Source organism: Arachnia propionica (assembly GCF_003932785.1).
GTDB lineage: Bacteria > Actinomycetota > Actinomycetes > Propionibacteriales > Propionibacteriaceae > Arachnia > Arachnia propionica_B.
In genome coordinates this window covers 1-48582 of record NZ_RQYT01000019.1, presented here as the reverse complement: position 1 = coordinate 48582, position 48582 = coordinate 1, and the positions used below count along the sequence as shown (strand labels likewise).

The following is a 48582-nucleotide window of genomic DNA, read 5'->3' as shown; positions in this document are numbered from 1 at the left end:
GATTCGCCAGAAGTGTCACCACCACACCCCGCCAAAACGTCACCGATGTCCTGAGGCAGAACTGTCACCGATGTCCTGCGACATAACATCAAAACGCCTGCCAAACAAGACAGGCGAGCCGCCTTCAAGGCAGGCGAGCCACACCCAACACAGGCGAACCCGAGGATCATTGGCCTCCGCTCCCACGAGGTCGACGAACTCGCTGACCGTCGCCCGGGGAACCGCTCCCGGGCGACGGCCAGCGATGATCTCCTCGACGGCGCGAAGCCGCATCAGCTGCAGCCGCTGGTGGAGCCGCAGCCCTCGCAGACGTAGCACGACCCGCTGGGTCGCATCTTGGTGCCGCAGGTCATGCACAGCGGCGCATCCACCTCACGGCCGGTCAGCGACTCCATCAGCTCGGCCGTGGTGTGGGCGTCGATGAGGGAGGGCTGGCGGGCGCCGTCGACGTCGAACGAGTCGTAGGCGTCGTTGCGGAGGCTCTCCGGCTCCGGCAGGTTCGCCTCGTCCTCCTCCGAGAGGTAGGAACCGGTCTCCACGTAGCGGGCACGCTCGGCTGCGGTGTAGATGCCGAGTTCGGCGCGCTCGTCGAAGCTCAGGTAGTCCAGCGCCAGGCGACGGAAGATGTAGTCCATGAAGGACTGGGCGATCCTCACGTCGGGGTCGTCGGTCATGCCGGCGGGCTCGAACTTCAGGTTGGTGAACTTCTGGACGAAGCTCTCCAGCGGGACGCCGTACTGAAGGCCGATGGAGACCGCGATGGAGAAGGCGTCCATCACGCCCGCCAGGGTGGATCCCTGCTTGCCGAGCTTGAGGAAGACCTCACCCAGACGACCGTCCTCGTAGGCCCCGGAGGTCATGTAGCCCTCGGCCCCGCTCACGGAGAAGCTGGTGGTGCGGCCGAGACGGGACTTGGGCAGGCGCTCCCGCTTGGGACGGTAGACGATCTTCTCGACCACCTTCGTCTCGACGATCGCCTGCTTCTCGTCGGACTTCTTCGCATCCGACAGCGGCTGACCCACCTTGCAGTTGTCGCGGTACACGGCCAGGGCCTTGAGGCCGAGCTTCCACCCCTGCATGTAGACATCTGCGATGTCCTCGACGGTCGCGGACTCGGGCAGGTTGACGGTCTTGGAGATCGCCCCGGAGAGGAAGGGCTGCACCGCCGCCATCATCCGCACGTGCCCCATGGGGGCGATGGCGCGCTGACCCATGGCCGTGTCGAAGACCTCGTAGTGCCGCTCCTCGAGTCCGGGGGCGCCGACGACATGCCCGTGGGAGGAGATGTACTCCACGATCGCATCGACCTGATCAGCGCTGTACCCGAGCTTCTTCAGCGCCCGGGGGATGGTCTGGTTGACGATCTGCATGGAGCCACCACCCACGAGCTTCTTGAACTTCACGAGCGAGAAGTCGGGCTCGACGCCGGTGGTGTCGCAGTCCATCATGAAGCCGATGGTGCCGGTCGGGGCCAGCACCGAGGCCTGGGCGTTGCGGTACCCGTTCTGCTCGCCCAAGGCGATCACATCCGCCCACTCCTTCGTCGCGACGTCGTGCAGGGCACGGTCGTCGGGAAGGATCGTCGCCTCGTCGTTGGCGGCCTGGTGCTTGCGCATGACCTTGCGGTGCGCCTCGGCATTCGTGGCGTAGCCGTTGTACGGGCCGACGATGCCCGCGAGTTCCGCGGAACGCCGGTAGGACACGGCCGTCATGATGGAGGTGATGGCAGCCGCCGTGGAGCGGCCACCGTCGGTGTCGTACCCCTTGCCCATCGCCATGAGCAGCGCGCCGAGGTTGGCGTAGCCGATACCCAACTGGCGGTAGTTGCGCGTGGTCTCCCCGATCGACTCGGTGGGGAAATCCGCGAAGCAGATGGAGATGTCCATGGCGGTGATGATGAGTTCGACCGCGCGCACGAAACGCTCCGCGTTGAAGATGCCGTCCTCGCGCAGGAACTTCAGCAGGTTCAGGCTCGCGAGGTTGCAGGAGCTGTTGTCGAGGCTCATGTACTCGGAGCACGGGTTCGACGCCGTGATGGGGCCCGTCACGGGGTTGGTGTGCCAGGCGTTGATGGTGTCGTCGTACTGGATGCCGGGATCGGCACACTCCCACGCTGCCTTGGCGATCTTGTGGAACAGTTCCCTGGCGTCGACGCTCTCGATCACCTCGCCGGTGGTGCGGGCACGCAGGCCGAAGGAGTCGCCCTGCTCGACCGCCGTCATGAACTCGTCGCTGACACGCACTGAGTTGTTCGCATTCTGGTACTGGACCGAGGTGATGTCCTTGCCGCCGAGATCCATGTCGAACCCGGCGTCACGCAGCGCGCGGATCTTGTCCTCCTCCCGTGCCTTCGTCTCGACGAACTCCTCGATGTCCGGGTGGTCGACGTCGAGGACCACCATCTTCGCGGCGCGACGGGTGGCGCCACCGGACTTGATGGTGCCGGCGGAGGCGTCGGCACCACGCATGAAGGAGACCGGCCCGGAGGCGGTCCCACCGGAGGTGAGGAGTTCCTTGGAGGAACGGATCCTGGAGAGGTTGAGCCCCGCGCCGGAGCCTCCCTTGAAGATGAACCCCTCCTCCTTGTACCAGTTGAGGATGGACTCCATGGAGTCGTCGACGCTGAGGATGAAGCACGCCGACACCTGCTGGGGCGAGACGGTGCCCACGTTGAACCACACCGGGGAGTTGAACGAGAAGTACTGGTGGAGGAGCATCCAGGTCAGCTCCGCCTCGAAGACGTCACCGTCGGCATCCGTGGCGAAGTAGCCATGGTCCCGTCCGGCCTTGACGTACTGGCCGACGACGCGATCAATGAGGGTCCTCAGGCTGGCCTCGCGCTGGGGCGTGCCGAGGGCGCCGCGGAAGTACTTGTTGGTGACGATGGTGGACGCGTTGACGCTCCAGAAGTCGGGAAACTCCACGTCTCGCTGCTCGAAGACGACCTCCCCTGTCCTCCAGTTGGTCTGGACGACGTCCCGCTTCTCCCAGGTGACCTCGTCGTAGGGGTGCACCCCTTCGGTGGAGAACACTCGCTCGATGGTCAGTCCACCCGCCAGGGCGGGTTGGCTACCGGCACTCTTGCGACGGCTGGAGTTCTTGGTCACGGTGGCGGTCATTCTTTCCTCACAGGATGCTGGCAACGATGGTTCAGCCGATGAGTGGCTGCTGGGACTCCGACGGTTCCGTCTTCGTCCTTCGGGTCCGCGCCCGGCCACCAGGACGGGGCCCGGACTCGGAGAGGTGCTCGGGGGCTCGGTTCTTCATCGCGGCGATCTCGGCGGTGAAGTCATCCACCGAGTCGTAGTTCTTGTACACGGAGGCGAACCTCAGGTAGGCCACCGGGTCCAGTTCGGCGAGGGGACCGAGGATGGCAACTCCGATCTCCTCCGACGGGATCTCAGCATGCCCTGAGGATCGCAGGGTCTCCTCGACCCGCTGTCCCAGCGCAGCCAGTTGGGCCGGAGTGACTGGACGCCCCTGGCAGGCCTTGCCCACACCTTTGATGATCTTGTCACGGCTGAACGCCTCGACGACGCCGGAACGTTTCACCACCGACAGCTGGATCTGCTCGATGGTGGTGAACTTCCTGCAGCACGTCGGACAGTTGCGACGTCGTCGGATGGCCAGACCGTCGTCCGTCACCCGCGAATCGGACACCTTCGTGTCCTCATGGCGACAGAACGGACAGTGCACGGCGGTTCCTCCCAAGGCGCCCGATGTCGTCGGGCGACGATGATGAACAGCTGCACCCCAACAGCCCCCTTCAACAGCGTTTCCACAACTTGTTGATAAAACACAGGGGTGCAACTACTAGATGTAGGAACCTTAGAGCCAGCAACCGCCTCGGTCAAACACCCGGGGCGTGTCGCGGGAAAGTGTCATCGTTCAGCCACATGGGCCCAGGCGGGGTCTCCGGGGACGGGGTCGGCGAAGGGGTCCGGCTGGGCCATGGCGAGCAGCTTGGGAGCCGCCACCAGGCACCCGATCACGACCAGCGCCACGAACAGCAGCGTCTGCAGCCGGGCGAGCAGGACCGCCCGGGGGCGAGGCGCCACGACCCCGGCGGGACGACGGGAGCACCCGGCCACCACACCACCGCGACGAGGAAGGGCCCGGCGGGACGCGGGGCGGGTGACCCGAGCCACCTCTGGCTGACGACGGGCGACGATCGGCTCGATGCTCAGTGCACTCATGACTTCCTCCTGTTCGGGCGATGGCCGCCATTCGCGGCTCATCGAACGGGCGTTCGAAACGCTACCGGATCGTCGAGCGAGTTTCAAACACCCATTCGAATCACCGCGGCTCCGTGCCCGATGCCCCAGAGTCAACACGTCGGGTCCGACATTTTTCCGACAGCCTCCACCGCGGGCCGCGGGAGGACATCGCCAGGGCGGCACATGAAGCTGGGAACGGGGCCCGTTCCCAGCTCGAACGGATGTTCGGATTCAGGTATGATGGGGGCATGGCAGAGGACATGAGGGAGGACGGCAAGGCTCCCGTCACGGAATTGACGCCCAGGCGTACCCCACGGGCAGGCCGGCCCAGCAAGGCCCGCGCCGCCGCGGAGGTTGCCCGCATCGCCATGCTTCCCGACGGCCCTCCCGGGCCCGACGGGCTCACCCCGCGCCAACGCCTGCTGCTCAAGCTCATCCGCGACGCCGTTCAGGCCAACGGATACCCGCCGAGCATGAGGGAGCTGGCCCAGCGCGCCGGGCTGTCCTCCACCTCGTCGGTGGCCTACCAGCTGAAGAGCCTGGAGCGCAACGGCTTCATCCGCCGGGACCCGCACCGGCCGCGCGCGATGGTCGTCACCATGCCCGAGACCCTCGCCCCCGAGGCTCCCGGCCCCTCGATCCCCTCCGAACAGGGCTTCGACTCCTCCCCCGCCACCGTGACGGCGCCCCTCATCGGGCGGATCGCCGCCGGAGGTCCGATCCTGGCGGAGGAACAGGTGGAGGACGTCCTCTCACTGCCGAAACAGCTCGTCGGCGACGGCACCCTCTTCCTGCTCGAGGTGAAGGGGGACTCGATGATCGACGCCGCAATCTGCGAAGGTGACTGGGTGGTGGTCCGCCAGCAACCCACCGCCGTCAACGGCGACATCGTCGCCGCGCTCCTCGACGACGAGGCCACGGTCAAGACCTACAGGCGGCAGGACGGACAGGTCTGGCTGCTCCCGCACAATGATGACTACGACCCCATCGACGGATCGTCGGCCACCATCATGGGCAAGGTGGTCGCCGTCATGCGTCGGGTCTGAAACCCGGCCCCACCAAACTCCAGGGAGAAGCCATCATGGACCTCACACCAAGTCGACTCGTGGTGACGCTCGTCACCATCGCGGCATTGGGCGCGGTCGTGTTCGCACTGCTGTTACCACACCTGTCCCCTCCCCGCCCTGAGATCCGGGAACCCGGCATCGTGGTGGAGTCCCCCACCTCCACACCCTCACCGTCGGTACAGGCCGCCGTCACGGCACCCGCCGCGGAGACGAGCACCACCCCAGTCCCCGAAGCGAGCACCACCACCCAGGCGCCCGAGGCAACCGCGCCGGCCACCACGGCGCCGACGGCCCAGCCCACGCCAGCGGGGGCGGGTGCCGGCAACGGCAATGCACCACAACCGACAGCCGCGAGCTCGCCGCGGCGGACGACGGCGCAGGCCGTCAAGCCCCGTCCGCCGGTCGCGTGGGACAATGACGACGACCGGGATGACGACGGTGATGACGACCGCGATGATCCCGAGGAGCCGGGCGAGGACTGATCGGGGCCTGGCCCCGGTCCGCGATCAGACGAGGCGGTAGCCCATGCCCCGGACGGTCTCGAACCGATCCTTGCCCAGCTTGTTGCGAAGGTAGGACACGTAGACCCCGACGACGTTCGTCCCGGGGTCGAAGTCCAGGCCCCAGACGAGACTGAGGAGTTGCTCCCGGCTCAGGACCTGTCCCGGGTTGCGCAGGAACACCTCGGCCATCGTGAACTCTCGAGCCGACAGATCCACCCAGACACCGTCCACGCGTGCCCGGCGACTGCGGTAGTCGAGGGTGAGACCACGATGGCTGATCTCGTTGGGGCCCTGCGAACGTTCGGCCCCGGGGCGCAGCCTCAACCGCACCCGGGCCAGCAACTCCTCGAACGCGAACGGCTTGGCCATGTAGTCATCGGCCCCGCTCTCGAGCCCGGTGACCCGGTCGGCGACGGAGGACCTGGCGGTGAGGACGATGACCGGGACGTCGACGCCGCGCCCCCTCATCTCCTCCAGCACCTGGAACCCGTCCATGTCCGGGAGACCGACATCGAGGATCACGAGGGCAAACCTGCCCTGGGAGGCCAGCTCCACCCCGGCCCTGCCCGTCCCGGTTGTCTCGGATGTGAAGCCCGCCGACTTCAGCCCCTTCGCGATGAATCCGGCGATCCTCGGTTCATCCTCGATGATGAGGATGCTGCTCATGCTTGTCCTCCCCCTTCCAGCGCGTCATCTCTCGCGAGGCCTCCTGGGGCGTCAAGGGTAGCCACAGCGTGAAAAGGGAGCCCTGTCCCTCCTCGGACTCGATCTCCAGCCTACCGCCGTGTGCCTCGGCGATACTCGTCACAATACTGAGCCCGAGCCCCAGCCCGCTGGCGAAGTGGGCAGCCGACTGGCCACGGACCGAGCGCTCATGGACGGTGGCCATCTCCTCGGGAGTCATCCCGATGCCCTCGTCGCGGACGTAGAAGAGCACCTGCCCGTTGCAGATCATGCTCCCGATCCCGATGACGCTGCCCGGCGAGGAGTACTTCACCGCGTTGGCGGCCAGCTGCAGCCAAGCCTGGGTGATGCGCGCCGGGTCGAGCCACGCCGACCCCTCGGCGAGGTCCTCCAGGATCCATCCCCGCTCCCCGAGGCCACGGGCCTTGGCCAGTACCTGAAGGGTCAACTCCGCGAGCTCCGTCGACTCGGGATTGATGAAATCAGCCTGGTTCGCCTTGGCGAGCACGAGCAGGTCCTGGACGAGGACGCCCATCCGGTCCAGCTCGTCGATCGACACCTCCCGGGTCTCCGCGACGTCCTCCGGGTCGTTGACGTCGAGCAACTCCAGGTGCCCCCGCACGATGGTGATGGGGGTGCGCAACTCATGGCTGACGTCGTCGAGCAGCCGCCGGTGCGCCTCGACCGTGGCCTGGACCCGATCGAGCATGCGGTTCACGGCACGGGCGAGGGCGGACAGGTCGTCGCGGCCCCGGCTCGGCACCCTCGTCGTCAGGTCGTGCTCGTCGATGGCATCCGTGGCCCGTCGGAGTTCCCCGATCGGCCGTAGCAACCTGCCCATGGCGAGCCACGCTGGCACGATGAGGGCGAGGACCGTCGCCACGGCCACCACGGTGTACTGCTCCATCGTGCTCTTCAACTCCGCGGTTGCACGCCTCATGTCGATGACATGGACGAGCGCCCCCACCTCATCCCCCACTCGGATCGGGACCACCAGCGTCCGATAGGTGGTGAGGCTGGTGGTGATGGTCTGGATGAGACTCTCCCGCCCTGAGAGGTGGGGGCGCACAGCCGCCATGAGTTCGGGGTCCGCTTCCGGTCGTACCCGGACCGGGGCTTGCTGGATCCAGTTGATGCGATCCCCCACGAAGGCCAGCTCCCCGGCGGGCGGGCTCAGGACACTCCGGCTCAGGTGGTAGCCCAGCACGTCCTTGACCGAGGCGAACGGCGCTCCGGTGCCGGGATCCGCCTGCGTCACCTCCAGTTCAAGTCGTGCCCGTACCCGCTGCAACTGCCGCGTGGCGTCGTCCTCCGCGTGCCGTTGCTGGAGCGAGTGGACGATGAGCCCGGACAGGGCGAGGGCGCATCCGGACACGAGGACCACGGCCAGCATGATCCTGACCCGAATCGCACCCATCAGGAAACCCACGACCCGTCTCATGGATCCCATTGTCCCGTGATCGGCCCCCTTCCGGCGACGACCACCGCCCCGGGACCCCGTCGATGGCTCCACCTGGCCGCTCCGGAGTGGATCGAGGCTCAGCGCCCGAGACCCGTGTACTCCCACCCGGCCTCACGCCAGAGCACCGGGTCGAGACAGTTGCGACCGTCGATGACCACCTTGCGTCGTACCTGATTGAGCTGCGAGGGATCCAGGGTCCGGAACTCCGCCCATTCGGTGAGCACGAGCACCAGGTCGGCATCCCGGAGGGCCTCGTTGACATCATCGACGGCGTGCAGCTCAGGATGCCGTGCCCGAACCGCGTCGAGAGCCTTCGGGTCAGTCACGGTGACGTGGGCCCCTGCCTGCTGCAACCGCGCCGCGATCTCCAGGGCAGGTGAGTCCCTGATGTCGTCGCTTCGAGGCTTGAAGGCGGCTCCCAGCACCGCGATGTTGGCACCACTCATCCCGTCACCCAGGCTGTGGGTGGCCAACTCCACGACCCGGTCACGTCGGGCCTGGTTGATCCGGTCGACCTCCTTGAGGAACGCCAACCCGGTGACGCCGAGTTCCTCACCCCGGGCCATGAAGGCGCGGATGTCCTTCGGCAGGCAGCCGCCACCGAATCCGACCCCGGCCTGCAGGAATCGGTTGCCGATCCGTACATCGTGGCCGATCGCCTCCGCGAGGGCCGTCACGTCGCCACCCGTGACCTCACAGACCTCAGCCATGGCGTTGATGAAACTGATCTTGGTGGCCAGGAACGAGTTCGCAGCAACCTTGACGAGCTCTGCGGTGGCGTAGTCGGTGACCAGGCGCGGGATTCCATCGGCGAGCAGACTCGCGTAGACCTCGTCGAGGAGTCGCTGGCTCTCCCTCGCCTTGTCAGGATCGGGGCTCACGCCATAGACGATCCGGTCGGGGCGCAGTGTGTCCTCGATCGCGAATCCCTCCCGCAGGAACTCGGGATTCCACAGCAGGAGCCCACCCGCGGCTTCGATGCGTTCCGCCAGAGCCGCTGCCGTACCGACGGGCACGGTGGACTTGCCCACCACCAGCGCGCCGGGACGCCGTTCCAGCACCGGCAGGAGGGAGGCGACGGCGGACTCCACGTAGCTGAGATCGGCGGCACCCGTGGGGCCCTGCGGGGTACCCACAGCGATGAAGTGCACATCAACCGCGGCGAGTTCCTCCGGATCGGGCTCGGTGGTGAACCGCAGCCGTCCCGTCGCCGCAGCCTCGGTCAGCAGGCTGTCGAACCCCGGCTCGTAGAACGGGGGACGATGCTGCTGCAACGCGGAGATCCGCCCCTCGTCGACGTCCACTCCGAGGACGTCGTGGCCCAGGCTGGCCATGCAGGCGGCGTGAACCGCACCGAGGTAACCGCATCCAATGACTGAGATCCTCATGACAAGGTCCTTTCCAACGTGTCGTGATGATGAGTCCTGGCAGCGCACTCCTCCAGCCAGGGTAGGAGCCAGCTCTGATCGGCTGGCCGGAAAGCATGAACGAAGCCGATGCGCAGACGGGCTGCCCGGCGGTGGAGCACCACGCGGGCCGGGTTCACCTCGAGGGCGGGGACGGCCCCAGCGAGGAGGTCCACCATCCGAGTCACCCCCTCGACGGAGAGCACGCCCTGACGACCTCGCACCTCCGCGTGGGCAAGGGCGTTGCCGAGGTCCTGGGCGATCTCGCCCCTGGAGCCCAGGTCGAGGTCCAGCAGCGTCAGGCGCTCGCCGTCCCACAGCAGTTGCTTGTCGTGGAGGTCGCGGTGGATGACACCGATGGGACCATCGTCATGACCCGACAGGTCCGCACACACCTCCTCGACGGCCCGGTCGAGGGCCGCATTCCGAGGGATCGCGCCGTGTTCGAGGGCCAGACCGTGCCACCGCGCGAGGGTCGCAGCCTCGTCATCGGCCGAGTGAGTGGGCAGGTCCGCCTCCCCACCGGCCATGGCCGGCCAGGCCTCGACGAAGCGTCGCCAACCCTCGACACCGGCATCGCCGAGGTCGTGCAGGCTCGCACCCGGGGCCTTGGCGAACTCGATCCTCGCGTCATCGTGGCTCAGCACCTCGGGGGTCGCGATCCCTGCACGGGAGCACAGCTCCGCGAAACGGCGGGAACCATGGACCACGGGGGCCGCTTGACCGGCACGGGTGTACTTCGTGACGGTGTCGCGGGTCACGGCGACAGCTCGCCGACCGTAACGGTGCACGACGATGGTGCCGGGTCGATCCGGGGAGAGCCCCGGCAGGGCGGGGTCCGTGCCATGGTCGAGGATCGTGACTCCGGAGGCGGACGCGCTCCCCGCGCGGAGCCGCCCCTGGTCGTCCACCCACTCGAAGGCGAGGGTGCCCTTCTTCCCCGGCCACACCCGGGTCACCCCAGAGCGTTCCCACAGCTCTCGCAGATCCGTCACGGCAGCGTCCCTTCCAGGAGGGCCAGCCGCTCCCCCACCTGGATCCGCCAGTCGGGGCAGGCCCTTCGCAGCGGGTCCATCAGGCGATGCATCCGGGACGCGGCCACGTGCAGCGCCAGTTCCTCCCGCTCCGGGACTGCGCCGCCGGCCGCCGCGTACCCGGCCATGAAGGCCTCGGCCAGCTCGGGACTCGCCTCCGCGATGAAGGAACCGAGGTCCTGCGACGGTGCCCCCGACTGGGCACGATCGAAGTCCGTGAGCCAGACCCTCGACCCGTCGGCGACAGTGAGCACCTGGTCCGGGGAGAGGTCGCCGTGGCACAGCACGGGTGTCGTGGGATCGCCGAGGGTCAGCCGTGCCGCGGCCTCCCGAACCGGGACGGCCAGTTCCGGGGCCACGTGGTCGAGCAGTGCGGCGTGGCGGTGGGCCTGCCGGACCGGATCAGAGTTCCGCCTGTCCAGCAGGCCCCGCATCGGCCCGCTCGGGAGCGGCGCGGCGTGGAGACGGGCGACGAGTTCCCCGGCCGCCTCCGCACCCATCGCACTCGGGAACCCTTCAAGGTCCCCCTCCCCGGTAAAGTGGTGCACCGAGCAGCCCGGCACGGAGCCATCATCGAGTCGCTCGGGGCAGGGCACGATCCCCGCCACGAGGTCCTGGATCTCGTGGTCGTCGCGTGACCCCCCGGCCACGACACGCACGACCCGGTCCGCGTCACGAATGACGACCCGCCGCAGCGGGTTGTAGCGGAGCAGGTCCTCCGAGGCCCAGCCACCGAGCAGCCCGGCGCGGGTGGCGTCCCGCAGGTGCCGCCAGAGCTTCGGATCGGCCATCACCGGCCCGGTGACGGAGAGCAGCCCCTCCCCGAGATCCCTCACCTCCACCGTCTGGCCGTGCCGAGCCGCATCCCGGACGGCAGCCTCGGCCTTGCCGTGGTTGACGGGCCACAACACACGCATCCATCCGATGCTGCGTCCCGAGGCACCGTCCGCCAGGGCGATGCCCAGCGACGTCGACGGTTTGATCCGCACCCGTGCCGCCCGGACGTCGCGTCCCGCGTGTTCGCTCAGCCACGACGGGTCGAGGATCCGCTCGAGCAGGTCACTCAGCTGTCGGTCCATCACGCATCCCCCATCGTGACGGAGTCAGCGTCCCGACCACTCGCCTCGATCCAGGACCGGAACACGGGACTGGTGGCGAGCAGGTCCTGCGGGGAGCCGTCCATGCGGATCACTCCGCGCTCGATCCACACCACACGGCTGGCGCGCAGCACCACCTGGGCGTCGTGCGTGATCGCGAGGGTGGTCCGCCCCGCCGCGAGACGGTCGATGGCGTCCAGGACGAGGGCCGCACCCTCCGGGTCGAGCCCGGTGGTGGCCTCGTCCAGGAGGACGAGCCGGGACCCGCGCATGAGGGCCCGGGCGATGGCGATACGTTGGCGCTGACCCCCGGAGAGGGTGCCGCCGCGCTCCCCCACGACGGTGTCGTAACCGTCGGGCAGCTGGGTGATGAAGTCGTGGGCGTTCGCTGCCATTGCCGCCGCCTCGATCTCAGCCTGGCTGGCACCGGGGCGTCCCAGTTCGATGTTGGAGCGAATGGTGCCGGTGAAGAGCACGGCTTCCTGGTGAAGCAGGGAGATGTTCGCCCGCAGTTCGGCGAGATCAAGATCGGTGAGCGCCTTGCCGTCGAGCCGCACCACCCCGCCGGACGGGTCCATGGCACGCACCAGCAACGAGACCAGCGTCGACTTGCCGGATCCCGACGGGCCGATGATCGCAACCCGTTCCCCGGGGCTGATGGACAGGTCGACTCCGTGGAGCACCTCGTGACCGTCGTAGCGCGCCCGGACCTGCTGAAAGTCGACCGCTCCCTTGACCAGGCCCAACGGGGTCGGGTTGGCGGGACTCGTCACGTCGGGGACGAGTTCAATGAGGTCGGCGACCCGCTCGCCGGAGGCAGTGGCGCGAGCGATGCGTCCGGTGTACTTGGCCATGTCACGCAGGGGCTTCATGGCGGTGCGCAGGTAGTTGACGAACAGGACGAGATCACCCGGGGTGATGTCGCCGCTGACGACCCGGAAGGCACCGCCGATGAGCACCACGGCTGTCGCCACACCGACGATGACATCCGTCGTGCGTTCCAGACGGGCGGCGAACCGTCGCGACTGGACGCCCTCCTTGAGGGAGACGGTGTTCGCCCCGGTGAAGTACCCCTCGACGGTCTTCTCCAGACCGTAGGCCTGCACGACCGGCATCGCCGTGAGGCACTCCTGGGCGGTGTTGGCGAGCTGTCCCTCACCCTTGCGGGTGCGGCGGGCCGCCGAGGTGATCTTGCCGGAGGTCCTGCGCGAGGTCAGGGCGAAGCCCACGATGGCGAGCACGACCACCCCGGCCAGCAACGGGTCGAGCACGAACATGATGACGACCATGACGAGCAGGGTCACGACGTTGGCCAGCAGCGGGAGCCCCGCGGTGGTGGCGACCTCCTGCATCCGAGCCACGTCGCTGACGAGGCGCTGCACGGTGTCGGCGCTGCGGTTGCGGGCGTGGAATTGCAGGGAGAGGGTCTGGACGTGGCGGAATGCGCGAGCCCGCAGCGTCGTGGCGGCACGCGCCCCGATGAGCGCGAAACACAGGGTGGCCAGGTAGTTGCTCGCCGCCCGCAGCGCGACGATGAGGATCAAGGCGACGCCACACGTGATGAGCAGGCCGACGGAGGCCGGCCTTCCGGAGATGTCCGCTCCGAGGGAGCTGCTCACCGCGTCGATGACGATCTTCATCGGCCACGGTTCGAGCACGCGGAAGATGACGTCGAGCAGTAGAGCGATGGTCCCGGAGACGATGAGCCATCGGTGCGGTGCGACATCGGGGCCGACGAGGCGGAGTGTCCGGCGCATCGCCGATGCCTGGGGTTTGGGATCAGCCACAGGCCACCCCCGCGAGGTCAAGGATTCGGGACACCGCGGCCTCCCAGCCGTGCCGTTCCTCAGCCACTCGACGGGCCGTGGCACGCAGTTCCCTGCGACGTGCCGGGTCGGCGACCAGTTCGTCCACGGCAGCAGCCAACGCTGCGGGTGCGGACGGCGGCACCAGGACCCCGCAGTCGTGCAGGATCTCGGGCAGCTGGCCGACGGAGGAGGCAACCACCGGCAGCCCGGCGGCGAGGTACTCGTAGACCTTCAAGGGCGAGAAGTATTGGGAGTCGCTGCCGCCGAGATCGGGGTAGGGGGCAACGCCGATGGCGGAGCCAGCCAAGTGGTCGGGCATCTCGCTGGGTGCGATGGCACCGCGGAAATCGACCTTGACACCCAGTTCTGCTGCCTGACGCTCCAGGGCCTCTCGCTCCGGACCGTCACCGATGATCCGCAGCTGCCAGGTCTGGCTGGCGTGTGCGGCGGCCCGGACGAGGTCGGCGACCCCGTGCCATGGCTTGAGGGTCCCGACGAAGGTGACCACGGGATCCCCGTCGGCCTCGGCCTGGGGCCGGATGCGACTCAGGCTGACCCCGTTGGGAACGGTGTGGGCCCTCGCGGCGGGCACCCGGCCCAGGACCCAGGAGCGCACCGGGTCGGAGACGCAGATGACGGCCCGGGCCACGGTGGCCTGGCGGGTGAGGGCCCGCTCGGCCGCCTCCTCGTCGACGAGGTGACGGTGCTGCTGCTGTTCCTCGATGAGGGGGGCGTTGACCTCCAGGATGCCGGGGATGTCGGCCAGATCCGCGATGACGGAGCTGAACAGGGAGTACCGCTCGTAGACGAGGTCGGCGCCATCCTGCCGAATCCGCTCGGTGATGCTGCGGGAGGCCTCGATCTGCGCCTGTTCCCTGGCTGCGGGTTCCTTGGCGTCGAGGGGGAACTCCACGACCTGCAGGTCGGCGAGATCGGCCGGGACCTCCCGGCCGCGCCGGGTGGTGTAAACGGTGACGGTGCATCCTCGCGCGAGGAGTTCACGCACGACCTCCTGGACGTGGACGGAGGCCCCCTTGGTGCCGAAGACGGGGATCCCGGGATCGACGCTGACATAGGCGACGCGCATCAACGGTCCCCCTCCTTGCTCTGGAGACCGGACAGACGTGCGGCCTGCCGACGACTGTCGAACTGTTCCTCGATGAGGCTGCGGGCATTGCGGGTCAGCGTGGCCAGGGGCACGCGGCTGTCAGCGACGTCGGCGAGGGCCTCGGCCAACGCATCGGCGTCCCCGGGCTGCACCAACAGCCCGGTCTCCATGTGCCTGACGACCTCGGGAAGACCGCTGACCGAGGTCGCGAGCACCGGGGTGCCGAGGGCCATGGCCTCGAGGACGACGGTGGGAAGACCGTCGATGTTGCCGTCGTCTGCCGGGACGCAGGGTGCGACGAAGATGTCGGAGTCGCGCACGAGGTCGATGACCTCGCCCTGGGTCTTCGGGCCGACGAGTCGGATCCGGTCGGCGAGCCCGGCCTGCTGGATCCGGGTCTCCAGCGCGGCACGTTCCTCCCCGTCGCCGGCGATGGTGACGTCCACGGGGACGTTGCCGAGCCGGGAGACGGCGTCGATGAGGACGTCGAAGCCCTTCTTGGGCACGAGTCGACCGACGGCGGAGACCCGCAGCACCTCGCCCCGCGGCGCGGGGTCGCGGTACGGGAAGCGTCGCATCTCGAGGGCGTTGTACTGCAGCACGATGGAGGCGTCGGTGTCGCTCAGGGCCTCGGCCAGGAAGCGCTCGTTGAAGCGGCTGATCGCGATCACCTGCTGGGCGTCGCCGCACACCCGACGCAGCCAGGTCTGGTCCACGGACTCGTGGTAGATGTCCTTGGCGTGGGTGGTCACCGTGTAGGGGATTCCCGTGAGCCGGGAGGCGATCCAGGCCATGCGCCCGGCCATGGAGGCGAAGTGGGCGTGCAGGTGGGTGATCCCCTCGTCGAGGGCCATCCGGGCGAGGGAGACGCCCTGGGACACCTCGGAGGGCGGCAGGTCGGCGATGTCGGGGACCATCGCGGCGAACCGCTGCTGGAACTGCGGGTACTCGGTCAGCGCGCCCGCGATCGCCTCCCAGAACTCGGTGCTCTTCATGGGGCGCGGGACCCACCGGACCGGGGCCTGCACCCGGGCGATCTCCGGGTGGAACCGCGCATCGGTCGTCGGGCGCAGGGCGAAGATGCTCAGCTGCTCCCCCTGCGCTTCCCGGGCGAGGATCTCGGTGACGATGAAGGTCTCGGAGAAGCGGGGGTAGACCTTGAGGACGTATCCGATGCGATTCATGCCACACCCACCAGATCGTCGACGAGATCGGAGGCGTCGAGGGCGGCGAACAGCTCCTCCATGCTGGCGAGGATGTCGGCGGCGAAGCGCGGCACCGTGGCGAGGCCGTCGATGTCGACGCGGTCGCGGTCCACGCGGCCGGTGACGGCGGTGGCCGCCCACTCGGAGAGCGCCTCGGCGGTGACGTCGTTCCAGCGGAGGTGGTCGACGGCGTCGATGCGGCCGAGGGCGCGGGCCCGGATGAGCTGCTCCTGGCGGGGCACCTCACGGGGGATGAGCAGCGCCGGGGTCTGCGTGGCGAGGATCTCGCAGGTGGTGTTGTAGCCCGCCATGGAGATCACCGCGGCGGCGTTGCCGATCTGCTGGGCCAGGCCCGGCCAGCTGCGCAGCACGTGGGTGCCCTCGGGGGCGAGGGCGCGGACCGCGTCGAACTCGTCGTCGCTCAGCTGGGGGCCGGTGATGACGATGTGCTCGTGTCCCTGGGGCGGGGTCATCCCGACCGCTGCCCGCAGGATGTCGCCGCCGTCGGAGCCACCGCCCACTGTGGTGAGGACGAAGGGGCCGTTGCAGAGTTCGCCGTCCTCGTGGGCGGCGGGGCGGTCCTTGGCGAGGAAGCCGGTGAACCGGGCGCGACCGGCCAGGGCGGCCGGGATCTCGCCGGTGGCGAAGGGGTTGTGCACCTCGGGGTCGCCGTAGACCCACACCTCGTCGATGAACTCGAGCAGCCGCTCGGGATCGCCCAGCTTGGTCCACTCCTTGGCGGCCACCTCCGGCTCGTCGAGGATCTCGCGCAGCCCGAGGACGATGCGCGTGCTCGGGTGGTGCTTGCGCAGCTGCATGAGCGGGCCGCGCAGTTCCTCGGCGACGCCGAGGATGTGGCGGTCGACGATCACGAGGTCGGGCTCGAAGCCGAGCAACGCCGCCTCCAGGAGGGAGGAGCGGAGCTTCACGACGGACTTGAAGTCGCCGCTCAGCGACCGGGGCTGGTAGCCGCTGCTGCCCTTGGAGATGCCGGGGATGGTGATCCAGTCGAACCCGGGGGGCAGGGGGAACTCGGAGCTGCGGGGCAGGCCGGAGACGATGAGCCCGGCCACCTCGGTGCCGGTGGCCTCGGGAAGATGCTTGGCCAGCGCATGCGCGATGGCGAGGTTGCGGCGGGCATGACCGAGCCCCTGGGAGTCATGGCTGTACAGCAGCACTCGCGTGGTCTTCGACATGGTGGCGGCCCCCTCGTGGACACGGTTCTGGAACTTCATTGCTTCCAGCATCCACTGTGTCCAGAAGAAGGCCTTAAGCGTTTCGTGAGAGAAATCTTATGAAAGGTCGGACCAGTTTTTGGGGGTGGGGACCGACGCGCGCCGACCCCCACCCATGGGCCCGGAAGGCGTGGACGCGAGGGTTCTACCGTGACAGGGTCGAGAAGGATGCACCCACATGGCCGGACATCCTCGAAGTCTATCCCGTCAGCAGCTGCAGGATGCGGTCGCTGTCCCACGGCGCGATCGCCCGCCGCGTGACGGCGGGGTCGTCGAAGACCAGGTCCGCGCTGCGCCGGTCGTCGACCACCTCCTCGGCGAGCAGTGTGATGAGGCGGTCGAGGGTGAGGGGTCGGCTCAGCACCGCGTGCTGGAGATGGATGAGGGTGCGGGTGGCGTTGGCGTCGAGGTTGTACAACGAGCCCGCGGTGACCCCGGCGTTGTGATCCCACCAGATCACCTCCCGGGTCTCCAGGTCGAGGACCATGGGGGTGGCGTTGCGTCCCGTCGAGGTGAGATCCAGCCGAAGATCCACGGTGCTGGGCTCGAAGAGCTCCCCGGTGAGACCGTCGCGACGCATCACGCCCGCCCACGCCTCCGGCACCACGGCCAGGGACTGCCCCGTGAAGGAGTGGACGGTCATGACGACGTAGCGCCACCCCCTGCCCCGCAGGGTCTCGGGGTCGAGGTCGATGAACTCGGCGGCCCCCTGCGGGGCCGAGGTGATGTCGCCGGAGTGGGTGACACCGGGAGCCCTGAGCTCGTAGTAGGCGATCTCCTGGGTCTGCCGGAAGTCCGCAGTGATGCAGAAGGCGGACAGGTCCAGGTCCACCCGTTTCCTCGCCCCCTGCTCGAGGTCACGCCAGTGCATGAAGAAACGCACCACCCTGCCCTCGGGGAATCGCAGCCGCGACCCCCGGCCGGCGCTGCGCAGGCCCGGGGAGGCGGAGCGGTGCCCCAGCGGCACGGCGTACTGGGAGAAGAGGTCGCGGTTGAGCCACACCCTCCCCAACCGGGCCCGAGCGCGCAATCCATCCTCGATCGTCTCGAGAAGGAGTTGATCCACCCCGCGTCGGTTCCGCCGATTCGGGATGATGTGGGAGCGCTGATCCGTGCCCGCCTTGATGGTCACCACCCGTTCCGGCAGCACCGTGGCGTCAGGGGACGCGAAGTACTGCCACAGCTGGGCCAACACCGGCGTCGACACCTGCCCCGCGACCCAGGAGAAGGTGGTCGCCACCTGCACCTCGAGGGCCGCGTTCTCGTTGCACAGCCGGATGAGGTGGGCGAGACGTCGCGCGAGGACCCCGGGGCGGTCGCACAGCAGGTTGAGGGCGGCCGGGACGTCGCCGCGGGCCAGGATCTCCTCCAGGTGGGACTCGAAGCTGCGCGGCAGGGTGCCATTGGACAACCCGTGCAGCATCGCCGCGGCCCTGGGGAACCGAGCCGCGTGGTCACCGGGACGCAGGTGCCGGGTCAGGCGCTTCCACCGCTCCTCCCAGCGATGCAGGTCCTCGGCCCGGCCGTGCTCCTCCAGCAGGGCCAGCAGCCGCCGTCGTTCCCGTCGCGTGAAGGTGCGAAACCGCGTCGGAGTGGCCAACGACACGTCTCCGCCACTCATCGCCACCGCCAGGCGCAGCACATCGGTGGCCGTCCCGATCGAGGCCGAGAAGTCCAGCCCCGGGAAGGCGACCGCGAGCCACGCCAGGTTCTCCCGCACCTCGACGCGCGGCGCGGTGCCGGGCGCGAACTCCCTGAGGGCCGCGATGTCGGCGCGATCCGCCTGGCTGAAGGGCTGCCCCTGGGTCATGATCCCAAGAACGAGGTCCCGCAGTTCGTGCTCCCGGATCAGGGTCAGCACCGTGTCCGCGGGCGCATCCGTCAAGGGCTCGCGGGTCCTCGGGATGAATCGGGGAACCCACCGTCGCCCCGTGACATCCCCCAGGTAGTGGAGCATGGCATTGAGGTGGAGGGTGAAGGCCGAGGCCTCACGCACCTGCTCGGGGAAGTCCGGGTAGAACGGCCGATGGGTGACGTCCGCCCCCTTGAGGGTGGCCGCTGCCTGCACCAGGACCCAGGCGTGGTCGGCCGAGGTGAGTTCCTCCCTGGCCCGGTCGTCCAGCCGGTAGCCGAGTTCCCTCAGTGCGGCGAGGGCAGCGTTCACCCGCGCCGGGTCGGCCACACCCGCCCCGGCACCCCACCCGGGCAGGAACACGGCGGCACGGCGACGGATCGTGGCGGTGTTGATCCGCCACAGCTCCTCACTCATCGCCCGAGGATCCTGGCGTGGACGCTGTCGAGGTCCTCGTCGATGCTCCCTCTCATGTTCCCGATCCCCGGGTTGTCGGGGTAGCGCGGCAACACATGGACGTGGAGGTGGAAGACCTCCTGCCCCGAGTCCGCGCCCGCGTTGCTGAGGATGTTGCAGGCGCTCGCGCCCAGCCTCTCCTTGAGCAGATTGCCCACCGTGTGCACGGCGGGCGCGACCTCCGCGAGCGCGCTCCCGTCGGCGAGGGCGTCGACGACGTGGCGGCGCGGGATCACCAGGGTGTGGCCGAGCTGCCACGGGTTGATGTCGAGAAAGGCGATGACCGTGTCGTCCTCGTAGACCCGTCGTGAGGGGATCTCTCCCTCGACGATCCGGCAGAACAGGCAGTCGCCCATGTCACACCTCCCGCACCTCGAAACCGGCTGCGGCCAGCTCCTTCTTGACCTCAACGATACTCAGCGTCCCGTAGTGGAAGACACTGGCCGCCAGGACCGCATCCGCCCCCGCGCGGGCGGCCTCGACGAAGTGCGCCGCAGTGCCCGCCCCGCCGGAGGCGACCAGCGGGACCGCCACCGCGTCGCGGACGGCCCGGATCATCTCGACGTCGAACCCGGCGGTGGTGCCGTCGGCGTCCATCGAGTTGAGCAGCACCTCACCCACCCCGCGTTCGGCGGCCTCCCGCGCCCACTCGATGGCGTCACGACCGGCCGAGCGACGCCCGCCGTGCGTGGTCACCTCGAATCCCGACGGCGCCCACTCGGCGCGACGCGCGTCGAGGGAGAGCACGAGCACCTGGTTGCCGAACCGCGAGGTGATCTCGCCGATCACCTCGGGGCGGGCCAGGGCGCCGGTGTTGATGCCGACCTTGTCCGCCCCGCACCGCAGCAGGGCGTCCACGTCGTGGACGCTGCGCACTCCCCCACCGACCGTGAGCGGGATGAGCACGGTCTCCGCGCACCGCTGCACCATCTCCCTCGTGGTCGCCCTGCCGTCGGAGGAGGCGGAGATGTCGAGGAAGGTGAGTTCGTCGGCCCCCTCCGCCCCGTAACGGGCGGCCAGTTCCACCGGGTCGCCCGCGTCCCGGAGGTCACGGAAGTTGACCCCCTTGACCACACGGCCGTCATGGACGTCCAGACACGGGATGACCCGCAGCGCAACAGACATGGCCCCAATGTATGGGGTGTCAGTCCTCCTCGATGTCGGTGTCCACCACTCCCCGACGCATGGCGGCAACGATCTCCCGGCAGGTGCGTCTGAGATCCCCCGGCCCCACCGCCGTGGCGAGCTGCCCGGCGAGATCCACCACCTGGCGGACCCATCGGACGAAGTCGCCGGCAGGAAGGCCCGAGTGGAGCAGGACCTTCGACAACTCCTGCCCGCTGCACCACCGCCACGCAGCCTCGGCGAAACCGATGTCGGGTTCCCGGCCCCGTTCCAGCCGGTGGTTGCGTTCCAGCGCCCCGACCTCGCGCCAGACGCCGCGCAGCGCGGACTGGGCCGCCTCGGAGGCGGCATCGGGCATGCGGGGGCGCCGCGCCTCCCGGCTGGGGCGGGACTCGTAGAGCAGGGAGGACAGCACCGCGGCGAGCTGTGGGGCATCCAGCCCGGCGAACACGTCGCGTCGGATGCACTCGGCCGCCACGAGGTCCAGCTCGTTGTAGATGCGGCGGAGCATCCGCCCCGCGTCGGTGAGGTCGTCGCCGTCGAGGTAGCCCAGCTCCGTGAGGACGCCGCAGACCCGGTCGAACTGGACACCCAGCGAATTGGTCCGCCCCGTGATGGCGGCCTCCTGCCGGGCCTGCTCCCGTTCCAGACGGATCGCCCTGGCCGCGGCGACGGCGTGCACCTCGCGCTCCTCGCACGGGTGGCAGGGGTGACGTTTCAGCTCGCTGCGCAGCTCGGCGATCCGGGCCTTGTGGGCCTCGTCGGTGAGCGTCGGCTCCACCGTCGGGACCTCCGGGTCCAGGCTCTCGAGCTTGTCGGAGAGGGAGGCGAGCAGCTCCCGCCGGGACTTGCGGTCCTGCAGCGAGAACCGTCGCGGCACCCTGATCCGCCCGACGGGGACCGGGGCGCCGGGCAGGTCGTGGGGTTGCAGCCGCAGCACCGTGTGGTCGACGGCGATCACCTGGACCCACGGCACCGAGTCGCGGCTGCGCTTCTGGCCGATCCCGAGCACCACGCACCAGCCCTGCCTGGGCACGTGGATGATGTCCCCGGGCATGAGGGTGGCGATGGCCTCGGCGATGTCGTCGGCACGGCGCGCCCGCCTTGCGGCGGCGGAGGTGCTCTCCAGCTGGGAGACCTCGTCGCGCAGCTGGGCGTAGGACATGAAGTCGCCGAGGTGACAGTCCGCCTCCTCCCGCAGCTGGGCGATCTCCCGGGTGAGGTCCTTGCCCGAGCGGGCCGCCTTCACCACGTTCTTGTCCACCGTGAACTGCGCGAAGGACTGGTTGAGCACCTCCCGGGCCCGCTCCCGACCGAGAGTCGCGGTGAGGTTGACGGCCATGTTGTAGCTGGGTGCGAAGGATGAGCGCAACGGGTAGGTGCGTTTCGACGCGAGGCCTGCGACGGCGCGGGGATCCATCCCCGCCTGCCACAGCACGACGGCGTGTCCCTCCACGTCGATGCCACGCCGCCCGGCCCGTCCGGTGAGCTGGGTGTACTCGCCCGGCGTGATGTCGACGACGGCCTCCCCGTTGTACTTGACGAGCTTCTCCAGCACGACGGTCCGGGCCGGCATGTTGATGCCGAGCGCCAGGGTCTCGGTGGCGAAGACGAGCTTGCAGGCCCCCGTCGCGAACCCCTCCTCGACGATGGCCTTGAAGGCGGGCAGCTGGCCGGCATGGTGGGCGGCGATACCTGCGGTGAAGGCCGCGCGGAAGTCCTCGTAGCCGAGCGCGTCGAGGTCGTGGAGCGACAGGCCCGCGACGTGGCGGTCGGCGATCTCCCCCAGCAGGGCCGCCTCGTCGCGGGAGGTGAGGGTGACCCCCGCCGCGAGCAGCTGCGCGACGGCGGCATCGCATCCGGCGCGGGAGAAGATGAAGCAGATCGCGGGGAGCAGCCGGGAGCGTTCCAGCAGGCGCGCCAGGTCGGCGCGGGAGGTGGGTTTCCCGGCGAAGCGGGGGTGGACGTCGCCGCCGAAGGACCCCGGGCCGCGCCCCTTCTTCCCGCGCCCGGAGCGGCCGCGGGGTCGGCGCGAGTCGTCACGGACCCGGGAGGCCTCCGCCTTCGAGACCTTGAGGAGTTCCTTGTTCACCTTGGCGATGCGGTCGGCGGGGCGCTCCATCGCCGTGGGGGCGACGCCGTCGAAGAGGTCGACGAGCTTCGAGCCGACCAGCACGTGCTGGTACAGCGGGACCGGCCGCCGTTCGGAGACCACCACCTCGAAGCGGCCGCGCACCGTGGCGAGCCACTCGCCGAAGTCCTCGACGTTGCTCACCGTGGCCGACAGCGCCGCGATCTGGACGCTGGGGGCCAGACCGAGGATGACCTCCTCCCACACGGCGCCGCGGAACCGGTCCGCGAGGTAGTGGACCTCGTCCATCACGACGAAGCCGAGGTTGGTCAACCCGGTGGAGCCCGCGTAGATCATGTTGCGCAGCACCTCGGTGGTCATGACGACGATCGGTGCGTCCCCGTTGACCGACGCGTCGCCGGTGAGCAGCCCTACGGCATCCGCGCCGTGCCGGGCCACGAGGTCGTGGAACTTCTGGTTGCTCAGCGCCTTGATGGGGGTGGTGTAGAAGCACTTGCGCCCCGTCTCAAGGGCGAGCCACACGGCGAACTCCCCGACGACGGTCTTGCCTGCGCCGGTGGGCGCGGCGACGAGGACCCCGGCCCCGTCGGCCAGGGCCCGGCACCCGGCCACCTGGTAGTCGTCAAGGGGGAAGGAGTACAGCTCCGCGAAGCGGGACACCAGTTCGGTCACGTCCTCAACGTAGCAGCAGCCTCCTCACTCACGAACACGTTGAGGATGCCGGGCGCCACCTCGGCCGTGACCGGGACCGGGCCGAGTTCCTCACCGTCGCCCATGACGAACAGTCCCTCACCGGCGACCTCGACGCGGCGGGCGCGGAGCTGCTCGACGGCGGGATGGCGAACGAAACCGCCCGAGTACATCGACGGCAGCAGCCTGAGCAGGGTGGTGCGGGACACCGCCCCGATGATCGTGAGGTCCAGCTCGCCGTCGGTGGGGTCGGCGTCGGGGGCCACCTTCATGCCGCCGCCGAAGAGGCCGGTATTGGCGATGGCGACGAGCATCGCCTCCTGCTGGACGTGCTCACCGTCGATGATGAGTTCGTAGTGCAGGGGGGTGAACCCGGCGAGTTCCCGCAGCGCGATGTAGCCGTAGGACAGGGCTCCCAGACGCAGCCTGATCCCGTTGGTGGCCCGGTTCACCCGGGCGTCGTAGCCGGTGGAGACGACCGCACCGACGTAGCGGCCGGGTCGGCCCGGGTTGCTGATGCGGGTGAGATCGATGGTGCGGGTGTGCCCGTCGATGATGGTGGCGACCGCCTCGTCGACGCCCCGGGGCAGGCCGATGCCGCGGGCGAAGTCGTTGCCGGTCCCGGCGGGGATGATGCCGAGGGTCGCCTCGGTCCCGGCGGCGGCGTTGAGCCCGAGGTGGACCATGCCGTCGCCACCCATGACGAGGAGTCCGTCCCCGGGGCGGGCCGCCAGGGCGGCGGCGCGGGTGAGGTTCTCGGCCTCCACCCATGAACTCGAGGAGATGATGTGAAGTTCCGCGGTGGGAATCTGCTCGTGGAGTCGTCGGGCCACCTTCGGCAGCATCCGACCGGCACGTCCTCCGCCAGAGCGCTCGTTCACCACGAGGGTGAACAGGCGCGGTTTCGCCAGTTCGCTCACTTGCCGTCGTCCACGTCGATCTTGAACTGGGCCTCCTCGGCCTCCGAGATCCCCTTGCGCTTGTCGAGGATCCGGCAGATGACCTCCGCGACGAAGAAGAGGAGGGTGACGGGGATCGCCATGGCGAGCATGGAGAACGGGTCGGTGGAGGGGGTGGCGATGGCGGCGAAGACGAAGGAGCCGAAGAACACAGCCTTGCGCCACTTCTTCAGCTGGTAGCCACGCACCAGATTGAACATGTTGAGGGCGACGACGATGACGGGCAGCAGGAACGACGCCCCGAAGACCAGGATGATCTTGAGTTCGAGCATGACGAACTCGGCCATGTCCTGGTAGTTCATCACACCGAGCCCCGTCGGGGTGAGGCTGAGCATGACGGCGATGCCCTTCGGCCAGATCCAGTAGCCCAACGCGCAGCCGAGGAGGAACAGGGGCGTGCCTGCACCGAGGAAGGCCAGGGCGTACTTCTTCTCCTTGGCGAGGAGACCGGGCGCGACGAAGGCCCAGATCTGGTACATCCACACCGGCGTGGTGAAGATCAGGCCACACATGATGAGCACGACGATGCCGAGCGTGAACGGGCCGGTCACGCCCGTGTTGGCGAGCTGGAGCATCGCCTCCTCGTTCATCGCCTGCACGTCGCGTTTGGCCACCGTGTACGGGTGCATGATGAACAGCACGAGTGGCCGGTAGAAGAAGGCCGAGGCGACGGCGGCCAGGACGAGGGCGAGCACCGAGATGGTCACCCGGTACCGGATCTCCCTCAGGTGATCCCCGAGCGACATGCTCCCGTCGGGCGCCTCCGCCTTCGGAGGACGCAGCCAGCTGAAGCGACGCCGCTTGGGTTCGGCCCCGGCAGCCTCAGAACTCATGGCAGGGGTCAGTTCCCGAGCTCGTTCTCGCGGGCACGCAGCGCATCCTCGCGGGCCTTGAGCTCGGCCTCCTTGAGGGCCTGCTCACGGGCGGCCAGCTCACGCTGACGACGGACGAGGTCATCGTCGCCCAGGTTCTGGGTCTCGACGATCTCCGCCTCCACGACCTCCGGTTCCTCGGGCTTGGCGGTCACCTGGTCGGCGGACTTGACCTCCTCCTTGAACTCCCGGATGGATCGACCCACGCCCTTGCCCAGGCCGGCCAGACGGCTGCCACCGAACAGGAGCAGCGCGATGGCCAGGATGATGATGAGTTCCATGGGACCAATGCTTGGCATGTCATTCCTCGTCTCCCCGGGCACTTCCCGGGCTCACTGTCGCTGAAGTCTACTTGTCCCGCCCCCGGGGCAGGTTGAGGCGAACGGTCAGGTCACGCAGTTCGTCCGCCCGGGATCGCAGCACCCGGCACTCCTCGGCCAGGTCCTCAACCTTGGCGCGCAGCCCCACGGCATGGACGACGAGCGCCCCCACTGCGAGGAGCGCCACGCCGATGAGCACCAGCACCACGATCACGATCCGACATCCTAGTCATCGTAGGCAGCCAGCGCCCGCCTGGCCTCCTCCGCAGCCTCATTCCTGAGGGCCTCGTCCGCCACCCGGAGGACATCCGCGCCAAGACGGAGGAGCAGTTCGACTGCCCATTGTCGGGTTCCGACGGGAAGGGTGATGCTCAGGCCGCGCTCCGTGGGGGTCGACGAGGTGGTTGGATGGTGCTCGATGACCCAGGCGGCCCGCGGGTCCACCTCGAGGGTGATCTCCTCGCTGCTGTCCTGGAACCAGCCTGCGGTGTGCTCGGCCAGGCCGGGCCGGGGCTCGAAGGGCTCCTTGGTGGCCCGGCAGGAGACGACCCGGTCCAACCGGAAACTGCGCCACGCCCGGCGGGGGCGGGACCATGCGTCGAGGTAGGTGGCACCGTCGCAGACGCGGAGCCGCGCCGGTTCGACCTCGAGTTCGCTCACACCGTCGCGGCCGCGGTGGGAGATCACGACGACGCGCCGTCGTTCGGCGGCCTCGGCGAGGATGCGTCTGGCCTCGGGATCCCCTGAGGTCAGGTCCACCTCGATCCCGGCGGTGCGCCTGCCGCAGGCGTCGCTGAGCTTCTCCCTGGCGCTGCGGGCCGCGTCGGAGCCGAGGGCCACGAGGGTCTCCAACGCGACGAGCAGGGTGGTCGCCTGGGCGGAGGTCAGGGTCATCGGGCGGGCCAGGACGTCGGCGTTGCCCACCCAGATCTCGCCGTCACGCCGGGCCTCGTCGATGTCGACCTCGAACAGGTCATCCGGGAGTCCGCCCGGAAGGCCACAGAACTGGATGACCTCGAGGTCCTTCATGACGACCGCGGGCGTGGTCCCGAAGGTCTCCGCCGTCTGCGTGATGGAGACCCCGGGGTGCCCCACGAGGAAGGGCACGAGCTGGGTGAGGCGTTGCAACTGGTCGGCGGATCTCATCGGGTCCCTCCCGCGACGTGTCGGAGCTGGGCGATGACCTCGGCCACGAGCGGTGCCGGGTCGAGGGCAACGGCATCCGCGCCGAGGGAGCAGACCTCCCCGGCCAGCCCGAAGCCGAGTGGGACGTCGTGGACCACGAAGCCGGGTGGCGCCCCGGTCTGATCGGCGGATGCGGGAGCGCCCCGCAGCAGGTCCCGCCCACGGCCCTCCCGGACGGCGATCCGCGCCGTGGTGGCCTCCTCACCGAAGTCGGTGCTGACCTTCTCCGGCGGATTGAAGGCACCGGCGGCGCCGACGGCCCTGGGCTGGCCCGCGACCCGGTCGAGCCGGAAGCGGCGTCGCCCTTCCTTCTCGGGGTCCCAGCCGATGACGTACCAGCGGCCACGACGGCTGAACAGCACCCACGGCTGGACCCGACGAGCTGCACCCGCGTAGCTGAAGCGGATCTCGCGTCGTTCCTTGACTCCCTCGCTCCACACGTTCAGGTGGGAGGCCGCCTCGAGTCTGGGGGCGAGGGTGGCCAGCCGGGACGGGTCGGGTTCGGCCCCGGCCGCCCGTAGCGTCGCAAGGGCCCGCCTGGTCTCGTCCGCGGCGACGCTGTCCTGCCACACCCGCGCAGCCGCGCCGAGCGCCGCCAGTTCCTCCGGGGTGAAGCTGATGGGGGGCAGCTCGTAGGCACCACGGTCGATGCGGTAGCCGTCGCCCTCCTCGTCGACCTCGACGGGCACACCCACGGATCGCAGCTCCGCCTTGTCCCGCTCGAAGGTGCGTTCGAAGTTCGCGTCGTCGAGGTCGTGGTAGCCCTCGATGGTGGCGCGGATCCGGTCCCGGGACACCCAGCCCCGGGCGGCGAGCAGCATGATGAGCAGGTTGAGCAGCCGCTCCGACTTGCGTACCGACATGGTTCCTCCTCGTGCCTTGAGGCTACCGGGCCACGTTCCCGGCAACAATGGGGGCATGGCTGCTGCCCTCGTCGACCGCTACGCCCCCTCCCCCACCTCCGACCTGCACCTCGGCAATCTCCGCACCGCCCTCGCCGGGTGGTTGCTCACCCGGGCCGCGGGCGGGGCGTGGCTGATGCGGATCGAGGACCTGGATGCGGCCCGGGTCCGCGCAGCCGACGGAGCCGCCACCCGGCAGCTCGCCGACCTCCGGGCGCTGGGGCTCGACTGGGACGAGGACGTGGTGACGCAGTCGCAGCGTCACGACGCGTACCGCGACGCCCTGGCCGTGCTCCGGGATCGCACCTACGAGTGCTTCTGCACCCGCAAGGAGATCGAGCAGGCGGCCTCCGCCCCGCACGGCGACGGTCACCGTCCCTATCCCGGCACCTGCGCCGGGCTCAGCGCATCGCAGCGGGCACGGCGTCGCCTGGAACGTCCGGCGGCGATCAGGGTGCGGGCCGAGGGGGCGAGCTTCACCATCCGGGATCGTTTCGCCGGGGAGGTCAAGGGCGAGGTGGATGACTTCGTCCTGGTGCGGGGCGACGGAACCCCCGCCTACAACTTCGCGGTGGTCGTCGATGACCTGTTCCAAGGGGTGACCCAGGTCACCCGCGGCGCCGACCTGCTGAACTCCGCGCCCCGACAGGCCTGGCTGGCCGCGGAGCTGGGCGGACAGCCCCCCGGCTACGCCCACATCGGGCTCGTCACGAACCGAGACGGGATCCGGCTCGCCAAACGCGACGGGGCCGTCACCCGCGCGGACCTGCACGGCCTCGGCTGGAGCGATGCCGACATCGTTTCCGAGCTCACCGCCTCCTTGGGGCTGGGACGTCACGCAACGACGGCAGGGGCCCTGGCATCCCTGCCCGAGCCCCTGCCTGAAGCATTCCACTCCCCCGTCACCTGGACGGGGACGGATCTGGTTCCCGTGTGAGGCTAGAGGGCGCGCGGATAGGCGCATCTACTGCGGCCGCCCCGGTGACCCCCTGGCAGCGTTGTCCTCCTCGAACGCACGATCCAGTGCGCTCCTCGTCGTCCGCCTTGCCATGACGCCACCGTGACGATCCTCGTCACGATCCCCCTATCCGCGCACCCTCTTACTGGGTCGCCGTCTGGACGTCGAGGATGTCGATGACGTAGACGACCCCCTCGCCCGCCTCGAGCCCCTTCTCCGGCAGCCCGTTCGGGTAGGCCTGCGCGGCCGGCACCACGAGCAGGACCCGCGATCCCGCGGTCTGGTCGATCAGCCCGGTGCGCCATCCCTCGATCAGCTCGGCGAGCGGCTTGGACTGCGGGCTCCAGCCGTCGCCGACCGACTTTCCGGACTTGGCGGCCCAGGCACGGTACTTCACGGTCACCACGGATTCCGCGGTCACGGCGGCGCCGGGACCCTTGATGAGCGGCTGCACCTGCAGCGTGTCGGCGGCCAGCCCCTCGGGCACCGTGACCTCCGGCTTGCCGTCGGTGATGGTGACGCTCGGCAGGCCCTCCGCCGGGGTCACCTCCTCACCCATCGCCTCGGTGAAGGACGCGGAGATGATGTCGACGACGAAGACGAGCGAGTCCCCGGCCTCGATACCCACCTGAGGGCTGCCCTGGGCGTAACCGTCGGCGCCGGTCATCCCGATGAGGACCCTGGACCCGACCTTCTGCCCGGCCAGGCCCGTCCTGAACCCGGGCACGACGTGGCCGAGGGACAGGGGCGCGGGGGCGCCCTTGGCGAAGCTGGAGTCGAACACCTCGCCGGTGCGGCCGTTGACGCCGACGTAGTTCACCACGACGTTGGCCTCCTCACCGACGACCTGGCTGCCGCTGCTCTCGCGCAGCACCTTCGCCTGGGTGGTGGCGATGCCCCACGGCGCGGGAACGGTCACCTCGGGAACGTCCGCGTCGGTGACGGTGATGGCGCTGAGGTCGGCCGCGGGTTCGATGCTGCTCGTGGGCAGGGCCTCGGCGCTGGACTCCCCCGTGGCGGGGGCGGCCGAGGACTCCGCCGTCGAGGAACTCACCGACGCGGTGGGCTCGGGCGAGGCGGCGGGCTCCGGCGAGGAGCAGGCGGTCAACGCGACGGCACAGGCCGCCACGATTCCGAGGGCGGCGCGGGAACTGGGCAGGAGGTCATTCAAACGCACCCGAAAGATGCTACCCCACACCCCGGCACCCTCACAGATCGACGAGGTCGAGCAGCGCCCCGAGTTCGTCCCGGGAGAGGTCCCGGGCGGTCCCGACGGTGAGCTGCCCCAGCCGGACCGGGCCGATGGCGGTCCGGGCGAGCCGGTCCACGGGGTGCCCGACGGCGTCCATCATGCGTCGCACGATGCGGTTGCGTCCCTCGTGCAGGGTGATCGACAGCAGGGAGCGGGTCTCGCTGCGGGAGACGAGTTTCACCCGATCCGGCTTCACCGGCCCGTCGTCGAGGCGCAGCCCCTTCTCCAGTCGCTTGATGGTCCTCGGCTCCACCAGCCCGGCCACCTCCGCCAGATAGGTCTTCGGGACCTCGTAGCGGGGGTGTGTCATCCGGTTGGCGAACTCCCCGTCGTTGGTGAGCAGGATCAGTCCCTCGGTGTCGGTGTCGAGGCGGCCCACGTGGAACAACCGTTCGGATCTCCGGGGCAGGAGATCGGCCAGGGTGCGGCGGCCCTCCGGGTCGTCCATGGTGGAGACGACCCCCCGGGGCTTGTTCACCACCAGGTACTGGTGGCGGCGCGGCGGGGGGATCCTGGCCCCGTCGACGCGGATGGTGTCGCGCTCGGGGTCGACGCGTCTGCCCTGCTCCGTGACGACCTTGCCGTTGACCTCGACCCGCCCCTCCTCGATGAGGATCTCGCTGGCCCGACGGGAGGCCACCCCCGCAGCGGCCAGCACCTTCTGGAGGCGGATGCCCTCCTGCTCAGCCATGGCCCTCCTCCAATCCGGTCGCGGCGCGCAGTTCCGCCTCCAAGGCTACGGCGTCGGGCAGCAGCGGTGCCAAGTCGGGCAGCTCGTCGAGGGAGTCCAGCCCCAGCTTCTGCAGGAAGAGCGGCGTCGTGGCGAACCGCATCGCCCCGCCCGGCTCCTCGCCCGCCTCGGTGATGAGGCCGCGGGTCAGCAGGGTGCGTACCACCCCGTCGACGTTGACCCCACGCACCCCGGCGATGCGTCCCCTCGTCACGGGTTGGAGGTAGGCGATGACGGCGAGGGTCTCGAGGGCGGCCTGGCTGAGCCGGGCCCGGGCATCCGCGACGACCCCGGCCTCCAGCACCTCCGCGAGGTCGGGGCAGGTGGCCAGCCGCCAGCCGCCAGCGACCCGGCGCAGCTCGAAGCCGCGCTCGGTCTCCTCGTAGAAGGAGGCGAGCGCCTCCAGATCGGCGACGACCTCCGCCTCGGGAACGTCGAGGGCGGCCGCCAGCTGGGTGGGGGCCACGGGCTCGGTGGCCATCAACAGCATGGCCTCTATGGCGCGTCGGGTGCTCATGTCTCCTCCACGGTCTCGTACTCGTCCACCACCAGGGGCTGGTGGGGGTCGCCGCCCAGCCACCGGATGCCGAGCTCCCCCAGCGGGCTGGCCTGCTCGAAGCTGATCCGGCCCGCCCGGAACAGCTCCAGCACCGCCAGGAACCGCACCACCGTCGTGAGCCGGTCGCAGTCGGCGACGAGGGCGCGGAAGCTCAGCTGCCCACGGTCGCTGAGTCTCTCGGCCACCAGGGCGGTCTGCTCGACGACGCTGACCCGCGAGCCGTGCAGGTGGGTGAGCTGGACCACGGGGGCGGGTCGGGGGGTCAGGGCGCGGGCCGCCAGCCGGGCGAGCTCGTCGGCACCGATCGGCAGCTCGACCTCCGGCAGCACGTCGCGGAACTGCTCCTCGAGCCCGCCGGGTCGCCAGTGGAGCCGCTCGGCCGCCGTCATCCGCTCCGCCAGGTGGGCGGCGACCTGTTTGAACGCCCGGTACTGCAGCAGCCGGGCGAACAGCAGGTCCCTGGCCTCCAGGGCCGCGAGGTCCTCGGGGTCGGTGACCTCGCCGCCGGGCAGCAGCCTGGCCGCCTTGAGGTCGAGCAGCGTGGCGGCCACGACGAGGAAGGAACTGGTCTGCTCCAGCCCCATGGTGTCCCCGAGCGCCCGGACGTGGGCGATGAACTCGTCGGTGACCTGGCTCAACGCCACCTGGGTGACGTCGAGTTCCCGCTTGGAGATCAGCTGCAGCAGCAGGTCGAAGGGGCCCTCGAAGTTGGTGAGGTGGACGGCGAAGCCGGGGGTCGTCTCGGGAGTCTCCTCCTGACGCCGCCGGGTCACGGCCGGGTCAGCTCCGTCACCACCGCCGAGTCGACCCCGTTGGCCTCGAGGTCCTGCAACGCCAGGGCGACGGCGGTGCGCACCAGCCGTCCCCGGTCCAGGTTGATGCCGTGGATGCGTTTGAGCTGCAGGGTGGCGTCCTCAAGGGCGAAGAGCTCGTCGGAGGAGAAGTAGACCGTGATCTTCTGGTCGTGCTTCACCCGACCCGTCGCGGCGGGCAGGGCCTTGGAACGCGGCTGTCCCGTGTTCCTCGCAGGAGGTTCGGGTTCTGGTGGCGCAGCCTCCGGGTTCGTCAATCGGAACAGTTCGCTGGCACCGGGCAGTTTGGCGCGACGGTTCAGCGACACTTGAGCAGCACCTCCCGGGCCAGCATCCGGTAGGCGTCGGCCCCGGGGGATGCCGACGCATAGGTCGTGATGGGCTCACCGGCCACGGTGGTCTCGGGGAACTTCACCGTCCGACGGATGACGGTGTGGAAGACGTCGTCACCGAAGGCCTGCACGACCCGTTCCAGCACCTCACGGGAGTGGAGGGTTCGGCCGTCGTACATGGTGCCGAGGATCCCCATGATCTTCAGTTTCGGGTTGAGCCGGTCCGCCACCTTGGAGATCGTGTCGGTGAGCAGGGCGATGCCGCGCAGGGCGAAGAACTCGCACTCCAGCGGCATGATGACGTAGTCGCTCGCGGTGAGCGCGTTGATGGTGAGCAGCCCGAGGCTGGGGGCGCAGTCGATGAGGATGAAGTCGTAGCGGCTCCGCAACGGCGCGAGAACCCGGGTCAGGGTCTGCTCGCGCGCCACCTCGCTGACGAGTTGCACCTCGGCGGCCGAGAGGTCGATGTTGGAGGGCAGGATGTCGAGCTCGGGCACACTCGTGGGTCGCACCACCTCGTCGACGGTGCACTGCTTGCTGAGCAGCAGGTTGTAGATGCTGTGCTCCAGCGTGTGCGGGTTGACCCCGAGACCCACCGAGAGCGATCCCTGCGGGTCGAAGTCCACGAGCAGCACCTTGTACCCCAGCTCGACCAGGGCGGCGCCGAGGTTGATGGTGGTGGTCGTCTTGCCCACACCACCCTTCTGGTTGCACATCGAGATGATGGTCGCCTCCATCTCGCGCCCGGGATCGGGTGGGGGCGGGACCCTGAGTTCGGGGAGCCTGCGTCCGGTGGGGCCGATCTCCCCCTCCACGAGGGTGGACTCCGCAGGCGCATCCGGCACCTTGAACAGCTCGTCGGCCACTTCGCCTCCTGAAATATGTCGACAAGACCATCTTAGAGGGTGCGCGGGGAGGCGACTCACCCTCTCGGGACGGGGTGGGCACGAACCGCCGACCCGCCTCACCTGAAACGTTTCAATCGGGGTCTTGACGAACAAGGACGGCGATTCCTGCCCGGCCTGCGGTGCGCCCCTCGTCGTCCGGCACCCCGGGAGGGGGCGTCGCCGGATGTGGTCATCGGGCGCGGGGGTGCGCGCCCTGGTAGACCTCGCGGAGTTGGTCGATGGTGACGAGGGTGTAGATCTGGGTCGTGGCCACCGAGGCGTGCCCGAGCAGTTCCTGAACCACCCGGACGTCGGCTCCTCCCTCCAGGAGATGGGTGGCGTAGGAGTGACGCAGGGAGTGGGGGGACACCTCCTTGGTCACCCCGGCACGGCGGGCGCACTCCGCGACGATCGCGTGGGCGGAACTGCGGGAGAGGCGTCGGCCGAGCCGGTTCAACAGCAGGGCTCCCCCACCGTCGCCCTTGGTGGCGAGCCCGGGACGGGAACGCACCAGGTAGGCGTCGACGGCTTCCCGGGCGAAGCCGCCGAGTGGCACCATCCGCTCCTTGCCGCCCTTGCCGACCAGCCGCAGCCCGGTCTCGGGATCGGCCAGTGTGGTGGTGACCTCGTCGACGTCGAGGGCGGTGATCTCGGACACGCGCGCCCCGGTCCCGTAGAGCAGCTCCAGCAGGGCAGCGTCACGCAGACCGATGGGATCGGCCCGGTCCGGCACCCCGAGCACGGCGAGGACCTCGTCGACGGTGAGGGCCTTCGGCAGTCGCTTGCCCACCGCGGGAGGGGCGATGTCCTGGGCCGGGTTCGTCGTCGTGACGCCCTCGCCGAGGGCGAAGGCGTGGAGGTTGCGGACGCTCGTCACCTGCCGGGCGACGGAGGAGGTGCGCAGCTGGGTGCCGAGGTGGCGGACGTACTCGCTGATCTCGACGGGGGTGACCTCGGCGAGGTCGGTGATGCCCCGGTCCGCGAGGAACTGCAGGTACCGGGAGAGGTCCCGCCGGTACGCGGCCACCGTGTTCGCCCGAAGCCCCCGCTCCACCCCGATGTGGGCCAGGTACTGGCCCACGGCGTCGTCGGCGACACTCACGCTCGGCGCTCCCGGATGGGCCACGGCGCATCCCCGGGACGCAGCTCCTCGACGGCTCCCCGGAGGCGGGCGGCCTCGAGGGCCAGCACCCCAAAGACGAGGGACGGGCTCTGGCACCGTCCCGCCAGCACCGCCGCGACGAGCTGTTCCCGTTCCACCCAGAACGCATCCATGTGGGCCTCCTCCCCCTCCAGCACGAACCCCTCCGGTCGGCTGGCGGGGCGGGGGTTCCGCGCGAGGAAGACCCGCAACGACTCCTCACACGCGCCGGGGGTGCTGCACACGTCGACGAGGACCTGCCACCTGTCGGCCGCGAGTTCCGCCTCCTCCGCCAGCTCACGTTGCGCGGCGACCACATAATCCTCGCCGTCCTGGTCCAGCAGGCCAGCGGGGATCTCCACCAGCTCCATGCGGACGGGATGACGGTACTGCCGGATGACCGCGATCCGATCGGTGTCCTCGTCCCAGCAGACGACGGCCACGGCTCCCGGATGGGTGAGGAACTGCCGCGTGATCGTCTCACCCGACGGGGTGACGATCGTCTCGTCGACGAAGGCGGACACGTGCCCCACCCCCAGCTCCGCCCGGTTGGTGACCTCCCAGGCCAGGGGACGATCCCACTCCATCACTCGGCTCCTCTCCGCTCGCCACACGAGTCATCCCTCCAAGGATGCACCCCGCCGGAGGGTTCGCGACAGTTGCAGGAGCCGACACTCCGGCTCAGGCGCTGCAGCCCGTCGCCAGGCCCAGTTCCCGGAGGCTCTCGTGGGTGGCGGGCCCGTCCCAGGCCACCCAGTCCTCGGGGTTCGTCCCACCCTCGGTGGGGACGGTGACGATGTCGGCGGGGACGTCGCGGAAGGCGAGGAGGTCCAGCAGACCCGTCCCCGGGTCTAGGCTCACCTCGGGCATGAGGTCCCAGGCGATGGAGTGCAGCCGCACCGGGTTCCTCGGCAGTCGGTGGAGCAGCGCCCGCAACACCTCGCCGGCGCGTCGCTGCCTGCCGCCGGCCCCCTCCGGATCCGGGATCCAGCCGCCGTCCTGGAGCACCTCTCCCTGTCGGCTGCGCACGTACCCGAGCGCACTGCGGCCGTCGAGGACCTGCTGGCCCGCCGGGAGCTCGATGTGTGCCCACGGGTCCCGGATCGGCCGGGGGACGTCCACCTCGACCCCGCCCACCTCGTCGACGAGGGAGGTGAATCCGCGCAGGTTGACCACGACGACGTGGTCGACGGCCAGATCCAGGGTGCGGCAGAGCCCGTCGAGGAGGGCCTGCGGCCCCTGAAGCCAGGTGGTGGCGAGCCGGTCGTAGTGCTGGGGCTCGTACTCGACGAGCAGGTCACGGGGGATCGACGCCGCACGGACCCCGTCGGGTCCGGTTCTCAGCGCGAGAACCAGGTCGGCGCGGGCCCCCGGATCGGAGCCCGGTTCGCCGAAGTCGGCGCTTCCCTCCGGGGCGAGGGAGCGGTCATCGACGCCGACGAGCAGGAGGGTCCGTTCCCTCCCCTCGGAGCGGGGCAGGACGACGTCCAGCCGCTGGGCCCTGCCCTCGAGTCCCCGGAGCAGGGCGAGGGGCACGACGAGGGCGAGGACCACGAGCAGGATCAACGACGACACCAGCCAGCGGACCACCCGGCGACGTCGTCCGGGGACAGTAGATCCCCCCGGGCACGCGGGCCCGGAGGGATCTCCCGGTGTCGTGGGATCAGGCACCCGTGCGGGGCAGGCCCGGACGGCCGGCCTGCTTGCCGGACTTCGGCGCCGCCTTCTTGGCCGCGTCACCCTTCCCCTGGGACGCCTCGGCCTTGACGACCTTGACGGCGGTGATGGCGCGCAGACCGCTCGTCTCACCCGTCACCACGATGTGGTGGACGCCCTCGGTGGTGTTCTCCGGGATCCGGACGGTGAGCTCCGCCTTGCCCTCCTTGTCGGCCTTGGTCTTGGCCAGGTTCACCGGGGTGGAGTACATGTCCACGGACAGCCCCTCCTCGGAGTCGAAACCGGCGACGCTCAGCTTGACCTCGCCACCGGCGACGACCTTCGCGCCCGTCGCGGCGGTCTTGACCTGCGGGGCGCCGTCCTCGGCGACCGGCTTGGCGGCGTCGATGACCCGCTCCGTCGTCCGGGAGGCCGAGGAGTAGTTGTAGTCGTGGACGCAGGAGATGGAGAACGTGACCTGGCCGGTCATGCTCGCGGTGAGGTTGAGCTCCACCTGACCGTTGGTGGCCGGGTACTGGACGCGCAGGGCGCCGTCGCGCTCCTCGCCCTTGGTCTCGCCGACGAGCTTCACCGATGCGGCGGGGCTGAGGGCGACGACGGCGTGCTTGGCACCGTCACCGCACTGGGCGGCAACCATGACCGGGGCCCAGCCGTCGATCTGCTCGCCGACGGTGTAGTTGAGGGAGGGCTCATCGGAGCCATTGGCATGGGCCAGGCTCACGCCCGCACCGGAGAGAAGGGACGCAGCGGCCAGGGCGGCGAACGTGCGCTTCAACATTGGGGATCTCCATTCTGAAGAGGTGTGGTTCCGAGCCGAAAACTAACGCAGCGATAAACCTTGCTCCAACCTTTCGGATGACAGCGATCACAATACTTGTTCGAGCAACGAGAACTGCCCCAAGGATGACTAACGAAAGTTACAACTCCTTGTCCTTCCCAAGGATGATCCACGAAAAGTGAGCGGACGTTTTTCGAAGGGGTCACTCGTCCCGGGAGACGGCGATCCCCGCAGCCGCCCATTCCTGTTCCAGGTCGGGAAGGGAGTCCGCGTGCACCGCCGCGGTCAGGTCCACCAGCACCGTCGTGGCGAATCCCTCCCGGGCGGCGTCGAGGGCCGTGGCCCGCACGCAGTGATCCGTGGCGATCCCGCACACATCCACATCGGTGACGCCCCGGTCGCGGAGAAAATCCACCAAGGACCTCTCATCACGGGCCTCGACTCCCTCGAAACCGGAATAGGCACCGTCGAAACGCCCCTTGAGGAAAAGGCCATCCCAGGCGTCGAAGACCAGATCGGGATGTTGCTCGGCTCCCGGGGATCCAGCGACGCAGTGGACCGGCCAGGAGTCGACGTAGTCCGGGTCGGGGCCGAAATGCGATCCCGGGTCGATGTGGTGGTCCCGGGTGGCCACGACGAGGTCGTAGCCGTGGTCCCCAACCAGCAACTCGCTGACCCGGGCCGCGACGGCGGCTCCCCCGGCCACGGCCAGGGCTCCCCCCTCACAGAAGTCCCGCTGGATGTCGACGACGATGAGAGCTCTTGTCATCACCTCAGCTTAGAGGGTGCTCCGAGGCGAACTGCAGGAGTTCACGCGCGTGCTTCACCGCGGCCTGGGAGTCGGTGGTCCCGCTCATCATGCGGGCCAGCTCCACGGCCCGCTCCTTCGGGCCCAGCGGGGTGACGTCGGAGGTCGTGACCTCTCCGTCACTGGACTTGCTGATGACGAAGTGGTGGTGGGCGAAGGCGGCAACCTGGGCGAGGTGCGTCACGACGATCACCTGGGACGTCTCGGCGAGTCGGCGGAGCCGACGCCCGATCTCCAGGCCGACGGCCCCGCCGACGCCGGCGTCCACCTCGTCGAAGACGAAGGTGTGCCCGGGCGCGGCTCCCGCCAGCACCACCTCGAGGGCGAGCCGGACCCGGGACAGCTCACCACCGGAGGCGACCTTCCCCAGAGGGCCGGGGGTGGAACCGGGATTCGCGGCGAACAACAGCTCGATCCGGTCCGCACCGTGGGGTCCGCGCGCGGCGGGGGTGACGTTGAACTCCAGCCGCGCGGATCCGAGAGCCAGGGCCCGCAACTCGGCGGCGGCCGCCTCGGACAGCCGGGCGGATGCCGCCACCCGGTCCGCGGTGATGGCCGCCGCGTCCGCGTCGAGCAGCCGATCGAGCTCCGTGACCCTCGTCTGCAGCTCCTCGATCCGCTCGTCGGCCCCTTCCAGTTCATCCAGCCGCCGCCTGGACTCCTCCGCCCAGGCGAGGACCTCGTCGATGGTGGTGCCGTACTTGCGGGTCAGGTGGCTGAGCTCGCCGCGTCGGTCGGCGACGGCGGCCAACCTCACGGGGTCCGAGACCAGGTCCGCGGTGTAGCTGGCGACCTCCTGGGCGAGGTCGTCGATGACGTAGCCGACCTCGTCGAGCCGACCGGACAGCTCCCCTGCCCGCGGGTCACGGTCGGCCAGACTCCGCAGGGTCTTGCGCGCCATCCCGATCAGCGCCACCGCGCTGGGGGCGTCGAAGTCCTCCTCGGAGCCGCTCAGGGCGGTCTGGACCTCGACGGCCAGCGCCTTCAGGTCGTCGGCATCCGCCAGGCGTGTGGCCTCCGTGGCGAGGTCCTCGTCCTCGCCGGGTTGGGGGTCGCATGCGGCGATCTCCGCCAGGGAGTGGCGGAGCATGTCGACCTCGCGGGCCCGCTCCAGCGCCGCCGTCCGGAGCCGGTCGAGTTCCGCCGCCAGCTGCTGATGCTCAGCGTGGCGTTCCCGGTAGCGGGGCAGCGCCTCGGGTTGGGCGAACAGGTCGAGGATCTCGCGCTGACGTTCCGGCGAGGACAGCCGGAGCTGCTCCGACTGGCCGTGGATGGTGGCGATCTCCCCCAGCAGGGTCGACGCGGCGCTGACGGGAACCGACGCGCCACCGATGACGGCACGCGACCTGCCCTGGGCGGTGACCTGCCGCACCGAGACCAGTTCGATGCCGTCGTCGAGGCTGCCGCCGAGTTCCTCGACGAGCGCCGCGGTGCCCTCACCCACCTCCCAGCGGCCCTGGACGACGGCCTTGTCGTCGCCGTTGCGCACGAGGGAGGCGTCCGCCCGAGCACCGAGCAGCAGCCCCAGACCCGCCACGAGCATCGTCTTCCCGGCCCCCGTCTCGCCGGTGAGCGCGGTGAGCCCCGGCCCGAGCGTCAGGGACGCGTCCGCGACGACGCCGAGGGAGGACAGCCGCAGTTCCGTCAGCACCTGGGCTCCTTCGGGCCGCTGCGCCACCCGTTGACCGGGAGCTTGAACTTGCGCACGAGGCGGGTGGTGAAGTGCTGCTCGGACAGCCGCGCGATGTACAGGGGCTGCCTGCAGGCACTCACCTCGATCCGCTGCCCGAGGCTGATGTCGTAGCTGCGTCGCCCGTCGCACCAGATGACCCCCTGGTCCACGGGGCCGTCGAGTTCCAGCTGGACCGTCGAGTCCGGGGACAGCACCATGGGGCGGTTGAACAGGGCGTGGGCGGAGAGGGGCACCACCAGCATGGCCTGCACCTCCGGCCAGACCACGGGCCCGCCGCCGGAGAAGGCGTAGGCGGTGGAGCCGGTCGGGGTGGCCACGAGCACCCCGTCGCAGCCCCACCTCGACAGGGGTCGGCGGTCGATGCGGGCGCGGACCGTGAGCATCTTCTCCCTGGCCATCTTCTCCAACGACGACTCGTTGACGGCGAAGGACTGCCAGGCGACGGCGCCGTCGGCCTCCTCGACGCGGACCTCGAGCACGAGACGCCGCTCGATGTCGTAGTCGCGTTCCATGACGGCCTTCGGCAGGGTGCTCAGATCGGAGGTCTCGAGCTCGGCGAGGAACCCGACGTGCCCGAGGTTCACACCGAGCAGCGGCACACCCGCCGGGTGGGCCCATTCGGCGGCACGCAGGATGGTGCCGTCCCCGCCGAACACGACGGCCAGCTCCGCGGTGAGACCATCCGTGGCCCGCAGGTCCACCTCCGGGACCTGCCGGGAGAGCCGCTCCACGTCGTCGGCGAAGGTCAGGAAGGTGAAACCGGGCATCCGACGCATGAACACGCACGCGGCCTCGAGGGCCTCGGGGCGTTCAGGATGCAGCAGGACTGCCAGGGTACGACTCTCCACGCTGCCCAAGGGTAATCAGCCCCGGGAGGGTGCGCCACCGTCAGGGGGTTGTGGCACCCTGACGAGCCGGATGAAGAACTCCACGTTCCCCTCCGCCCCGGGGAGTCGGCTGGTCCCCTGCCAGACGCAGTCCCAGCCAAGTGATGCGGCCACGGCGATCACGTCGTCGACAGCCCGTCGTCTCAGTTCGGGATCGTGGACGACCCCGCCCGCACCGAGGCGACCACGCCCGACCTCGAACTGGGGTTTGACCAGCAGCAGCGCCTCCCCGTCCGGGCGGAGCACCGAGAGCAGGGAAGGCAGGAGCAGGCGCAGGGAGATGAAGGAGACGTCGCCGACGACGAGATCCATCCGCTCGCCGTCCAGGTCCTCGAGCGTGAGGTCACGCAGGTTGAGCCCCTCGTGGACCCGCACCCGCGGATCGTCGCGGAGTTCAGGGGCCAGCTGGTCGTGGCCGACATCGACGGCGTGGACGAGCTGCGCTCCCCTGGCCAGGGCCACCTGGGTGAAGCCCCCGGTCGAGGCGCCCGCGTCCAACACCCTGCCCCGCACCACGGTGCCCGAGTCGTCGAGGGCGCCGAGCAGCTTGTGGGCCGCCCGCGACACCCAGGGCTCCACCGTCGCCTCGATCACGGTGTCCGGTCCGACCTGCTGCGAGGGCCTGGTCGCCACCACCCCGTCGACCTGGACCAGACCTTCCGCGATGAGCGCTGCGGCCCGGGTGCGGGAGCGGACGAGCCCACGGGTCTGGAGGGCCTTGTCGAGTCTCACCTCGCCCGGTCCAGGCGGGGCAGGCTCGGCTGGACCGCGTCGGGGTTGAGCGCCACGAGCAGTCGTCGGTGCGCCTCCTGCAGCTGGGCGAGGGCATCGGCCACCGGCATCGTCGAGACCTCGCCGAGGTCGGCCATGGCCTCAGCGACCTCCTCGATGCGACGCACCGGGGCGGGTGCGGCGGAGCGGGGGGTGGGGGCGGTCATGGCACGAGGTCGAGGTCGTCGAGCAGGCCGGACACGTCGCCGCCCTGGAACCAGGCCGCGTGGAGCGCCGCCCAGAGCAGGTCGAGCTGGCCCTCGAGGTCGGGGGGCACCGGCGTGGCGCGCGTCGCGCCGTCGACGAGACGCACCTGGGCCCCGCGGACCCGGTATCCCCCCTCGACGGATTCGAGCGGGCGCGGGGGCGCCAGGAGGGCGGAGATGTCCCGGCCGATGTGGGTGGGGCGCCCCACCGGCGGGGCCTCGAGGAGATCCCGCTTGCCGTGGGCGCCGGTGAAGACGAAGAGGGAGTCCATCCCGACGTTGCCGGCGCCGATGATGTCGGTGTCGACCCGGTCCCCGACGAAGATCGGCGAGGTGGCCCCGAGCCGACGCACCGTCTCGTCCAGCAGCGGCCGGTAGGGCTTGCCCGCCATCTCGGGGCGGAACCCGACGCACGAGGCGATGAGATCGACCTGGGCGCCGCAGCCGGGCAGGATGCCCCGTTCGGTGGGACGGGTCTGGTCCGGGTTCGTCGCGAACCACTGGGCACCACGATGGATGGCCATGATCCCGGTCTCGAGCAGCGGCCACGGCAGCTGGGGATGATAGCCCTGCACCACCGCCACCGGCTGTTCCTCGAGGGAGGACACCGGCTGGAAGCCGCCCTCGGCGAGTTGCTCGACGAGGGCCGCCGTACCGACCGCGATGACCCGCGCCCCGGCGGGCAGGCGTCCCTGGAGCATCGTCACCGTCGCCTGGGTGGAGTTCACGACGTCCCCCGCCTCGGCGTCGATCCCGAGTTCCCGGAGGTGGGCCGCCACCTGGGCTGGGGTGCGGGCCGCGTTGTTCGTCACATAGCCGAGGCGGGCGCCCCGGGCGCGGATCTCCGTCAGCGCCTCCGGGACCCCGTCGATCGCGTGGGGGCCAAGGTAGATGACACCGTCCAGGTCGAACAGGGCCGCATCGTAGGACTCGACGAGGGCGGTCACCGGTCCTCCCCGTCGATCTCGGCGAGGATCTCCGCGATCTCCTCCTCGGGGCTGACCAGCTCGATGACCTCGGTCTCGATGGCGTCCTGGGGATCCTCCTCGGGCTCGGGGTCGAGCTCGAAGTCCTCCGGCAACGTCACCCCGTCAAGGGCGGCGACGCGCTCCACCGCGTCCAACTCCCCCTCGGGGTCCAGCCGGGCGGCGGCGTCGAACCATTCCCGCGCGGCGCCCAACTGTCCGTCGGCGACGAGGAGGTCGGCGTAGGCGTACCGCAGCCTGGCCTGCCCGAGACGAGGACCGATCCGGTGGGAGATCGCGGACTTCAGCAGCCGCAGGGCCTCGCCCCGCTGCCCGAGGTCGTTGCGGATGCCGGCCTCCACGAGGAGGCACTCGATCCTCAGCCCCAGGTTCTTGGTGCGGGGGTCGAGGCTCGCCAGCAGGTCGAGGGCCTCACGATGTCTGCCGACGGCACGTTCGCAGTCGGCGATCACCGGCAGCAGTTCGTCCCGTCCGTTCATGCGGCGCAGCGCCCGGTACTCCCTCAGCGCGATCTCGTAGCGCCCCGAGGCGTAGGCCGCCTCCGCTGCGGCCTCCCTGACGACGGGGATCCGGCCGGCCCGGCGCTTGGCGGCGGCCGCGTGGCGGTAGGCGAGGTCCGGGTCCTCGTCGAGGAGGGATCCCGCGGCGTAGAGGTGGGCGGCGACGGTGTCGGCCAGACCCTGCGAGAGCCCTTTCAGCTCGGCCCGCACCCCGATCGGCAGCCGCGAGGCGTCGAACTCCTTGGGGGTGTCGGGTTCGTCAGGGGCTGGGGCCGTGCCGGGGCTGGGGACACGGCGTTCCTCGTCCCTCGGCTCGAACCGGGAGGGACGCTCCTGGTCACGCCGGGTGCGGTGACGCTGGTCCCGGGACCGTCCTCGCCCCTGGGGATCCCGGTCGTCCCGTGCCTGCGCGGGCTTCCGCTGCCCGGGCCTGCCGTGACTGCGGTTGTCCCGGCCCTTGGGTCCCTGGCCCCCCGTACCTGGCCTGCCGCGTCGTTGGCCACCACCGCGGCCGGAGGAGTTCCCCTGTTCAACCATGTCCGCCATTGTCCCAAACCACCACGGACGATGGAAATCACTCGGGCAGGACGGGGCGACGTCACAAACTCGTAAGGATTCCTCCCTCGAACATGTCATGGTTGAGGGGGAAGACTGCTCTGCATGAAGAAATACCTTGCCCCTGTTGCTGTTGCCGCTCTGCTCTGCCTCGCGGGTTGCTCCGCCGGCTCCCCGACCGAGGCGATGTCCCCCGCCGACCGCATGAGCCCGACCGCCATGGCCCCCTCCGATGCCATGAGCCCCTCGGGTGCCATGACCCCCGGGGATCACATGAGCCCGTCCGACGCCATGACGGGTGACGCGATGGCCGCCCCCGCCCGCTTCGTGACCTGGGAGGACTACGAGGCCTCGAGGAGCAGCTTCGCCGACTCCAAGGTCGTGCTGTTCTTCAACGCGAAATGGTGCCCCGCCTGCAAGGCCATCGTGGGCGACCTCACCGCCGATCCGAACCGGATCCCAGAGGGGACGACGGTCGTGAGCGTCGACTACGACGACCACACCGATCTCCGCCAGCAGTACAAGGTGACGACGCAGCACACCTTCGTCGCCGTCGATGACAAGCAGCAGGAGATCCGCAAGTGGTCGAGCACCTCCACCGACGCCCTCCTCAAGGAGCTCCAGGGCTGATCCGATGGTCGTCACCGCACTTCTCTCCCTCCTGGCAGGCGTCCTCACGGTGCTCGCGCCCTGTGTCCTGCCCTTCCTCCCGGTCATCGTGGGTGGGAGCCTCGGACACGGTTCCAGGCGTCGCCCCTACCTCATCGCGGGCAGCCTCGTCGCGTCGTTGCTGCTGTTCACGCTGCTACTGAAGGTCAGCACGGCCTTCCTGCACATCGACCCCAGGGCCTGGGCCATCGGCTCCGGCACCCTGGTGGTGCTGCTGGGTCTGGTGATGCTGTTCCCCGGGGTGTGGGCCCGCGTGTCCACGGCGTTGAAACTGGACAATGCCCACCAGCTGCTGGACAAGGCCCGCGGCCAGCGCAGCGAGACCCTCGGGGCCGTCCTCACGGGTGCCGCGCTGGGTCCGGTGTTCAGCAGCTGCTCCCCCACCTACGCCTGGGTGATCGCCACGGTCCTTCCCGCCAGCCCCACCGTCGGGTTGTTCTACCTCGGCGTCTACTGCGTCGGCATGGCGGGGGCACTGCTGGCCATCTCCCTGGCGGGACGCACACTCATCAACCGTCTCGGCTGGGCGGCGAACCCGAGGGGCTGGTTCCAGCGGGTCATCGCGGGGCTGTTCATCGTCGTGGGTGTGCTCGTGGCCACGGGTCTCGACAAGGACTTCCAGGCGTGGGCCGTGGACCGCTTCCCCTCCCTCGCCGCGTTCGAGGAGGGGCTCATTCCCTCGGCGGAGGTGGCCATGCCCGCCACCGACCGGGGCGAGATCCCGAACCCAACGGCGGCCCCCGAGCTGACGGGGATCTCCGCCTGGATCAACAGTGACCCCCTCACACTCGCCGAACTGCGCGGCAAGGTGGTGCTCGTCGACTTCTGGACCTACAGCTGCGTCAACTGTGTGCGCACCCAGCCCTACCTCAACGCCTGGTACGACCGCTATCACGACGCCGGGTTCGAGATCGTCGGCGTGCACGCGCCCGAGTTCGCCTTCGAGAAGGTGAAGGAGAACGTCGAGAGGGCCGTCGTCGACGCCGGCATCAGGTACCCCGTCGCACTGGACAACGACTTCGCGACCTGGCGGGCCTACGACAACCGCTACTGGCCGGCGAAGTACCTCATCGACCAGGAGGGACGGATCCGTTGGGTCCACTTCGGGGAGGGGGACTACGAGGAGGCGGAGCAACAGATCCGTGACCTGCTCGGCGAGTCCGGGGACAAGGCGACGGTGTCCGACGAGGTGATGCAGCACACGCCCGGCCAGTCCCCCGAGACCTACCTGGGCACCCTGCGTGCGGCAGGAAACGACGTCACCCTCGTGGAGGGGAATCATGACTACGGCGTCGCCGGGGATCCCTCGGCCTCGGGACACTGGACCCTCGGCGGGTCGTGGCAGGCCGACGGCGAGTCCATCACCGCGACCCGAGACGGGGCCCAGCTGCGGTACCGGTTCTCGGGACGGGAGATGTACCTCGTCATGGACGGTCCGGCCGGGAGCAGGGTGAAGGTCGAGGTCGAGGGAGGCGTCACCCCCGGCGGGGAGCACGTCCAAGGTGACCACGCGGTCATCGACGGGGCAAGGATGTATCGGCTGGTGTCACTGCCCGAGGTGACGGGCGGCACCACGGTCACGCTGACCTTCGACGAGGGCGTGCGCGCCAATGCCTTCACCTTCGGATGACGCCTATGCTGAGCGGGTGGCGACCGTTCTTCTCGTGGATGACGACCCGACGGTGCGTGGCGTGGTCAGCGACTACCTGCGTGCCGCCGGTCACGAGGTCATCGAGGTCGGGGACGGGGTGGCGGCTCTCGGCCGGGCCGAGGGCTGCGACCTCATCATCCTCGACCTCATGCTGCCGGGCATCGACGGGCACGAGGTGTTCCGGCGGCTGCGTTCCGCCGGGGTCGGCGCGCCGGTCATCATGCTGACGGCGAAGAGCTCCGAGGCCGACCGGGTGCTGGGGCTGGAGCTCGGGGCCGACGACTACCTGGCCAAGCCCTTCAGCCCCCGGGAGCTGGTGTTGCGGGTGGGGGCGGTGCTGCGACGTCAGCAGCCCGCCGCGCCGGGACGGGAGGTCATCGCCGACGGCCCGCTGACGCTGGACCTCACCGCGCAGAAGGCCACCCTCGACGGCCGTCCCCTCAACCTCACCTTCCGGGAGTTCGACCTGCTGGCCCATCTGGTCAGCCATCCCGACGAGGTGTTCTCCCGCGACGATCTCATGCGGGCCGTGTGGGGGTGGGACGTCGGCGACGCCTCCACGGTGACGGTTCACGTCCGCCGGGTCCGCAGCAAGATCGAACCCGACCCGCAGTGCCCCACGCGCCTGGTGACGGTGTGGGGTCGGGGGTACCGGTGGGAGCCGCACCGTGACTGAGCAGCTCCTGGCCGTCGCGGCCGTGACCCTGGGGGTCGGCCTTGGGTGCGCGGCGCTGACCTCCGGGGTGGCGCGCCGCTCCGTGCGGTGGGCGGCGCTGCTCAGTCCGGTGGCGGTCGTCATCACGATCGGTGTGGGCCTGTTGTTCGGGGTGCGTCTCATGCTCATCGAATCGGTGCGGGTCCCCCTGCTCCTGCTGGCGGCGACGCTGCCCGCGGCACTGCTCGCGGGGATTCTCGTGTCGTGGCGCAGCCAACGAGTCATCATGGATTCCGCCCGGGAACTCGAGCGGGAGCGTCGCCAACGGGAGGTCGAGCAGGGCCGTCGGGAACTCATCACGTGGCTGTCCCACGACCTGAGGACTCCCCTGGCCGGTATCAGGGCGATGGCCGAGGCGCTGGAGGACGGGATCGCCCCCGAGCCCGCCTCCTACCACCGTCAGATCGTGGCCGAGGCGGAGCGGACGGCCGGGATGGTCGACGACCTGCTCGCGCTGGCCGGACTGCACACCGGCTCCCTCGACATGGGGCAGGAAACCGTCACCATCGGGGACCTCGTCTCGGATCTCGTCGGGCACCTGCAACCGCTCGCCCTGGCCAAGGAGGTCACTCTCACCGGCTCCGTCACCGGGCCGTCGACCGACGTGGTGGGGGACGGCGGTCTGCTGGCGAGGGCGCTGCAGAACGTGGTGGGCAATGCCATCTCCTACACCCATCCGGGCAGCACCGTGACCGTCGAGGTCGTCAGCGACGGCGACAGCGTCCACGTGCAGGTCAGCGACGAGTGCGGCGGCGTGAGCGACGAGGACCTGGCGCGGGTGTTCCAAGCGGGCTGGCGCGGGGATCGCGCCCGCACCCCGGGGACGGACTCCGGCAATGGCCTGGGCCTGCCCATCGTCCGCACCATCGTCGCCGCACACGCAGGCCGGGTCACCATGAACAGCCGGGGCGGCGGGTGCGTCGTCGAGATCACGCTCCCCCGCAGCCGCCCCACACAGCCGCGACCCTGACCCCCTCCACGGCGGATCACCGAGTAATTTCGCGAGCTGTCACCCTTTGGGCCGAATGGGTGGCGTCGGCACGGGTTTCGTGTTGGGGTGGGGGTGCAGTGTTTCCAGCACGATCACGAAGGAGTGGTCATGAGGCGGGTTTCGGTGTTGCTGGCCGTCACACTCCTGGGGTGCGCCCCGAGCACCCCCGAGGTCCCACGGGTGCCCACGGAGTCGGCCACGGTCACCCAGGTACCACAGACGATGACGGCATGGCCCAGCGAGGAACCGACACCGACGAAATCACCCGAGCAACAGGCGGCCGAGGCGGTCGTCGCCGACTACTTCCGCCTGAAGAACGAGATCCAGACGGACCCAGCAAAAAACATTGAACCACTACGCGCAATCGTAACTGGCAGTGTAGCCGACCAAGAAATTCCTTTCATCGAGGAGGACCGAAAGAACAACATCGTTCAAACCGGCAAATTCTCGTATGCAATTCAGGGATCTCAACAGGACACCACAGAAACAGTTCTAGTCACTGCATGCACGGATGTCACGGGAACGGATGTCGTCGATCTCGATACCGGCGAATCAATTTTGGATTCCAACCGCCCTAAGATCCGAGCTTGGCAGCTAAAGGTAACACAGGAAGACGAAGTTTGGAAGGTCGCACACTATACAACTGACGTAGCAGAACGGTGCGACGCATGAAACCTAAGGCTTGGATCACAGCAACGGCGCTACTACTCCTCAGTGTCCTTCCTCTGCATCCCGCACAAGCAGAAGACGAGCCCCCCGTGTCAGCAAACGAGCAAGGCCGTGTAGTCATTACTGTCCAAGCGCCTGGTTCACCGGGAAGCGGTGGTGGCTCCAAGGTGGTGTCGGAGCGGACGGAGTGCACGCACAAGGGCGCGGTGGTGCCGTGTCAGTCGGGGCAGATGTGGTGGCATCACGGGGAGGAGTGCTACGTGGTTCCGACCGTGGCACTGGATTCGCATCCGGATGACCGGGTGTGCGTCACCGGGGACGAGCTGGCGCTGTACCGGGTGGTGCGGTTGGCTGCGGATGTCGTGCTACCGGATCCGGGGCAGCTGGCCCGGACGGCAGTGGCACAGATGCAGTTGCAGCCGGTGCGGATCGCGACGAGTCCCCCGACGAGGCAGCAGGATGCCGATGGATTGACCTATGTGGGCTGGAACACGTGGTTGTGGAATGACAGTTCCGATCCCGCCAGTCTGGGACCGATCTCCAGATCGGCGTCCGCTGGTGGCTACACCGTGACGGCGACGGCGACCGTGGACCGGGTGGTGTGGGACATGGGTGACGGCGGCAGCGTGAGCTGCGGCGCTGGCACCCCGTGGGATCCGGCCCTGGTCCACAACGAGCCCTCCCCCGACTGCGGTTACGTGTACGAGAAGGACGGGGAGTACACCATCACTGCGACAACCCATTGGACGATCACCTGGGAGGGCCTCGGCGCCAGGGGTGTCATCACGATGGAGACGAGCGACCAGGCCACGCTCGTCGTGGCGGAGGCCCACATGGTGAACACGGCCATCGACGAATGAGGCCACTCCCCCGCCGCTCACGCCCGAGCCCGGGCCCCTTCTCTTTCCTGCCCACCCAGACACCGCGTTATGTCATTTTAGGGGTTTATCGGTCCGGAAACCCCAACAACCCATAACAAACCCCACACAAAAACATTCGTCCCCCCAAACAACGTTTGGGGGGACGAATAAATAAGTCCGGCAGCGTCCTAGTCTCCCACAGGCTCCCGCCTGCAG

48 protein-coding genes are annotated in these 48582 nt (G+C 69.4%); 9 read left to right on the top strand and 39 right to left on the bottom strand.

The window, feature by feature from the left end; all coding sequences use genetic code 11:
* Positions 1-272: 272 nt before the first annotated feature.
* From EII35_RS09090 to EII35_RS09080, 3 genes are all read right to left on the bottom strand, one after another.
* Positions 273-3119: a vitamin B12-dependent ribonucleotide reductase gene (locus tag EII35_RS09090; protein WP_125228152.1), complete on the bottom strand. Its 2847-nt coding sequence runs from the start codon at positions 3117-3119 to the stop codon at positions 273-275.
* 31 nt (positions 3120-3150) lie between these two features.
* Positions 3151-3696: a transcriptional regulator NrdR gene (nrdR, locus tag EII35_RS09085; RefSeq protein ID WP_125228151.1), complete on the bottom strand. Its 546-nt coding sequence runs from the start codon at positions 3694-3696 to the stop codon at positions 3151-3153.
* A gap of 185 nt (positions 3697-3881) precedes the next feature.
* On the bottom strand, positions 3882-4196 hold the full coding sequence (locus tag EII35_RS09080) for a hypothetical protein (protein WP_125228150.1): 315 nt from the start codon (positions 4194-4196) through the stop codon (positions 3882-3884).
* 269 nt (positions 4197-4465) lie between these two features.
* On the opposite strand from EII35_RS09080, the gene lexA reads away from it, so the two are divergent.
* Both lexA and EII35_RS09070 read left to right on the top strand, forming a co-directional pair.
* The gene (gene lexA, locus EII35_RS09075; protein WP_125228149.1) at positions 4466-5263 is read left to right on the top strand and encodes a transcriptional repressor LexA; all 798 of its coding nucleotides are present in this window, start codon (positions 4466-4468) and stop codon (positions 5261-5263) included.
* A gap of 35 nt (positions 5264-5298) precedes the next feature.
* Entirely contained in the window at positions 5299-5766 is a 468-nt protein-coding gene (locus tag EII35_RS09070; protein WP_125228148.1) for a hypothetical protein, read from the top strand.
* A gap of 24 nt (positions 5767-5790) precedes the next feature.
* On the opposite strand, the gene EII35_RS09065 is transcribed toward EII35_RS09070, so the two are convergent.
* The 19 genes from EII35_RS09065 to EII35_RS08975 all read right to left on the bottom strand — a co-directional run bounded on the left by EII35_RS09065 (position 5791) and on the right by EII35_RS08975 (position 27240).
* Positions 5791-6453: a response regulator transcription factor gene (locus tag EII35_RS09065; protein ID WP_125228147.1), complete on the bottom strand. Its 663-nt coding sequence runs from the start codon at positions 6451-6453 to the stop codon at positions 5791-5793.
* A complete protein-coding gene (locus EII35_RS09060) occupies positions 6425-7912 on the bottom strand; it encodes a sensor histidine kinase (RefSeq protein WP_221739720.1) in 1488 nt (495 codons plus the stop codon). Before EII35_RS09060 ends, EII35_RS09065 begins: the two co-directional genes overlap by 29 nt.
* 98 nt (positions 7913-8010) lie before the next feature.
* Complete coding sequence (locus tag EII35_RS09055; RefSeq protein WP_125228145.1) at positions 8011-9321, bottom strand: UDP-glucose dehydrogenase family protein; 1311 nt, start codon at positions 9319-9321, stop codon at positions 8011-8013.
* Positions 9318-10334: an aminoglycoside phosphotransferase/kinase family protein gene (locus tag EII35_RS09050; RefSeq protein WP_125228144.1), complete on the bottom strand. Its 1017-nt coding sequence runs from the start codon at positions 10332-10334 to the stop codon at positions 9318-9320. Before EII35_RS09050 ends, EII35_RS09055 begins: the two co-directional genes overlap by 4 nt.
* Complete coding sequence (locus EII35_RS09045; protein WP_125228143.1) at positions 10331-11452, bottom strand: aminoglycoside phosphotransferase family protein; 1122 nt, start codon at positions 11450-11452, stop codon at positions 10331-10333. Before EII35_RS09045 ends, EII35_RS09050 begins: the two co-directional genes overlap by 4 nt.
* On the bottom strand, positions 11452-13227 hold the full coding sequence (locus EII35_RS09040) for an ABC transporter ATP-binding protein (protein ID WP_125228142.1): 1776 nt from the start codon (positions 13225-13227) through the stop codon (positions 11452-11454). The genes EII35_RS09045 and EII35_RS09040 overlap by 1 nt, the downstream gene beginning before the upstream one ends.
* A 22-nt stretch (positions 13228-13249) precedes the next feature.
* Positions 13250-14365, bottom strand: coding sequence for a glycosyltransferase family 4 protein (locus tag EII35_RS09035; protein WP_125228141.1), 1116 nt, complete (start codon positions 14363-14365; stop codon positions 13250-13252).
* Positions 14365-15570, bottom strand: a complete 1206-nt coding sequence (locus EII35_RS09030; RefSeq protein ID WP_125228140.1) for a glycosyltransferase — start codon at positions 15568-15570, stop codon at positions 14365-14367. Before EII35_RS09030 ends, EII35_RS09035 begins: the two co-directional genes overlap by 1 nt.
* Complete coding sequence (locus tag EII35_RS09025; protein ID WP_260465080.1) at positions 15567-16826, bottom strand: glycosyltransferase family protein; 1260 nt, start codon at positions 16824-16826, stop codon at positions 15567-15569. The genes EII35_RS09030 and EII35_RS09025 overlap by 4 nt, the downstream gene beginning before the upstream one ends.
* Positions 16827-17025: 199 nt before the next feature.
* Positions 17026-19095 (bottom strand): TerD family protein, encoded by a 2070-nt coding sequence (locus tag EII35_RS09020; RefSeq protein ID WP_125228139.1) that lies wholly within the window; start codon positions 19093-19095, stop codon positions 17026-17028.
* Positions 19092-19490, bottom strand: coding sequence for an HIT family protein (locus EII35_RS09015; protein WP_125228138.1), 399 nt, complete (start codon positions 19488-19490; stop codon positions 19092-19094). Before EII35_RS09015 ends, EII35_RS09020 begins: the two co-directional genes overlap by 4 nt.
* Position 19491: 1 nt before the next feature.
* Positions 19492-20259 carry an imidazole glycerol phosphate synthase subunit HisF gene (gene hisF / locus EII35_RS09010; protein WP_125228137.1) on the bottom strand — a complete coding sequence of 256 codons (768 nt, stop codon included), beginning with the start codon at positions 20257-20259 and terminating at the stop codon, positions 19492-19494.
* 19 nt (positions 20260-20278) lie between these two features.
* On the bottom strand, positions 20279-23023 hold the full coding sequence (locus tag EII35_RS09005) for a DEAD/DEAH box helicase (RefSeq protein WP_125228136.1): 2745 nt from the start codon (positions 23021-23023) through the stop codon (positions 20279-20281).
* Positions 23020-23961: a diacylglycerol/lipid kinase family protein gene (locus EII35_RS09000; protein ID WP_125228135.1), complete on the bottom strand. Its 942-nt coding sequence runs from the start codon at positions 23959-23961 to the stop codon at positions 23020-23022. The genes EII35_RS09005 and EII35_RS09000 overlap by 4 nt, the downstream gene beginning before the upstream one ends.
* The gene (gene tatC / locus EII35_RS08995) at positions 23958-24833 is read right to left on the bottom strand and encodes a twin-arginine translocase subunit TatC (protein ID WP_125228134.1); all 876 of its coding nucleotides are present in this window, start codon (positions 24831-24833) and stop codon (positions 23958-23960) included. Before tatC ends, EII35_RS09000 begins: the two co-directional genes overlap by 4 nt.
* A gap of 8 nt (positions 24834-24841) precedes the next feature.
* Positions 24842-25153 carry a twin-arginine translocase TatA/TatE family subunit gene (locus EII35_RS08990; RefSeq protein ID WP_395858236.1) on the bottom strand — a complete coding sequence of 104 codons (312 nt, stop codon included), beginning with the start codon at positions 25151-25153 and terminating at the stop codon, positions 24842-24844.
* Positions 25154-25220: 67 nt separating this feature from the next.
* Positions 25221-25406: a hypothetical protein gene (locus tag EII35_RS08985; RefSeq protein ID WP_125228132.1), complete on the bottom strand. Its 186-nt coding sequence runs from the start codon at positions 25404-25406 to the stop codon at positions 25221-25223.
* Between the two features lie 11 nt (positions 25407-25417).
* A complete protein-coding gene (locus EII35_RS08980) occupies positions 25418-26338 on the bottom strand; it encodes a helix-turn-helix transcriptional regulator (protein ID WP_125228131.1) in 921 nt (306 codons plus the stop codon).
* Positions 26335-27240, bottom strand: coding sequence for a helix-turn-helix transcriptional regulator (locus EII35_RS08975; RefSeq protein WP_185744245.1), 906 nt, complete (start codon positions 27238-27240; stop codon positions 26335-26337). The genes EII35_RS08980 and EII35_RS08975 overlap by 4 nt, the downstream gene beginning before the upstream one ends.
* A 55-nt stretch (positions 27241-27295) precedes the next feature.
* Here EII35_RS08975 and gluQRS point away from each other — a divergent pair, with 55 nt between their 5' ends.
* Positions 27296-28216 (top strand): tRNA glutamyl-Q(34) synthetase GluQRS, encoded by a 921-nt coding sequence (gene gluQRS, locus EII35_RS08970; protein WP_125228129.1) that lies wholly within the window; start codon positions 27296-27298, stop codon positions 28214-28216.
* A 163-nt stretch (positions 28217-28379) separates the two neighbouring features.
* On the opposite strand, the gene EII35_RS08965 is transcribed toward gluQRS, so the two are convergent.
* The 17 genes from EII35_RS08965 to EII35_RS08890 form a co-directional block, all read right to left on the bottom strand.
* Positions 28380-29414 carry an FKBP-type peptidyl-prolyl cis-trans isomerase gene (locus EII35_RS08965; protein ID WP_125228128.1) on the bottom strand — a complete coding sequence of 345 codons (1035 nt, stop codon included), beginning with the start codon at positions 29412-29414 and terminating at the stop codon, positions 28380-28382.
* A 31-nt stretch (positions 29415-29445) separates the two neighbouring features.
* Positions 29446-30180, bottom strand: a complete 735-nt coding sequence (locus EII35_RS08960) for a pseudouridine synthase (RefSeq protein WP_125228127.1) — start codon at positions 30178-30180, stop codon at positions 29446-29448.
* Positions 30173-30736, bottom strand: a complete 564-nt coding sequence (gene scpB / locus EII35_RS08955) for an SMC-Scp complex subunit ScpB (RefSeq protein WP_125228126.1) — start codon at positions 30734-30736, stop codon at positions 30173-30175. The genes EII35_RS08960 and scpB overlap by 8 nt, the downstream gene beginning before the upstream one ends.
* A complete protein-coding gene (locus tag EII35_RS08950) occupies positions 30733-31551 on the bottom strand; it encodes a segregation and condensation protein A (RefSeq protein WP_125228125.1) in 819 nt (272 codons plus the stop codon). Before EII35_RS08950 ends, scpB begins: the two co-directional genes overlap by 4 nt.
* Entirely contained in the window at positions 31548-31892 is a 345-nt protein-coding gene (locus EII35_RS08945) for a hypothetical protein (protein ID WP_125228154.1), read from the bottom strand. Before EII35_RS08945 ends, EII35_RS08950 begins: the two co-directional genes overlap by 4 nt.
* Positions 31889-32788 carry a ParA family protein gene (locus EII35_RS08940; RefSeq protein WP_125228124.1) on the bottom strand — a complete coding sequence of 300 codons (900 nt, stop codon included), beginning with the start codon at positions 32786-32788 and terminating at the stop codon, positions 31889-31891. Before EII35_RS08940 ends, EII35_RS08945 begins: the two co-directional genes overlap by 4 nt.
* A 211-nt stretch (positions 32789-32999) precedes the next feature.
* Entirely contained in the window at positions 33000-33911 is a 912-nt protein-coding gene (locus EII35_RS08935) for a site-specific tyrosine recombinase XerD (protein ID WP_125228153.1), read from the bottom strand.
* Complete coding sequence (locus EII35_RS08930) at positions 33908-34537, bottom strand: NUDIX domain-containing protein (RefSeq protein WP_125228123.1); 630 nt, start codon at positions 34535-34537, stop codon at positions 33908-33910. The genes EII35_RS08935 and EII35_RS08930 overlap by 4 nt, the downstream gene beginning before the upstream one ends.
* Before the next feature lie 94 nt (positions 34538-34631).
* Complete coding sequence (locus tag EII35_RS08925) at positions 34632-35540, bottom strand: LCP family protein (RefSeq protein WP_185744244.1); 909 nt, start codon at positions 35538-35540, stop codon at positions 34632-34634.
* A 73-nt stretch (positions 35541-35613) separates the two neighbouring features.
* Positions 35614-36405, bottom strand: coding sequence for a hypothetical protein (locus tag EII35_RS15910; protein ID WP_185744243.1), 792 nt, complete (start codon positions 36403-36405; stop codon positions 35614-35616).
* Positions 36406-36607: 202 nt separating this feature from the next.
* On the bottom strand, positions 36608-37174 hold the full coding sequence (locus EII35_RS08920; RefSeq protein ID WP_125228121.1) for an isochorismatase family protein: 567 nt from the start codon (positions 37172-37174) through the stop codon (positions 36608-36610).
* Between the two features lie 4 nt (positions 37175-37178).
* Complete coding sequence (recN, locus tag EII35_RS08915; RefSeq protein ID WP_125228120.1) at positions 37179-38864, bottom strand: DNA repair protein RecN; 1686 nt, start codon at positions 38862-38864, stop codon at positions 37179-37181.
* Positions 38858-39763 carry an NAD kinase gene (locus tag EII35_RS08910; RefSeq protein ID WP_221739718.1) on the bottom strand — a complete coding sequence of 302 codons (906 nt, stop codon included), beginning with the start codon at positions 39761-39763 and terminating at the stop codon, positions 38858-38860. The genes recN and EII35_RS08910 overlap by 7 nt, the downstream gene beginning before the upstream one ends.
* 6 nt (positions 39764-39769) lie before the next feature.
* Positions 39770-40525: a TlyA family RNA methyltransferase gene (locus tag EII35_RS08905; protein WP_125228118.1), complete on the bottom strand. Its 756-nt coding sequence runs from the start codon at positions 40523-40525 to the stop codon at positions 39770-39772.
* Positions 40522-40731 carry a BAR domain-containing protein gene (locus tag EII35_RS08900; RefSeq protein ID WP_125228117.1) on the bottom strand — a complete coding sequence of 70 codons (210 nt, stop codon included), beginning with the start codon at positions 40729-40731 and terminating at the stop codon, positions 40522-40524. The genes EII35_RS08905 and EII35_RS08900 overlap by 4 nt, the downstream gene beginning before the upstream one ends.
* A complete protein-coding gene (locus EII35_RS08895) occupies positions 40728-41717 on the bottom strand; it encodes an HAD-IIA family hydrolase (protein ID WP_125228116.1) in 990 nt (329 codons plus the stop codon). The genes EII35_RS08900 and EII35_RS08895 overlap by 4 nt, the downstream gene beginning before the upstream one ends.
* Entirely contained in the window at positions 41714-42793 is a 1080-nt protein-coding gene (locus tag EII35_RS08890; RefSeq protein WP_125228115.1) for a tetratricopeptide repeat protein, read from the bottom strand. The genes EII35_RS08895 and EII35_RS08890 overlap by 4 nt, the downstream gene beginning before the upstream one ends.
* Before the next feature lie 123 nt (positions 42794-42916).
* Here EII35_RS08890 and EII35_RS08885 point away from each other — a divergent pair, with 123 nt between their 5' ends.
* The 6 genes from EII35_RS08885 (at position 42917) to EII35_RS08860 (ending at position 48366) form a co-directional block, all read left to right on the top strand.
* Positions 42917-43441 (top strand): thioredoxin family protein, encoded by a 525-nt coding sequence (locus EII35_RS08885; RefSeq protein WP_125228114.1) that lies wholly within the window; start codon positions 42917-42919, stop codon positions 43439-43441.
* Positions 43442-43445: 4 nt separating this feature from the next.
* Positions 43446-45110 (top strand): cytochrome c biogenesis protein DipZ, encoded by a 1665-nt coding sequence (locus EII35_RS08880; RefSeq protein ID WP_125228113.1) that lies wholly within the window; start codon positions 43446-43448, stop codon positions 45108-45110.
* A 16-nt stretch (positions 45111-45126) separates the two neighbouring features.
* Entirely contained in the window at positions 45127-45807 is a 681-nt protein-coding gene (locus tag EII35_RS08875; RefSeq protein ID WP_260465079.1) for a response regulator transcription factor, read from the top strand.
* Positions 45800-46816 carry a sensor histidine kinase gene (locus EII35_RS08870; protein ID WP_125228111.1) on the top strand — a complete coding sequence of 339 codons (1017 nt, stop codon included), beginning with the start codon at positions 45800-45802 and terminating at the stop codon, positions 46814-46816. Before EII35_RS08875 ends, EII35_RS08870 begins: the two co-directional genes overlap by 8 nt.
* Before the next feature lie 129 nt (positions 46817-46945).
* Complete coding sequence (locus tag EII35_RS08865) at positions 46946-47509, top strand: hypothetical protein (protein ID WP_125228110.1); 564 nt, start codon at positions 46946-46948, stop codon at positions 47507-47509.
* A gap of 257 nt (positions 47510-47766) precedes the next feature.
* A complete protein-coding gene (locus EII35_RS08860; RefSeq protein ID WP_125228109.1) occupies positions 47767-48366 on the top strand; it encodes a hypothetical protein in 600 nt (199 codons plus the stop codon).
* Positions 48367-48582: the final 216 nt, after the last annotated feature.

Bases quoted from the DNA above. Each gene is read 5' to 3' on its own strand.
- EII35_RS08865 (WP_125228110.1), top strand. From the start codon at position 46,946: ATGAGGCGGGTTTCGGTGTTGCTGGCCGTCACACTCCTGGGGTGCGCC.
- EII35_RS08930 (WP_125228123.1), bottom strand. From the start codon at position 34,537: ATGGAGTGGGATCGTCCCCTGGCCTGGGAGGTCACCAACCGGGCGGAG.
- EII35_RS08960 (WP_125228127.1), bottom strand. From the start codon at position 30,180: ATGGCTGAGCAGGAGGGCATCCGCCTCCAGAAGGTGCTGGCCGCTGCG.
- EII35_RS08890 (WP_125228115.1), bottom strand. From the start codon at position 42,793: ATGGTTGAACAGGGGAACTCCTCCGGCCGCGGTGGTGGCCAACGACGC.
- EII35_RS09080 (WP_125228150.1), bottom strand. From the start codon at position 4,196: ATGAGTGCACTGAGCATCGAGCCGATCGTCGCCCGTCGTCAGCCAGAG.
- EII35_RS08920 (WP_125228121.1), bottom strand. From the start codon at position 37,174: ATGACAAGAGCTCTCATCGTCGTCGACATCCAGCGGGACTTCTGTGAG.
- EII35_RS09030 (WP_125228140.1), bottom strand. From the start codon at position 15,570: ATGAATCGCATCGGATACGTCCTCAAGGTCTACCCCCGCTTCTCCGAG.
- EII35_RS08900 (WP_125228117.1), bottom strand. From the start codon at position 40,731: ATGACCGCCCCCACCCCCCGCTCCGCCGCACCCGCCCCGGTGCGTCGC.
- EII35_RS09015 (WP_125228138.1), bottom strand. From the start codon at position 19,490: ATGGGCGACTGCCTGTTCTGCCGGATCGTCGAGGGAGAGATCCCCTCA.
- EII35_RS09045 (WP_125228143.1), bottom strand. From the start codon at position 11,452: ATGGACCGACAGCTGAGTGACCTGCTCGAGCGGATCCTCGACCCGTCG.
- EII35_RS09070 (WP_125228148.1), top strand. From the start codon at position 5,299: ATGGACCTCACACCAAGTCGACTCGTGGTGACGCTCGTCACCATCGCG.
- EII35_RS08885 (WP_125228114.1), top strand. From the start codon at position 42,917: ATGAAGAAATACCTTGCCCCTGTTGCTGTTGCCGCTCTGCTCTGCCTC.
- tatC (WP_125228134.1), bottom strand. From the start codon at position 24,833: ATGAGTTCTGAGGCTGCCGGGGCCGAACCCAAGCGGCGTCGCTTCAGC.
- EII35_RS09020 (WP_125228139.1), bottom strand. From the start codon at position 19,095: ATGAGTGAGGAGCTGTGGCGGATCAACACCGCCACGATCCGTCGCCGT.
- gluQRS (WP_125228129.1), top strand. From the start codon at position 27,296: ATGGCTGCTGCCCTCGTCGACCGCTACGCCCCCTCCCCCACCTCCGAC.
- EII35_RS08975 (WP_185744245.1), bottom strand. From the start codon at position 27,240: ATGTCGGTACGCAAGTCGGAGCGGCTGCTCAACCTGCTCATCATGCTG.
- scpB (WP_125228126.1), bottom strand. From the start codon at position 30,736: ATGAGCACCCGACGCGCCATAGAGGCCATGCTGTTGATGGCCACCGAG.
- EII35_RS09055 (WP_125228145.1), bottom strand. From the start codon at position 9,321: ATGAGGATCTCAGTCATTGGATGCGGTTACCTCGGTGCGGTTCACGCC.
- EII35_RS09040 (WP_125228142.1), bottom strand. From the start codon at position 13,227: ATGCGCCGGACACTCCGCCTCGTCGGCCCCGATGTCGCACCGCACCGA.
- lexA (WP_125228149.1), top strand. From the start codon at position 4,466: ATGGCAGAGGACATGAGGGAGGACGGCAAGGCTCCCGTCACGGAATTG.
- EII35_RS08980 (WP_125228131.1), bottom strand. From the start codon at position 26,338: ATGAGATCCGCCGACCAGTTGCAACGCCTCACCCAGCTCGTGCCCTTC.
- EII35_RS09025 (WP_260465080.1), bottom strand. From the start codon at position 16,826: ATGAAGTTCCAGAACCGTGTCCACGAGGGGGCCGCCACCATGTCGAAG.
- EII35_RS08880 (WP_125228113.1), top strand. From the start codon at position 43,446: ATGGTCGTCACCGCACTTCTCTCCCTCCTGGCAGGCGTCCTCACGGTG.
- EII35_RS09090 (WP_125228152.1), bottom strand. From the start codon at position 3,119: ATGACCGCCACCGTGACCAAGAACTCCAGCCGTCGCAAGAGTGCCGGT.
- EII35_RS08990 (WP_395858236.1), bottom strand. From the start codon at position 25,153: ATGGAACTCATCATCATCCTGGCCATCGCGCTGCTCCTGTTCGGTGGC.
- EII35_RS09060 (WP_221739720.1), bottom strand. From the start codon at position 7,912: ATGAGACGGGTCGTGGGTTTCCTGATGGGTGCGATTCGGGTCAGGATC.
- EII35_RS15910 (WP_185744243.1), bottom strand. From the start codon at position 36,405: ATGTTGAAGCGCACGTTCGCCGCCCTGGCCGCTGCGTCCCTTCTCTCC.
- EII35_RS09065 (WP_125228147.1), bottom strand. From the start codon at position 6,453: ATGAGCAGCATCCTCATCATCGAGGATGAACCGAGGATCGCCGGATTC.
- EII35_RS09035 (WP_125228141.1), bottom strand. From the start codon at position 14,365: ATGCGCGTCGCCTATGTCAGCGTCGATCCCGGGATCCCCGTCTTCGGC.
- hisF (WP_125228137.1), bottom strand. From the start codon at position 20,259: ATGTCTGTTGCGCTGCGGGTCATCCCGTGTCTGGACGTCCATGACGGC.